This window comes from Lachnoclostridium phocaeense (assembly GCF_959599685.1).
Lineage (GTDB): Bacteria > Bacillota > Clostridia > Lachnospirales > Lachnospiraceae > Claveliimonas > Claveliimonas monacensis.
In genome coordinates this window covers 1-57,671 of the sequence record NZ_CAUGIN010000006.1, presented here as the reverse complement: position 1 = coordinate 57,671, position 57,671 = coordinate 1, and the positions used below count along the sequence as shown (strand labels likewise).

The following is a 57,671-nucleotide window of genomic DNA, read 5'->3' as shown; positions in this document are numbered from 1 at the left end:
GAGACGGATATTGGAGGGACACTGGAGTGCGCTCTTGACCGGCTGCATATGGCGGCAAAGAAAAAGGAACTTACAATCTGTGCGCAGATACCGGAGGGCCTGTCCTGTCCCCATGATCCGGGCTGGCTGGGGGAGGCTCTGTGGAATGTGCTGGACAACAGTGTGAAGTACAGCCATGAAAAAGGAAGGATCTGGGTGGAAGTCTCCTTAAGTGAGATGTATCTGACCATCCAGGTGGCGGACGAAGGGATCGGCATGGAAGAGGGGGAGGAAACCCTGGTGTTCCAGCGGTTTTACAGAGGCAGGCGGACAACCTCTTTTGAAGGCTTTGGTATCGGCCTTTATCTGGCCAGGGAAATCATCCTGCAGCATGACGGCTTTATGACTATCCGGCGCGGGGAACCTGGAGTAGAAGTGAAGATCTGTCTTCCAACCGCATAAATAAGTTGACGATAAGTATTTCCATAATCTATAATAAATTACATAAAAAGTAAACATATGAAGAGGAGGAAAGCCTATGTCATCGTTTTATGAAGAACTGGAAAAAAGAGGAGAAGAGCTGGGAATGGCCCGGGAGGAGATGGCTCTTTACGCGGCAAAAAGGCAGGGGGAGTTTACGGTGGAGGATTACCGCAGGCTTCCGGACGAGGTGAGGGCTGAGCTCATAGACGGGGAGCTGATCTATATGGAGGCGCCCGGCTACACGCACCAGGAGCTGATTATGGAACTGTCTGTTGAGCTTGTGAATTATATCAGAGCTAACAAAGGAGCCTGCCGGGTCGTCCAGTCCCCTCTGGATGTACAGCTTGACTGTGACGACAGGACCATGGTGCAGCCGGATCTGATTGTCATCTGTGACGAAAAGAAGATTGTAAGGAAAGGGATCTATGGCGCGCCGGATCTGTGTATAGAGATCCTGTCCCCCTCCACCAGAAAGAAAGACTGTACGCTGAAGGTGCAGAAATATATGAACGCCGGAGTCCGGGAATACTGGATCGTGGATCCGGACAAGAAGGCAGTCATTACCTATCGGTTCGAGGGGGAGGATATTCCCGGCATTTCCATGTACACTTTTCAAGATAAAGTGCCTGTGGGAATTTTCGAGGGCAGCCTTGAGATCGATTTCCAGGAAATCTTAGGGAGACTTCGCTTTTGTTAGGAGATTGTAAGATTTGTCCTCTATACTGAAAACAGAATACGGCGGCAGGAGTGTGTGTCCGTTCCTGCCGCCTTTTGCATAAAAGGAGGAAGACAGCGAAATGAAGATCTTAAAGGCCGCAGGCTTGAAGAAATATTATGTGACAGATACTTACCAGGTGCGCGCCCTGGACGGAGTGACCCTGGATGTGGAAGAAGGAGAGTTCCTTGCCCTGGTGGGCACGTCCGGCAGCGGCAAGACCACCCTTCTCAATCTGCTGGGAGGACTGGAGGAGCCTACCGCAGGCGGGGTGTGGATACGGGGAAACAGTCTGAAGGATATGACCCGGGAGGAGAGGACTGTTTTTCGCAGGAGGAACATAGGATTCGTCTTCCAGCAGTACAATCTTGTTCCCATGCTGGACGTCTATGAAAATATTGTCCTTCCTCTCCGGCTGGACGGGGAGGAGGCGGACGAGGCGTTTCTGGAGGAGCTGTCGGCGGCCCTTGGGATCCGGGAACTGCTGGGCCGGATGCCCGGGACCCTGTCCGGGGGACAGCAGCAGCGGGTGGCCATTGCCCGGGCTCTTGTTGTCAAACCGGCCATTTTATTAGCGGATGAGCCGACAGGAAGTCTGGACTCCGTGACAGGAATGGAAGTGATGGGACTTCTAAAGACCTGCGCCGCCCGGTTTCACCAGACTGTGATCCTTGTCACGCACCAGGAGGAAGCGGCCCAGATGGCAGACCGGATCCTGCGCATGTCTGACGGAAAGCTGGTGGACGGCAGACAGAAAGAGGGACGGTCTGAAAAGGAGGGGCGACATGCGGGAGTGTAATGGAAAAATAAAAGGAAGTGCCCGCAGGGCCATGCAGATGCTCATACGAAGAAGCGCCCGCGCAGCGCAGGGCAGGAACCGGATACTCTTTTCTGCCGTATTTTTTGGCGTGGTGTCACTGGCGGTCATCTCTGGCATCTTCGCAGGCAGGGTCCAGGCGGAACAGACCCGGGCCATCCGGCAGGCGGGTACAGTAGCCGCCACCTGTCTGGAAGGAGGAAATGCTTCCCAGTACGAAAGGCTCCGGAAACTTTCCTACATCCGGGAAGCAGGGCGGAGACGGACTGTGGGCAATGCGAAACGTCCGGATAAGGAGGGCAGCGTCTGCCAGATCTGTGCCCTGGATCTGATGGCGTGGAAAGAACTGACAGAGCCTGCATACACGGATATAGAAGGACAGTATCCTTCCGGGGCGCAGGAGATCATGCTTCCGGTGCGGGCCCTTAAGGAGCTTGGGATCAGCAGTCCGAAGCCGGGGATGGAAATATCTCTTGAGGTGGAAGTGGGACTTTTTCAGAAAGAACAGGAGACTTTCACCTTAAGCGGCTGGTACACAGACTACACAGCGGCCTCCGGGACGGCGGCCCAGGGATATATCTCTTTAGAGAAGCTGGAGGACTGGGGCGGCAGTCTGGATGAGGATGTGGACATACTGATCCTGCAAAAAGACAGCCTGAGCGGCAGGCAGGCTGAGGAACAGCTTTACCGGGATGTGGAGATGGCATCTGACTCCCAGCGGTTTACCGGGGGAAATACAGCCTCTTACAATGCCGTGCGGCGTCTGGCCGGAGGGTACGGGGCGGCGCTCCTTGCAGGGGGGGGCATTCTGGCGGGCGTGTTTTTTCTCATCTGCAATGTGATGCAGATTTCCATGGCGGGTGACGTCCGGCAGATGGGGCTTCTGCATATTGTGGGGATGACAGATGCCCAGCTCAGGGCATTCTATATGGGGCAGCTTCGCAGACCGGTTCTGGGAGGAGCCCTGGCCGGGGCAGGGATTTCTCTTCTCGTGCTGCTTACATGGCTTCCCGGAATACTGGGAGAAAAATATCTGAAAGACTGGGGAGGCGCTGGGAGATGGATGTTTTTCCGGCCGGAGTTTCTGGTAGTTCCGGCTGTATTTACCATTCTGACTGCAGTCCTGGCGGCCGCGTCAGTGATCCTCAGGACTTTCCGGCTGTCAGCTCTGGAGGCTTCCGCCTACACAGGAGCTGATCCTGGCAGACAGCGGGAAAACAAAAGGAAGAGGAAACAAAAGAGCCGTTCACCCAGGCGGGAGCTTGTCTTCATGGCATGGCAAAATGTGCTGCGCCACAGAGGGCGGTTTTTCCTTACGGTCCTGTCTCTTTTTCTCGGCATGGAGGCAGCCCTATGTGCCATAATGATGGCACGGGGCGCGGACTATACCCATGCCATAGAAAAGAAGCCGGACTTTGTGGTGGCGGGAAGATCCGGCTACCCGGCGGAAGAAACAGAAGGGCAGCAGGGAACTGATCTGGAGAGTGACCCCTTTGTCACCGGCAAAACCACACTGATGCTGCTTTACGACAATGACTATGACGAGTTCTCTCCTGTCAGCAGCGCGGTGAAGGAGGAGATCCTGTCACTGGACGGGGTAGAGGGGAGCAGTGTGTATCTTGCAGAGGGAGGTTACCTGTCTCCTTCTTTCAGCCCCAAAGCGTTGGAGCCTTTAAATGACTCGGGTGACACGGTGGAAGAACTGGAGGAGGAGTATGGTTCTTCCGGACTTCCGGTGGAGGTGATGATCGGGGCGGACCACTGCACGGTTCAGATTTTATCCCAGGAGGAGATCCGGGAGCTGGCAGACTTTGCCGGAAAACAGGACCCTGGCCTTGACATGGAAAGTCTGGCAGACGGCACAGGGGTTCTTCTCCTTCACGACCACATACTGTCGCCGGCAAAGGAAGAGCAGGCCCGGGAGAGCGTGGGGGAGCCTGTCCGCTTTTCTGCCCTCTGGTCAAAAGAAGAAAGAGAGAAAAGGCTGGAGGCGGACCCGGAGGAACTGGAAAAGATGGGGGAGCAGCCCGGAATTACCTCAGAAGCCTTCACTCTGTGCGGCTATATGGATACACAGGCGGAGGGATTTCCGGATTTTCCAAGGAGCTGGCACGGAGAAAGCATGCTTTATTTTGTCATCAGTGAAGAGGGTTTTGAAAAGCTGCCTACAGAAAAGAAAACACTGCTTATGGAACTGGATGCCCGGGACGGGAAGGAGGCGGACGTACAGAAAGGGATAGAGCAGATCACCGCAGCGGAGAACCGGCGAAGGGACGAGGCTGGCGAAGCAGGCCTCTTATTGATCAGCGCCGGTGATCTTATGGAGGAGGCCCGGAGCTATATTATGGTCAGCAACCTGGTTTTTGGGATCATTGCCGCTGTGCTGATCTTTGCCGGACTTCTGAATTACTTCAATGTCTGTGTCACAGGGATGTTGTCCCGGAAAACAGAGTTTGACATGATGGAAAAGATCGGTATGACAAGGAGGCAGCAAAAGGGACTGATCCTGGCGGAGGGAGCCATCTACCTGCTTGTGACGGCAGCTCTTCTTCTTGTCCTGGGCAGTGCAGTGCTGGCCGCTGTCGGAGCGTATATGGGCGGCCGGATCTCCTACTTTACCTTTTCCTGGCCGGTGTGGCAGGCAGCAGGGATGGAAGCGGCCCTGGCGGTAATCTGCCTGGGAGTACCGGAGGTTATGTACAGGAAGGTACATTGCTAAAGCTCTTAGATTGACATATTTTTCCGTTAGAATTTCCTTGACAAATACGTGGATGATGCATACAATAATCATATCAAAATAATTTGATGTGAGGTGCTGGGATGGAAAAGAAGTATCAGGAGCATGCGAAAGTTTTCAAAGCGTTTTGTGATCCTAAACGTCTTGCTATACTGGAAGAATTACGAAGCGGTGAAAAATGCGCCTGTAAACTTCTGGAACCATTGGATTTGACACAATCGGGATTATCATATCACATGAAAATACTGTGTGAATCGGGAATTGTCATCAGCCGCCAGGAGGGAAAATGGACCTATTATCGTCTGAGTCTGTCCGGCAGAGATAAAGCACTTGCTCTGCTGGAAAAGCTGGCTACACCCGGTACAGAAAATGTAAATTAAACGTCATCTGATCTCAGGTGGCGTTTCATTAGGTATAACACATCAAAAAAAATTGATATATTGAAAGTAATGGATCATGCAGAAGTTTGTATACGAATATGCCACAAAGGTTTATTTTGGAGAGGGAGCAGCAAAAGAGCACCTGGCAGCGGCTGTGTCCGCTTACGGCCCTCATGTGATGCTGGCTTACGGCGGCGGTTCCGTGAAGAAGAACGGCATCTACGATGAGGTGAAATCCATCCTGGAAGGGGCGGGCAAAGAGGTGACAGATTTTTCCGGCATCATGTCCAATCCTACCTACGTCAAAGTGCAGGAAGGAGCGCAGCTTGCAAAGAAGGAACACATTGACTTTATCCTGGCAGTGGGCGGCGGCTCTGTCATTGACTGCTGCAAGATCGTGGCAGCCCAGGCAAAGACAGACAAGGACCTCTGGGAGATGGAGATGACAGACCATCAGTTCCCTTCAGAGGTGATTCCCATGGACGCCATTGTCACCGCTTCCGGCACAGGCGCTGAGATGAACGGCGGCGCAGTCATCACCAACGAGGAGAAGGTGATCAAGGCTGGAATGGCGGCTGCGGCTCCCAGGTTTGCCATCCTGGATCCGTCCTACACCATGTCCGTGCCCAGAATGCAGGTGATCTCCGGAGCCTTCGACACACTGAGCCACGCCATGGAGACCTATTTTGGAAATTCAGACGCAGACAATGTATCTGACGATGTGGCCCTGGCTGTCATGAGAAATACAGTGGTAAACATGAAGCGGCTGATGGGAAATATAGACGATATCCAGGCAAGGGGCAATCTCATGTGGGACTCCGCCATGGCGGAAAACGGCATTCTGAAGGTGGGAAGAGTGACGGATTTCCAGTGCCACCAGATGGAGCACCAGCTTGGAGCCTACACAGACTGTAACCACGGACAGGGACTGGCAGTGATCCACCCGGCTTACTACCGCCATATCGCAAAAGATGCGGAGGAGAAATTTGCCAGGTTCGGTCAGGAAGTCTTTGGCGTGGACACAGCGGAAAAAGCCGTTGAGGCGCTGGCAGACTTTATCAGAGAGTGCGGCCTTCCGACAAAGATGAGTGAACTGCGGTCGAAAACAGAGATCACGCCGGAGCTTTTAAGAAATGTGGCGGATAGCTGCAATATTATCAAAAGCAATCCAAGAGAGCTGAGCCACGATGAGATCTACGATATTCTGATGGAGTGCATGTAAAGAAAAAGATAAGGATCGGAAGATTGGCAAAGATACACAGGCCGTATCTTTGCCAATTTACTTAAAGAGGTGAAAGAACATATGAAGACATGGCTGATCACAGGCTGCGGGAAATCCGGGACTGGATGGAAGTGAGCCGGAGCACAGACTACAGATGAGCGGCCGGTCAGATAAAAAAGGAGAGATGATGATGGTACAGGCAGATACAAGGATCGTGGATGTGATCCGGCAGATGCAGGAGCAGAGGAAACAGGACCGCCAGATTTTCTATGATATTTACTCTCAGCAGGAGAAACGGCAGGACCCGGAGAAAAAGGACACAGGTCTTTTCTTCTTCCGGGGAGAGAAGAAGGCGCCTTTTGCTGTGGTCTGCGCAGGAGGCGGCTTTTACTATGTGGGCTCCATTCACGAGAGCCTGCCCCATGCGCTGGAACTCTCCCGGCAGGGGTACAATGGCTTTGCCCTCGTGTACAGGACAAGAACCGCGGATGCGGCCTGCCAGGACCTTGCCAGAGCCATCCGGTTTATCTTTGACCATGCGGCGGAGCTGGGCGTGGACACAGAAGGCTACTCCCTGTGGGGCGGCTCTGCGGGAGCCAGGATGGCGGCGTACCTTGGCAGCTACGGCCCGGGGGCCTTCGGGGAGGGACGGCTGCCCCGGGCCTGCGCGGTGATCATGCAGTACACCGGACACAGCCAGTACAGTCCGGCTGATCCGTCCACCTACGCCTGTGTGGGCGGCCGGGATGGCATTGCTGACTGGCGGGTGATGAAAAGGCGGCTTCAGTGTATGGAGGAACTTGGCATTGACACGGAATTTCATCTCTACCCCGGACTGCGGCACGGCTTCGGCCTTGGCGTGGGAACGGAGGCGGAAGGATGGATAGACGATGCGGTCCGCTTCTGGGATAGGAACCGGGCAGGAAAGAAGGCGCTGCGATGAGAAGACAGGAAGTCTCAGAAAAAGAACTGTTTGAGGACATGCCGGTTCCAAGGGCAGTGGCCACGCTGGCAATCCCTACCATCATAAGCCAGGTGGTGACCATGATCTACAATCTGGCAGATACTTTTTTTGTGGGACAGATCGGCAATCCTTACATGGTGGCGGCTGTGTCCCTGGTGTCGCCCTGGTTCAATCTGCTGACAGCCCTTGGCAATCTCTTCGGCCTTGGCGGGGGCAGTTTGATCTCCCGGATGATGGGGAAGAACAACCACAGGGATATCCGGCATGTCTCTGCCTTCAGTATATGGGGCGGAGCTGCGGTCACACTGCTGTTTTCCCTTCTGACCTTTCTCTTCCAGGAGCCGCTCCTTTCTTTTCTCGGGGCCAGCCAGGATACATACGGCTACGCCCGGAACTATCTGGACTGGGTGGTGGTTCTGGGCGGCGTGCCCACCATGCTGAGCCTGTCCATGGGGCATCTTCTGCGAAGCGAAGGCCATGCCCGGCCGGCCAGCATCGGTATGATGTTCGGCGGCATTCTGAACGTAGTGCTGGATCCGGTGCTGATCTTCGGTCTGCGCCTGGATGTGACAGGGGCGGCCATGGCAACAGCCCTTTCCAACCTGTCGTCCCTGGTGTTTTTTGTGATCATGTACAGGCGGCTGGGGGATCAGACATCTGTCTCCCTTCTGCCCCAATATTTTACCCTGCGGTTTGTAAAGCCGGTCTTTTCCGTGGGGCTGGCCTCGGCGCTGGCCACAGGCCTTGGCAATCTGTCCAACATGGTGATGGTCCGGCTGGCTTCCGGCTACGGGGACATCCCTGTGGCGGCCTACGGCATTGTCAAAAGGATCGACCAGTTCCCTTTGAATGTGTCTATGGGCCTGTGTCAGGGATTTATGCCCCTGGTGGGTTACAACTATGCGGCAAAGAACTATAAAAGGATGCGTGCCGTCTCGTTCTTTTCCTGGAAGACAGCCGTGGTCCTGTCCGCCTGCTTTGTGGCCTGCTTCGCCACACTTGCCCCGGGTATCCTGCATCTTTTTATCCCGGAGGCACAGACAAGTGCGCTGGGGGCGCAGTTCCTCAGGATCGCCTGTCTGGCCGTGCCTTTCACGGCGGTGAATTTCCTTATCAGCTACACTCTGCAGGCCATGGGGAAGGGCACCCAGTCAGCCATCCTTACATTCAGCAGGCAGGGACTTCTGAATATCCCGCTTCTGATCATCATGGATGTGACTATCGGCCTTTACGGCATGATCTGGACCCAGCTCGTGGTGGAGCTGGTCATGCTCCCGGTATCCCTGGGCATGTACATGCACACCTGGCGGAAACTGAAATAGAGAGAAAAAAGACAGAACAAAGAGAGAACATGGACAAGGAGGAATGACAGGATGAAACGAAAAAAGAAAGCCGTGCCTGCTCTTCTGGCAGGGCTGATGGTGCTGCTGACAGCCTGCGGAAACGCCGGGCAGACGCCCCGGGAGGCCTCTTATTCCGTGACAGAGGGGACGCAGGAGTACCGGGGCTTTACCCTGGACAATGTCCTGCACTCGGAGACAGAGGGAGATATCCACTTCAATCTGTATGTGCCGGACAGCTATGACGGCAGCCATCCGACCTCTATCTTTTTCACCCTGCCGGGCTACGAGGGACTGTATTTCCAGGGGACAGGCGAGAACCTGTACCAGGAGGATTTCGGCTTCACGGCCCAGGAATATGACCCGGATATGATTGTTGTGGCGCCCCAGCTTTCCGGCTGGGACGAGGAGTCCGCGGATCAGACCATTGCCCTGGTGGAATATTTTTTTGCCAGCTACAATATCGACCCGCAGAGAGTCTACGGGGAAGGATACTCCGGGGGCGGGGAGACCATGTCCCTTGTCCTTGGCAAAATACCGGAGCTTTTTACCGCCTGCCTTCTGTGCAGTTCCAGGTGGGACGGGGCCTATGAGCCGGTAGTGGAGAGCCGCACGCCGGTGTATTTTGTCATCGGTGAGAGCGACGAGTACTACGGGGCCGGTCCTTTTAAGGAAGCCTGTGAAAATCTCCGCAGCCTGTATGAGCAGGAGGGCCTGTCCGGCCAGGAGATAGACCAGCTTCTGGTGCTGGATGTGAAAGCCGGGTCTTACTTTGAAAGACAGGGCATGTCCAACCAGCACGGCGGAGGCAATCTTTTCGCCGCGGACAGGGAAATTATGGGCTGGCTTTTTGAAAAATAAAGTATTAAAATAACAAGGAGACAGAAAATGAAAGTATTACTTGTAAACGGGAGTCCGCACCAGAACGGGTGCACGCATACGGCGCTTGATCTGGCGGGCTGTGAACTGAAAAAAGAAGGCATCACAGCAGAGGAATTATCTTATGTACACCCAGATGCCTGTCGTCTCCTCTCGATACTGGAATATGGTGCATGGGCAGACGCCTGAGGATGTCCTTAAGGACGAAGAGGGCGTTCAGATCATGCGTGTGCTTGGGAAAAATATGGCCTGGCTTTTAAAGAGCATTGAGGCCGGAAAGCAGCAGGGAGTCATTCCCCCTGAGGAGGAGAAAAGGATCAATACAAACTATATCCGATAGGAGATGACAAAGGAGGAGGACCTATGTACAACCTGCAGCTTGAGACATTTATCGTTGTGGCGGATCTGGGCAGCTTTAACAAAGCCGCGGAAGCGCTCTACATCACGCCGCCCGCCGTCACAAAACAGATCAATCTTCTTGAGAAAGACCTGGGTCTTACTCTTTTTGTCCGCACCCACAGGGGGCTGACCCTCACGGAGGCGGGAAAATCTCTCTATAAAGATGCAAAATATATCATCCAGTACTGCAAGGAGTCCGTGGAGCGGGCCAGGAAAGCCATGCAGGAGAAGGACAATGTGATCCGGATCGGCACATCCCCCATGACCCCGGCCGCGCCCCTGGTGCAGGCCTGGTCAAAGGTGCAGAAACAGTATCCGGATATCAAGCTGCAGATGATCCCCTATATGAACAGCCAGGAAAGCGCAAGGGAGATCCTTAAGAACTTGGGGAGCAATATCGACGTGGTGGCGGGGATCTTCGACGAGACTATGCTGAAACTGCGCCAGTGCGCAGGGCTGGAGCTGTCCAGGCAGAGGATCTGCTGCGCCGTCTCTGTCAACCACAGGCTGGCTGAGAAAGACACACTCACTTTCCAGGATCTGTACGGAGAGAATTTTCTCATGATGCACAGGGGCTGGAGCAACTATGTGGATGAGCTGCGGGATGACATCTGGAAAAATCATCACCAGATCCATGTGGTGGATTTTGATATTTACAGCGTGGATATTTTTAACCAGTGCGAGAACAGCAACGATATTCTTATGGTGGTGGAGAACTGGAAGGATGTGCATCCTCTTCTGAAGGTGATCCCTGTGGAGTGGAAGTACACCATTCCCTACGGCGTCCTCTACTCCCCGGAGCCGTCGGATCTTGTGAAGCGGTTTCTGAAAGCCATTCAGAAAGCCGTATAAAACAGCCAGGCTTATACTATAAAGCGAAAGGTATTAACTGGGAAACTAATGGAGACTTCTTTGGAAGTCTCTTTTTTTGTACAATACTTTTAGCAGACATAACACAGCCTGCCCTTTGACGGCAGGAGGGATAAGGGAGGTTTGAAAATATGAAAAATATACTGACAGCGCTTCTTTTAAGCGCCGTGCTGGGGCTGTCCGGGTGCGTTTCCGCCCCGGAACCGGCAGCAGAGAGCAATCAGACAGAGGGACAACAAGAGGCACAGCAGGAGACGCAGTAGGAGGAAGAGACAGCCGGGGACAGCGCCCCGTCCGGCGGATATGTGGACGCAGATACCACAGTGGCTGAGGTGGTAGAGGATCCGGACTTTGAGGGGTTCGGGCAGTTCCTGTTCCCTCTTGGGGGACGGGAGCCGGATGAGGATATGACGCTGGATCATATTGACTCCATGCTTCCTTATCACAATTATATCAATACGGATACCACGGTGGATGTGATCAACTCCATGAAAGACATGGTGGCGGACGGGGAGACCATCTTCTACGATATTTACACGGAGGAGGAAAAGCAGGCAGATCCGGACAAGGAAAACACAGGTCTTTTCTTTTTCCGGGGCAGGACGGACGCGCCCTTTGCCGTAGTCAGCGCAGGAGGCGGATTTTCTTATGTGGGCTCCATACACGAGAGCTTTCCCTACGCCCTGGAGCTGAGCCGCCAGGGATACAATGCTTTTGCCCTGCAGTACAGGACAGGGGGAGCGGAGGTCGCCTGTGAGGATCTGGCGGCGGCCATCAGCTTTATCTTTTCACATGCACAGGAGCTGGGAGTCAGCACGGACTGCTATTCACTCTGGGGCGGCTCTGCAGGAGCCAGAATGGCTGCTTACCTTGGCTCCTACGGTCCGGCCCGGTTCGGCGGGGATGACCTGCCAGGGCCCGGAGCCGTGATCATGCAGTACACGGGACACACGGATTACACGGAAAATGATCCCCCTACCTACGCCTGCGTGGGGGAGAACGATGGGATCGCAAACTGGCGGACCATGGAGGAGCGGATTGAAAACCTGGACGCCGCCGGGATCCGGACGGAATTTCATCACTACCCGGATCTGCAGCACGGCTTTGGACTTGGCATCGGTACCTCCGCGGAGGGCTGGATCAATGATGCCATTGCTTTCTGGCAGGCGCAGATAGATGAGAGTTAGAGGAGGAAGGGTTCCATATGAACAACTTTATATATGAAAATAAGACAAAGGTCTACTTCGGCCAGGGGTGCGTGAAGGAATTCCTCACCTGTCTTGTGAAAGACTGCGACACGGTCATGATGGCCTACGGTCAGGGGTCTGTCAAGCGAAACGGGATCTACGACGAAGTGCTGAATATCCTTATGAAGGCGGGGAAGAACATAGTGGAATTTCCAGGCATCATGCCCAATCCCACCTACGGGAAAGTCATGGAGGGCGTCCGGCTTGCCAGAGAGGGGCAGGTGCAGATGATCCTGGGCATCGGGGGCGGCTCTGTCATGGACTGTGCCAAGGCTGTGGCGCTGGCGGCAGGATGCAGGGGCGACGCCTGGGAGAATTACTGGGCGAGAAAAGGCATCATTGATTTTGATCCCATCCCCACAGGCATGATCCCCACCACGGCGGGGACAGGAAGCGAGTGCAACGGGGCGGCTGTCATTACCCACGAAAAGCGGAAGATAAAGACAGGGTACGACTACCCAAAGTGCAGCCCCAGGTTTGCCCTCATGGATCCGGTCTACACCTTCAGCGTACCGAAGGAACAGATGGTGGCGGGGGCATTTGACAGCCTCTCCCATATCATGGAGACCTATTTCAGCGAGCCGGACGAGCAGAATGTGTCTGATGAGCTGGCCGAGGCTCTGATGCGCAATATCATAAGAAATATGCGCATGGCGGTGGAAAATCCCCGGGATTACACGGCCAGGAGCAACCTTCTGTGGGACTCCACCCTGTCTGAGAACCGGCTTATCAAACTGGGGAAAAAGTGTGATTTCGCCTGCCATCTCATGGAGCACCAGCTTGGAGCCTACACGGACTGCGGACACGGCCAGGGGATGGCGGTGCTGCACCCGTCCTACTACCGCCATATATACAGGGACAGGCTTTCCAAATTCGCCAGATTTGCCGTCAATGTGTGGGGGATCTCCCCGGAGGGAAAGAGCCAGGAGGAACTGGCCAGGGCCGGGATCGACGCCCTGGAAGCATTCATCCGTGACATGGGTCTTCCCACCACCCTGCGGCAGCTTGGGATCAAGGATCAGAAGCAGCTTAAGAGCATTGCGGACTCCTGCCGTTTTTCCCCGGGAGGCTACCGGAAAATACTGCCGGGGGAGATACTGGAGATTTTTAAAGAGTGTTTTTAAGAAAGGGAATACTATTTTTCTGCATATCAAAAGGTGCCACTCATATAATAGTGGCACCTTCGATTTAAATTGAATAGCAAGCTGGGCGGCGTATCCAGCATCTCAGGTACTCTTGCGAGTGTGTCGGGAGCCTTTCCGACCTTTGCAATTCAATTTATTGTATGCTTATTATAGATAAAATATGTTTATTTGTCAAATTTGATTAACCGCCCATTTTTTAGACCATGCTGAAGTTTTCCGTCAGTGATGGTGTGCAGTGTGGCTACATAGAGGTAATTTTTTTTGATATCCAGTTTAATTCCTATCTGGATATTTTCATTGAGCACTTTTACCAGTTCAAAGCTTTTAACATTTTCGTTTGGATTAACCCCAATATAGTCCGGAGAAGCTATGATATCGGGGATCATCGGCAAATATGGCAGACATTCGGGATGCCGCTTTTCGATATGCTTTTTTAGGCCGGAAGACTGATAAATAAAGTCCTGTGTAAATGAAAAAGGAAGATATTCGTTGAATTTCAGATTAAAAGAATGTATGGGAAATATACGATCTGTCACTATGCACCTTCTTTCCTGTCGGCTATAGTCACATAATGTTCTGGTTCAATCAGTTTATCATATAAAAGGATGCTGGTCCAGCATTTTATTTTCATCCTACATACCTGGACAGAACAAAAAATTTAAGAATTCTTAAATAATTTGCCAACATTATTTAAAAAAAATTCCAGTATAGTATAGTCATCATACAAAAGGCGGCAGGGCCGGGAGCAGATAAGACCCCGGACAGGTTCGGAGGGAAAGATATGGAAGCTTCCTATTTACAGGCAGGAACGATGATCAGCGCAGTGATGAGAAGCTGCATGCGGCTTCTGCAGGGGGAGGAAAAGAAGATGACTATGCAAAATTTTGTCATGAAGAAAAAAGAGGCACAGGATTACCTTATTTCAGAGAAAAACGCCACAGTGGAGATCCGGGACGGGTTCAACCCAAACCTGGTGGTACAGCGCTATGTGGAGAGCGGAAAAATCATCATCTACATCCCGGAAGGATGGCAGAAAAAGATCACAGTGGAAGTAAGCAGTGGAACGGTCTGCTGCCACCAGAAGGAGCCCTGCCCGGGCCTTAAGATTTCTGTGAAAAAGGGAGCAGTCCTTGGCGGCGAAGATGCCAGGTGACAGGTTTTTACATTTTCCGTAATTTGTCTATACAGATTTTTTATATTGGGTATGGCGGGACGGTGCCGGGTCTGGTATAAAAGAAAATGTACAGAAACGCGGAAAATGGGAGGTTATAGTTTGAATATCTTAGTCACTCTTGATCAGAATTATTTTCCTCAGCTCCAGGTCATGCTCACATCCTTGAAGCTGAACAATCCGGGCGAGCAATTTTCCCTGTATCTGCTCCACAATCACCTGCCGGAGCCGATGCTGGAGGCAGTGGACAAATGGTGCGGGCAGGCGGGATACGGCTTTTTCCCGGTACAGATGGATGAGAAGCTGTTCCGGAGCGCCCCGGCCAGCAGCAGATACCCGGTGGAGATGTACTATCGTCTGCTGGCAGCTTGGATGCTGCCGGAGGACCTGGACCGGATGATCTACCTGGACCCGGATACGCTAGTCATCAACCCCTTGCGTCCTCTCTGGGAGACGAACATGACAGGCTGGCTCTTCGGGGCGGCGGCCCACACAGGAAAAACAGAATTTGCAAACGATATGAACAGGCTCCGGCTGGGAGTGGAGCACGACTATTATAATTCTGGTGTGCTGCTGATGGATCTGAAGCTGGGACGGCAGGAGATCCTCCCGGAGAAGATCTTTCAGCATGTGGAGGAGCACCGCATGGAGCTGGTTCTCCCGGACCAGGACCTCTTAAACGCACTCTACGGGGAGCGGATCTTCCCTCTGGACGATGCCCTCTGGAACTACGACGCCCGGAATTACAACAACTATCTGATGCGAAGCTCCGGGAAGTGCAATGTAAAATGGGTGATGGAAAACACAGGCATCCTGCACTTCTGCGGCAAGGCAAAACCGTGGAAGCCGGGCTATATCTATCGCTTCGGTATGCTGTACCAGCATTATATGCAGCTTGCCATGCGCGACTGGGGACAGGAAGGGTAAGGCGGCATTTACCTTGAAGTTAATACTGCGAAACTAAACGAGTCTTCTTAGGAGGACTCGTTTTTTCTATAATAAAACCGTAAAACCAGTTCAGATGGAAAAGGAAAGGACAGTGAAAATATGAAAAAGCAAATCGTGACCATACTGATGACCTCAGCCTTAGCCCTTGGGATCACTGCCTGCGGAGCCGGCACAGCGGAAGACCAGACATCCGGAGAGCAGACTTCTTCTGACCAGACGCAGGAGACATCCGATGACCAGGCAGACGCCGGGGAGGATGAGACTGACACCGGGGCGGCCACAGGCTCCTCCAACATTCTTATCGCTTACTTCTCCGTGCCGGAAGATGTGGACACAGAGGGCATTGACGCGGACGCAGGAGCCAGCATTGTGGTAGATGACGGCCAGGTCAAGGGAAATCTGGAGTACACGGCAGGCGTTATCCAGCAGACCACAGGCGGCGATCTGCTGCGCATCGAGACGGTGGACCAGTATCCGCTGGACCATGAGACCCTGGTGGACCAGGCGGCGGACGAGCAGGACCAGGAGGCAAGGCCCGGGCTGGCCTCTCAGATCGAAAACGTGGATCAGTATGACACGATCCTTCTTGGCTACCCCAACTGGTGGGGAGATATGCCCATGCCTTTGTATACATTTTTAGAGGAAAATGATTTTGCCGGGAAGACCATCATTCCCTTTACCGTGCACGGCGGCAGCGGCTTTTCCGACACAGTGGACACTATAGCGCAGCTCCAGCCGGATGCGCAGGTAAGCAGCGACGGGCTGTCCATCTCCAGAAACGACGTGGCGGACGCAGCGGACGAGATTACTTCCTGGGCGGAGGGACTGGGGCTGTAAAAAGCCTTGTAAAATCATGTAATGACAATAAGGAGGAAAAGAGAAATGGCAAAGAAAGTGCTGATCATATCTGCCAGCCCAAGAAAGGGCGGCAATTCAGATATTCTCTGCGATCAGTTTAAGAAGGGAGCAGAGGAAGCGGGAAACACGGTGGAAAAAGTTTATCTGCAGCAGAAGAAGATCGGTCCCTGCCTGGCCTGTTACGGCTGCCGGGGAACCGGGGTCTGCGTCCAGAAGGACGACATGGAGGAACTGCTTAATAAAATGGTGGAGGCGGACGTTCTTGTCCTGGCCACGCCGGTGTATTTCTATTCCATGGACGGCCAGCTGAAGACCATGATCGACCGGACCCTGCCCCGGTACACCCAGATACAGGACAAGGATGTCTACTTTATCGCCACAGCGGCAGCAGGCAGGAGAGCTATGGAGAGGACCATGGACGCTATGAGAGGATTTACGGACTGTCTGCCCCGGGCCCGGGTAAAGGGTGAGATCTACGGAGAAGGGGTGTATCAGAAAGGGGAAGTGGAGAACACACCTGCATACACCCTGGCCTACGAGGCGGGAAAGGCAGTCAGATAAGAGGAAAGGAATGAGGAACATGAAAAGACGTATATTAGGAAAAGATCTGGAAGTATCAGCTATCGGGCTTGGATGCATGGGGATGAGCCATGCCTATGGCCCTGCGGCGGACAAAAAGGAGATGACAGAGCTGCTGGCCCGGGCTGTGGACAAAGGCTACACTTTCTTTGACACGGCGGAGGTATACGGGACGCCGGAACATCCCCACGACAATGAGGAACTTTTAGGAGAGGCATTGAAACCTTACCGCGGCCAGATCGTGCTGGCTTCCAAGTGCGGCATCCGCTTTGACGAGACGTCCGACGCGGTGAACAAGCCTCTGATCCCGGACGGCAGACCGGAGACTATCAAAGCATCTATCGACGGCTCCCTGGAGCGCCTCCAGACAGACCATCTGGATCTCTACTATATCCACCGGATCGACCGCAGCGTGCCCATCGAAGAGACAGCCGGCGCTATGAAAGAGCTGATGGAGGCTGGAAAGATCACCCACTGGGGGATCTCGGAGGCAGATGAGGACACACTGCGGCGGGCCCACGCCGTCTGCCCGGTGACGGCGGTGCAGAACCGGTATTCCATGATGTACCGGGACTACGAAGCGCTGTTCCCGGTGCTGGAGGAACTGCAGATCGGCTTTGTGGCCTTCTCCCCTCTGGCAAACGGTCTTCTGAGTGCAAAGTACAGCAAGGAGTCAAAGTTTGAGAAGGGTACAGACTACCGCAGCGCCATGCCTCAGTTTACCCCCGAGGCCATGGACAGGAACCAGGAGATGCTGGGGCGGATCCAGGAGATGGCAGAGAAGAAACAGGCTACGCCTGCCCAGATCTCCCTGGCCTGGATGCTGGCTAAGGAGCCCTGGATCGTACCTATCCCGGGCACAAGGAAATATGACCGCCTGGTGGAAAACGCGGATGCCTCCGATGTGGAGCTGACAAGCCAGGAAGTGCAGGAGCTGGATCAGATGCTGGATACTGTTCCCATGTCGGCTGTGTTCGGCGGGTCCAAAGTGGAGGAAAAGTAGACAGAAAAGACAGAAAGGAAGATGCGCTATGGAATATGTAACATTAAATAATGGTGTGAAAATGCCCCGGCTTGGTTTCGGGGTCTACCAGATCAAAGATCCGGCCCAGTGTGAACAGGCTGTGCTGGACGCCATTTCTGTGGGCTACCGGCTTATTGACACGGCGGCGTCCTACGGCAACGAGGAGGCTGTGGGACAGGCCATCAGAAAGTGCGGTGTGCCAAGGGAGGAGCTCTTTATCACCACAAAGCTGTGGATTTCCGACACCAGCTATGAAGGGGCAAAGAAAGCGTTCCAGAAATCCCTGGACAAGCTGGGACTTGACTGCATGGATCTGTATCTGATCCATCAGCCCTTAAATGATTACTACGGGGCCTGGCGTGCCATGGAGGAGCTCTACAAAGAAGGAAAAATCCGCGCCATCGGCGTGTGCAGCTTCTATCCGGACCGTCTGGCGGACCTGCTTTCTTTCAATGAGGTGGCTCCGGCTGTCAACCAGGTGGAGGCCAATGTCTTTTTCCAGCAGAATGAGTCTCAGAAATATATGCAGTCCAGAGGCGTGGTCATGGAGGGGTGGGCGCCCTTTGCGGAAGGAAAGAATGACCTCTTCCACAACGAAGTGCTGGCCCGCATCGGGGAGAAACATGGAAAGAGCGTGGCCCAGGTTGTCCTTCGCTGGCTTCTCCAGAGAGGCATTGTATGTATCCCCAAGAGTGTGGAAAAAGAGCGGATGGAGCAGAACTTCGACGTGTTTGATTTTACACTGGACGGGGAGGACCTGGCACAGATCGCGGCCCTTGATACAGGCATGAGCTGCTTCTTCGACCACCATGACCCGGCGGTTGTGGAAAATCTGGCAGGCCTTGTGAGAAACGTGTAGCGCTGCCGGGATCAGCCGGACTGGTTCCTGTACTGCCGGGGACTCATGCCCGTATACCTGCGAAACATCCGGCAGAAATAGCTGGCAGACTGGAAGCCGCAGGCCGCGCTGATCTGCTCCGTGGTGCCCTGGCCGGTGGAAAGGGCATGCCTGGCCATCCGGATCCGGAAGGAGAGAAGGTAGCTGACAGGGGAGGTGTGGAGACAGGCCTGGAAGCAGCGGGAGGCCTCGCTTTTGCTGATCCCTGCGGAGCGGGCAATGTCGGCCAGGGATATGGGCAGATGGTAGCTGTTGTGGATGAAGGACAGCATCTTCTGGGTGCGGATCTGCAGCAGGTGCTGATGCTCCGGGGAAGATAAAAGGGGCACCTCCTCCCTGTGGAGATACAGGATCTGCCAGATCTGGTTGAGCGTGCGCTGCACAGCCATCTCGGGGCAGGGGGTATTGTCCTCCTGGAAGAGGGAAAACATGTGGTCCAGATGCCCCAGAAGCTCCCCCTGCCAGCCGCGCTGCCGCTCCAGGATCATACAGGGGATGCGGTGGTCGGTAAGGACAGGCAGGATGTAGTCCTGGTAGATAAGGCTGGCAGCAGGGGTGATGAGCTCCGGGCTGAACACGATATTGGGACACTGCAGCCTGGCGTCCGGGGCCGCCTGCCGGAACCCGTGGAGCACATTTGTGTTGACAAATATGGCGCACCCCTCTTTCAGACGGAACGTATCGGATCCCACCTGGGCAAGCACGTCCCCGCCCTCTGCCACCCACAGCTCCGGCTCGGGATGCCAGTGCAGAGGCAGGGTCTGGTCCGGGAAACGGTACAGCTCATCTACGTAGAACTGGATGGGATAGCCGGAAGAGCCATGCTGCTTCAGCTCCCGCATTTCTTCATCTGTGACAAGACAAGAGGTATACATGTGTCATCTCCTCATTTCCGGATTTCTATATCCGGATTTTTTATATTCTGGGAAGATTGTATCATAATATGGGAAGAAAATCTATTGTCTCATATGTGCAGAAGAATATAATGAAATCTGTTGAAAAAATGGAAATACGGAGTGAAGAAGATGACAAGATTATGGAAAAGAGAATGGAACTATGAGCATACCATTAAAGCCTGCTTTACAGGGTATATTGTCCAGGCCATCGTCAACAATTTTGCGTCCCTGCTTTTTCTGACCTTTCAGTCAGCATACGGGATTTCCCTGTCAAAGATCACGCTGCTGGTGGCCTTTAATTTCTGCGTCCAGCTCTGCGTGGATCTGCTGGGGGCAGGCTTTATAGACCGGATTGGCTACCGGGCCTCCATGGTACTGGCCCACGTTTTTTCTGCCGCCGGGCTTTTCTCCCTGGCCATCCTTCCGGAAGTGCTGCCGGATGCCTTTGCCGGACTTCTTCTGTCGGTCATGATCTACGCCGTGGGCGGCGGCCTTTTAGAGGTGCTGGTCAGCCCTGTAGTGGAGTCGTGTCCCACGGAAAATAAGGAGACAGCCATGAGCCTTCTTCATTCTTTTTACTGCTGGGGAAGCGCCGGGGTTGTGCTGTTTTCCTCCCTGTTCTTTGCCGTCTTCGGCGTGGAGAGATGGCGGATCCTGGCAGTTCTGTGGGCTCTTGTGCCGGTAGTGAACGGCCTTGTATTTACCAGAGTTCCCATCTACTCCCTTCTGGAAGAGGGGGACCAAGGCATGTCTCTGCCGGAACTGTTCAGAAACAGGGCGTTCTGGATCATTATGCTCCTTATGGTATGCGCGGGGGCCAGCGAACATGCGGTGGCACAGTGGGCCTCCACCTTCGCCGAGTCGGCGCTGGAGATCCCCAAGACCATCGGCGACCTGGCAGGTCCCATGTTCTTTGCCCTTCTAATGGGGACGTCCAGGGCTTTTTACGGCAAGTACGGGGCAGGCATCCACCTGGGGCGTTTTATAAAAGCCAGCACCGTAGTGTGCATTTTCAGCTTCCTTCTGATTTCCCTTTCCCCGTGGCCGGCGGGAAGCCTTCTTGGCTGCGGCCTTTGCGGCCTGGGAGTGGGGATCCTATGGCCGGGGTCCTTCAGCATGGCGGCCCGGATCATGCCAAGAGGCGGAACCCTTCTCTTTGCCATGCTGGCCCTGGCAGGCGACCTGGGCTGCTCGGCAGGCCCCGGCTTTGTGGGTATGGTGTCTTCGGCGGCCGGCGGAAACCTTCACACCGGCATACTGGCGGCAGTCCTGTTTCCGGCTGTGATGCTGGCCGGATGCTGCCTGCTGCTGCGGGTGACCCGGAGCACAGATATATAACCTGGAGGTTAATACTGACAAACTAAGAGAAACTTCTTTGAAACTGTCTTTTCTTTTATACTAAAGCTGTAAAAGAAAAGGCAGTTCTTTTAATAAAGAAAGGAAGATCTCTTATGGCATTTAAGAAAAAATATGCAGCAGCACTGATGACAGCGGCTCTGGCCGTCTCTTTAAGCGCCTGTGGCGCAGAGGGAAGCGCAGACTCCGGCAGTGCAGACAGCAGTCCGGCAGCAGAAGAGGAAGCATCCCAGTCTGCGGAAGCGGGTACCCAGACCGGCGGGGATCTGTTCTCTATTCAGACGGAGGAGGTTTACCCTGCGGACGGCGGGGATCTCATCGACTATGCGGCAGATGAGCAGGATGAGGATGCAAGACCAGAGCTTACCACACAGATTGAAAATCTGGATGACTACGATACCATCTTTGTAGGCTTTCCAAACTGGTGGGGAGATATGCCCATGCCCCTCTATACCTTTTTCGATGAATATGATTTCTCGGGAAAGACTATCATTCCCTTTAACTCCCACAATGGAAGCCGCTTTTCCGGCACAATAGACACCATCGCGGAGCTGGAGCCGGATGCAGAAGTGATCGAGGACGGCTTTACGATCAATGAGCGGGACGTTCCAGATGCAGCCGGAGACATTGCCAGCTGGCTGGATGAGCTGGGATTTTAAACGGATGAAACAGGAGGAACCACAGCGATATGAAAAGGCAGGCGTCAGTTAAGGTAATCGTAGATCTGCTTATGACCGTTCTTCTTATGCTCCTTATGGCATTTGAGCTGATCGGCAGGCAGGCTCATGAGTGGATCGGGACAGCCATGTTTGTCGCATTTGTGATCCACCACATCCTCAACCGGAAGTGGACCAGTCATCTGCTGAAAGGGAGGTATACGCCCATCCGGATTTTCCAGACCGTGCTGGTAGTTCTTGTTCTGGTGTGCATACTTGCCTCCATGGTGAGCGGCGTGGTCATGTCCAGATACGTGTTTGATTTTCTCCCTATAGAGGGAGGGCGCAGCCAGGCGAGGATCATCCACATGCTGGGTGCTTACTGGGGATTTGTGTGTATGTCCCTGCACCTGGGAGTCCACTGGAACATGATGATGGGAATGGTGGGGAAAGCTTTTGGAAAATCGTCCCCCGCCAGAACGTGGCTGTTGCGGGCAGCCGGGATCCTGCTGGCAGGATACGGTGTATATGCTTTCGTGAAGCGGTGTATAGGCAGTTACATGCTCCTTGCAAACACCTTTGTGTTTTTTGACTTTGAGGAGCCCCTTATTTTCTTCCTGGCAGACTATCTTGCAGTCATGGGGCTGTTTGTGTGGATCGGACACTACGCGGCAAAGCTGCTAAAGATCATTTATCAGAATAAAAAATAAAAAGGAGAGATGATACGTATGAAGGCAAAAAAATTATTTTCCATGATACTGACAGGCGTGATGGCAGTCAGCCTGCTGGCAGGATGCGGTTCTGAAACAGACAGTGCACAGGAAAACACTTCTGAAGAGACGGCACAGACCGAAGACCAGGCAGAGACGGATACAGAAGACACAGCCGGCGGATCTTCCGGCAATGTGCTTATTGTCTACTACTCCGCAACAGGAAATACAGAGACCGCGGCAAATTATATTGCGGACGCCACAGGCGGCACTCTCTTTGAACTGGAGCCGGCGGAGCCGTACACGGACGAGGATCTGAATTACAATGATGAAAACAGCCGTGTATCCAGAGAACACGAAGATGAAAGTCTGCAGGATGTGGAGCTGGTGTCCACGACAGTGGAAGGGTTTGACGAGTACGATACGGTCTTCATTGGCTACCCTATCTGGTGGGGAGAAGCTGCCTGGCCGGTAAATCAGTTTGTCGAAAACAATGACTTCACAGGCAAGACCGTCATCCCCTTTGCAACTTCCGCATCCTCTGGATTTGGCGAGAGCGGACAGCTTCTGGCGGATATGGCCGGAACCGGGGACTGGCAGGAAGGTATGAGATTTGGCTCCAGCCCAGATGAAGCCGAGGTGCAGGAGTGGATTGACGGACTGGGACTGTAGTCGGTGAAAACAGAATAATCTGAGGATGAGGCAGGGTTTTCCCTGCCTTTTTTTCGTGCTATTTAAAGTACATGTATGTGTCACTTAAAATATGACATAAAAAGCGTTGAGGTAGTTGACAAAATATTTATTATACGATATTATAATGTATATACGATGTGTGAAAGAAATAAGGCTATTCATCTGGAGACGGCCGGATGAGTCGGGGTTACCGATGCTAAGAATGGAGAAGAGAGGGAGAACGATGCTGATCAGTGAAAGAATTTATCAATATCTTGAGGAAAAAGGAATGTCTCAATATGAATTTGCGAAAAAAACTGGGATATCTCAGAGTACAGTCAGTGACTGGCGTAGAAAAGGAACGAATCCTTCTGCTGATAAGATTATGATTATATGTGATGTGCTGGGAATTTCTCCATATGAGCTGCTGCTGGATACGGACAGTAAAAATCCCAGAGAATTTAAGCAGACGGACTATGTTGTGATTGATAAGAAATCAAAAGAATATGAACTGATCCAGAGCTATGAAAAACTTGACCAGGGAGCAAGGAAACGTCTGGAGGGATACATGCAGGCTTTGACAGACCTGGTGCAGTGAAAAGATGAGTAGAAAGGAGAAACTTATGGCAAATGAAAAAGAAATTGTTTTATTTGAGACGGAAGATAGAAGTATTGCACTGCCGGTGTCAGTAGAAAGCGATACCGTATGGCTTAGCGCGAACCAGATGGCGATATTATTTGGCAGGGATGAAAAGACAATTCGGAAGCATATAAATAATGTTTTCTCGGAAGAAGAGCTTACAAGAGAAAACAACACGCAAAAAATGCGTGTTGTCGGAGTAAAGCAGGCAGTCCCGTTTTATGCATTGGACGTAATTATATCCGTCGGCTATCGTGTGAAATCCAAACGGGGCGTGGAGTTCCGTCGCTGGGCCAATTCCGTATTAAAAGAGTACATAATCAAAGGTTACGCTGTAAACCATAACCGCATGAATCAGTTAAATGAGGTAATACAGGTTATGAAAAGAGTAGAGAGCAGCCTTGACTCAAAACAGGTGCTGACTGTGGTGGAACGATACAGCCATGCGCTGGAACTGCTGGATGCCTACGATCATCAGAATATGACGCGGCCCAAAGGAAGTGAAGCCATCTATGTTCTGACTTACGAGGAATGCAGAAAAGTGATTGACAGTATGAAATTCGGGGAGAGCAGCTCCCTGTTTGGCAACGAAAAAGATGACTCCTTTAAAGGAAGTATCGGGGCAGTCTACCAGAGCTTTGGAGGAGAAGACCTTTATCCGACACTGGAGGAGAAGGCGGCTAATCTGCTGTACTTTGTCACAAAGAATCACAGCTTTTCCGATGGAAATAAACGGATAGCGGCCACCATATTCCTGTATTTTCTGGATAAAAACGGCGTGCTGTTTCAAAACGGCGGAAAGCTGATCGATGATCATACCCTGGTAGCGCTTACGATCATGATTGCAGAATCGAACCCGGAAGAAAAGGAAATGATGATCAGCGTCATTATGAATTGCCTGCAATAAGTTGCCTGAAATGGACACTTCCTCCGAACTGGCTGTTGTTTATGTGATATCTGATATATTATAATGCTCATATCAGTATACTTATTTTCAGACGCTGAAAAAAAACGCAAATGAAGAGGCAGAGCAGGCTGGCTTTGCGGAAATGGAGGAAGAAGCGGCATGAAGCTGGAGTGGAAGACATGTTTGAAGATTGTAGTCAGTATATTTCTTTTGTATCTGGGGATACGGTACTGGCCGGATGCGGCTCATATTCTGGCGACAGCCGTGAGCGCCGCCTCGCCGCTGATCGTGGGATGCGGTATTGCCTATTTTGTCAACATTCTTATGCGTTTTTATGAAAGACACTATTTTCCAGGCGCAAAGACCGGACTGGCAGCAAAGAGCCGCAGACCGGTCTGCATGATCGCCGCGTTCCTTACCCTGCTGTTGATCGTGATCCTTCTGATCAACCGGATCGTGCCCGAGCTGATCTCCTGCATCGGAGTCATTATTTCCGGATTGACCAAGGCCATTGATGCCCTGGTTGACATGCTGGCACGCAATCACATCCTCCAGGAGGACATTGCGGAAGCTCTGAACAGTATTGACTGGCGGTCCAAGGTGGGGCAGCTTCTGGATATTCTGACAAACGGCGCCGGCACGGTTGTCAATGCCTTGATCAGCGCGGCCACCTCTGTCTTTTCACAGATCGTCACCACGCTGATCGGCTTTGTCTTTGCCATTTATCTGCTGCTCGGCAAAGACAGACTGGCAGGACAGTGCAGGCGGCTGATGAACCGGTATCTGCCGTCATCCTGGAACCGGAATGTGCTGCATGTGCTGGAGGTGTTAAATGACAGTTTCAGCCGCTACATTGTAGGACAGTGCGTGGAAGCTGTCATTCTCGGTACGCTCTGTACCCTGGGAATGCTGGTTCTGCGCCTGCCCTATGCCACCATGGTGGGGACGCTGATCGCTTTTACCGCGCTGATCCCGGTGGCGGGAGCCTATATCGGGGGCGCTGTGGGCGCTCTGATGGTTTTCTCCGTGTCTCCTGTCAAAGCGCTGATCTTTCTTATATTCCTTGTCATCCTGCAGCAGGTGGAAGGTAATCTGATCTATCCCAGAGTGGTGGGATCTTCCCTGGGACTGCCGGCCATATGGGTGCTGGCGGCTGTCACAGTGGGTGGCGGCATTATGGGAATTGCCGGCATGCTGTTGGGAGTTCCTGTTGCGGCAGCTCTTTACCGCCTGCTGAAAGAGGATGTGAATAAGCCGCAGTCTTCCGATGCTGATAAAAAAGAAGTGGAAGCAGAGCTTCCCCAGGAGGATCTATAGAAATCTCCGGATGGGCATGGTAAGCACCCTCAGAACACTGTAAAAGATGTCTTTCTGTCTCCTTGCGGATGAGCGCATTCAGCTGGGGAGAGTCTGCCCTTGACTGCGAGCGAAAGAAGAGTATAATAATGACACGAGAATAGTTTACAATTAAACGGTTTACCAAGAAACCGTTAAGGGTAATGTGACAGTGAAAAGGAGAGGACGCTTATGAGACAGACTGAGAAAGAACAGAAAGACAGTGAAAAGGGAAAACAGGAGGATAAGGAATTCCTGAAGACAGAGCCACTGGGAAAACTGCTTCTGAAACTTGCCCTTCCCACAGTGGCGGCGCAGCTTATCAATATGCTTTACAATATTGTTGACAGGATTTACATCGGACATATTCCGGGGATCGGTGCCACGGCGCTCACCGGCGTGGGTGTATGTATGCCTCTGATCATGATCGTGTCTGCTTTTGCGGCTCTGGTAGGATACGGAGGCGCGCCCCGGACCTCTATCTTCATGGGGAAGAAGGATAAGGAGTCGGCAGAAAAGACGCTGGGGAACTGTTTTACCCTGCAGATTGCCATTTCTGTTGTCCTGACGGTGGTGCTGCTGATCTGGAACAGAGATTTCCTTATGGCCTTCGGAGCCAGCGAGAACACCATTACATATGCCACCAGGTACATGAATATCTACGCCCTTGGAACGATCTTTGTGGAAATCACCCTGGGGATGAACGCCTTTATCACGGCCCAGGGATTTGCCAAGACGGGCATGCTCTCTGTGCTGATCGGTGCGGTTACCAATATTATCCTGGATCCCATCTTTATCTTTGGATTTGACATGGACGTACGGGGCGCGGCACTGGCTACCATCATATCCCAGGCGCTCTCCTGCATCTGGGTGGTCAGCTTCCCACATTTATCATGCAGGCCAGCGAGAGCATCATCTCTGTGTGCTTTAACAGCTCCCTGCAGAAATACGGCGGGGATATCGCCGTGGGAGCCATGACGATCCTTACAAGCGTCATGCAGTTTGCCATGCTCCCTCTCCAGGGCCTGGGGCAGGGGGCGCAACCCATTATCAGCTACAATTACGGGGCAGGGGATGCAGGCAGAGTCCGGGCGGCGTTTAAACTCCTTCTGAAGGTCAGCTTTGGATATGCAACGATCCTGTGGGCGCTGGTTATGCTGTTCCCGGGAGCATTTGCCGTCATGTTTACATCGGATGCAGCGCTTGTGGAATACACGAAGACAGCCCTTCGTGTCTACATGGCCGCCATGTTCCTGATGGGCATCCAGATGGCCTGCCAGATGACCTTCAATGCGCTGGGCAAGGCGGTGGAGTCCATTGTAGTTGCCGTCATGAGGAAATTTGTTCTTCTTATCCCGCTTATTTACCTTGTGCCGCAGATTATGAAAGGAAACGAGACGATGGGCGTCTATCTGGCCGAACCTATCGCCGATACCATTGCAGTGACATTTACAGCCATCCTGTTTGCGGTACAGTTTAAGAAGACTATAAAGGGTATCGCGAAAGCATAGGACGAGGATGTATCTATGATAAAAAAAGAAGTGCGAAAACTGTATTTATAAGAGCGAAGATAAGGAATGCAGCCGGCTTGTAAAAGCAGGATATAAAAATGCAAGTATGCGTTAAGGTTATACTGTTCTGTCAAATTGGCATTGTACTTTTAGCGGAAAACCTCCTACAATATTACCTGTAAAGAGAATGTATTTTCCATACAGGTAATAGAACAGGAGGTTTTTTGTTATGAGAAAAGATTTTGGAGCCAAACCTTTCTTGTTTCCCCAGCCGATTATGATCATCGGCACATACGATGAGGAGGGGAAAGCCAATCAACAAGGCATTCACTGTCAGCATGGGCGACGTGGAGCATATGACAGCCTGCGATTACGTGGGGCTTGTGTCTGGCAACAAGGAAGAAAACAAGATGGAGAAGGCCGGATTTACCACAACAGAAAGCGCTTTCGTCCATGCCCCCATCATCAATGAGCTTCCGGTGACTCTGGAGTGCACGCTGATGAATGAGACGGACGGGTCAAAATTCCTGGGAAAGATCGTCAATGTCAGCATTGACGAGAAGGTGGGAAATGCCTTCAAGGACGGAGCTGCTCTGAAATAGAAAAGAAACAGCAGGGAAGAAAAACAGAAACATTATTTTAAGGAGGAAAAGACTATGGAATTCGTAACATTAAACAATGGAGTAAAAATGCCGCAGGAAGGTTTTGGTGTGTTCCAGGTGCCGGATCCGGCACAGTGTGAGCAGGCAGTGCTGGACGCCATTGCCAGTGGGTACAGACTGATCGACACAGCGGCAGCCTACATGAATGAGAAAGCAGTGGGAGAGGCCATTAAGAAATGCGGCGTTCCAAGAGAAGAGCTTTTCATCACCACAAAGCTGTGGGTACAGGACGCCAGCTACGAGGGAGCAAAGAAAGCCATCCAGACATCCCTTGACAATCTGGGGTTTGACTACCTGGATCTGTATCTGATCCATCAGCCTATGGGCGATTACATCGGAGCTTACCGCGCCATGGAGGAGGCTTACAGGGAAGGAAAACTGAAAGCCATCGGTGTGTGCAACTTCTATCCGGCCCGCCTGGCGGATCTGTGCGAGACAGTGGACGTGATGCCGGCTGTGAACCAGGTAGAGCTGCATCCTTTCTTCCAGCAGGAAGACGCCCTGGCAGTTATGAAAGAGTACGGCGTGAAACCGGAGGCATGGGGTCCATTTGCAGAGGGAAATCACGGCATCTTCACCCATCCGGTGCTGACTAAGATCGGTGATAAATACGGAAAGAGCGCAGCACAGGTGGCTCTGAGATGGAACATCCAGAGAGGTGTGACCGTGATCCCCAAATCCGTACACAAAGACCGCATGGAGCAGAACATCAATGTCTGGGATTTTGAGCTCAGTGCAGAGGATATGGCAGAGATCGCAAAACTGGATCTGGGACACAGCGAGATCGTTAACCACGATGATCCGGCGTTTACAAAGATGCTTCATGGGCTGAAGGTACACGAGTAGGGCAGAATGATGAAGATATTTTATTTTACAGGAACAGGAAACAGTCTGTATGTGGCGCAGCAGCTCGGTGGAGAGCTGCTGTCCATTCCGCAGATGATGAAAAACGACAGGATAGAGATACAGGACGAGGCAGTGGGCATTGTCTGTCCCATTTACTCGGGAGATATGCCAAAGATGGTGCACCGCTTTCTGGAGAGAGCGAAGATAGAGACAGACTATTTTTTCATGGTCTACACCTATGGGATGGACGCCACCGTGGCGACGCCTCACGCGTCGGAAGCGGCGGAAAAGGCGGGGATCAGACTGGATTACGTGGCGCAGATCAAAATGGTGGACAACTACCTTCCAGGCTTTTCCATGGAAGAGCAGAAAAAAACGGCCCCGGAAAAGAAGATCCAGGAGCAGATTGACAAAGCCTGCCAGGATATAGCGGCCAGAAAGAGGGAAGCGTATCCGGTTACCCTGGCTCACAAGGCCTCCATGGCCATGATCTGGCAGACCATTGGAAAAAGGGTGCTGGACGATAAGGCGGCGCAGAGATATACAGTCAGCGATGCCTGCACAAAATGCGGGATCTGTACAAAAGTCTGCCCCGCCCGGAACATCCGGCTGACAGACTGTGTGGAGTTCGGCTCCTGCTGCGAAGTATGCTATGCCTGCATACAGAACTGTCCACAGGGCGCCATCCATCTGCCGGATGAGAAGAGCCGGGAGCGGTTCCGGAACGAACATGTAAATCTGCAGGAGATCATAGAGGCAAACTGTCAGCTTTAGAGAAGATCAAAGCCTCCTTGAGCGGGAGCCGGAAGTGCTCTGGAAATACTCGAAAACCGGACGGAACCTGGCTTTCTCCTCCTTCAGACAGGCGCAGTAGTAAGTGACGCTGGCCTCCTCGTCCAGAACAGGGATCACCATGCGGTCTGTTACAGGGCCGGAGCGCTCCATCACATAGTCTGTGGTAAAGGCGGGGAAGGCTGAATTGGCTACCAGTTCGCCCAGGACATCCATATCCTGCTGCAGAAGAAAGCGGGCGGAGGGCATTTCCCGTCGGCAGAGTTCATCCCAGAAGCCGATCTGGGAGTAGAGAAGGAATGTCTGACCGTCCAGGTCCTTCAGGTACAGCCCGTCGGCATCCGCCAGAGGATGGACGGGAGGCAGGGTGACAAAGAGCTTCTCATCCGCGACAGGAACCGAATAAAAGGTTTCCTCATCCGGCTTTTTGTGTAGGATGGCAAGCTGGTAACGGCCCTCCTTCAGATAGTCTGGAAGACGGGGATCACCGGTCAGCTCTGTGGAGATGGTCATACCCTCGAAGAGCCGGGAGAGGAGAGACACAAAGTCGGGGATCAGCACAGGCGCGCAGGATCCCACGGAGATGGTCCGCTTTTTGCGGTCCGCTTCCCGGATCTGCTGGATCATGGCGTTTTCCTGGAGAAGCAGGTTCCGGGCATACCGGACAGCCAGCTCCCCCATGTCGTTGAGAGTCAGACGGCTCCTCTGGCGCTCGAAGAGCGTAACCCCCAGCTCTTCTTCCAGACGCTGCATGGAGCGGCTCAGAGCAGGCTGGGAAATATGGAGCTTTTCCGCGGCTCCGGACAGGGTGCCGCAGTCGGCAAAGGCAACCAGTTGTTCTAACAGACGGATTTCGATCATGGGTTTCTCCTTTAAAATGCATGTATAAAGCTGACTTTATTTTACAGGAAACTGAAATTTAAAACAAGGGAAAGGCGGATAAGATGGAAACGATAGCACTGAGAAACGGGGTGGAGATGCCCCTTCTTGGATACGGGGTACTGCAGATGAAGGAACCCCGGCAATGTGAGAAGTGTGTACAGGCGGCGCTGGAGAGCGGGTACCGCATGTTCGACACGGCCGCCTCCTACGGAAACGAGGAGCCGGTGGGAAGGGCTCTTAAGAAATATATGGACGAGGGAAAGGTCCGGCGGGAGGAGCTCTTTGTCATCACAAAGCTCTGGATCGATGATGCTAGGGAAGACTCCGCCGGAAAAGCCTTTGAGACCTCCCTAGCGAAGCTGGGGCTGGATTACATTGATCTCTATCTTGTCCATCAGCCATACGGCGATTACTACGGTGCCTGGCGTGCCATGGAAAAGCTGTATGAGGAGGGCAGAATCCGGGCTCTTGGCGTCAGCAATTTCAGCCCGGAGCGGCTGGTGGATCTGTGCATGAACAGTCACATTCCGCCTATGGTCAACCAGGTGGAACTGCACCCCTTCTACCACCAGGAGCAGGCACTGCACATTATGAGGGAGCTGGGCGTGCAGCCCCAGGCCTGGGCCCCTCTGTGTGAAGGTCTGCGGAATATCTTTTCCAACAAAGTGCTGGAAAAGATCGGGAAGAAATACGGCAGGAGCGTCGCACAGACCGCCTTGAGGTGGAATATAGACCGGCAGGTCAGCGTGGTGACAAGGAGCAGTATCCCGGAACATATGCGGGAGGACTTTGACATCTGGGACTTCAGCCTTTCAGACGGGGACAGGAAACTCATCAGCGGGCTGGACCTGGGGTACAGCGAGATCCTGGACTACGGGAACCCCTGTATTGCCAGGATGTTCCTTTCAAAAAAAGGACATTCAAGATAAAGATCAAATATATAAGAGGAGAGTGTCTCACCGGCAGGATGCCTACGGTGTGGGATGCTCTTTTTTATTCTGTAGGAAAGCCTTGCCAGGTTCTTTGGCATATGTTATCCTTTTTGTACAAAAGCCGGCAGGCGAATATCTGAAATTCTATTATTTTCCGCTCGATTTTCTGAGCAGCTTTTCATTTACAGAGCCGTGAAGGAGGACGGGCTGGGAACAGATGGAGGTGGAAAAGAAGATGTGCGATGCATTGAAAGAACTGTTTGCAGAAGAACTGAAGGAGGCGGATCACCAGGGCATGGAGAGAGGTCGCAGCGAAGGGATGGAACGCGGCCGGTCTGAGGGGATAGAGCGCGGCCGGGCCGAGGGCCTTAAGCTGGCAAAAACGATTTTCAGACTTTCCGCCCAGGGCGTGCCGGCGGAGGAGATAGCACAGCAGTGCGGCCTTTCCGCTGACCAGGTGAGGGAAGTGCTGGAGTAAGGGATAGAAAAAGCAGGAGAAAACAGAAGGAGCAGAAAGGATGACACTGACCCAGTTAAATTACATTATCACCATAGCAGAGACAAAATCCATGAACAAGGCAGCGGAGCAGCTCTACATATCACAGCCCTCCCTTACCAACGCGGTCCGGGAGCTGGAAAAGGAGCTTGGGATCACCCTCTTTCACCGCAGCGGACGGGGCGTGACGCTGACCGGGGACGGGGCGGAGTTTCTCCTCTATGCCAGGCAGCTTTACGGCCAGTACGAGACGGTCATGGAAAAGTACGGGAAGAACGGTTCCCAGAGAAAAAAATTCGGTGTCTCCACTCAGCATTACTCTTTTGCTGTGAAGGCTTTCGTGGACATGGCCAGGGAATTTGACATGTCCAAATACGAATTCGCCATCCGGGAGACAAGGACAGCCGAGGTGATCCAGGATGTGAGCACCATGAAAAGTGAGATCGGCGTTCTGTACTTAAGTGAGTTCAACAGGAAGAGCCTGGAAAAAATGCTGCGGTCCGCGGGCCTTGTGTTCCATCTTCTCATCTGCTGCCAGGCCTATGTGTATCTGTGGAAAGATCATCCTCTGGCAGGGCAGTCTTCCATCCGGTTTGAGGAGCTGGAGGAGTATCCCTGCCTGGCCTTTGAGCAGGGAGACAACAGTTCCTTCTATCTGGCGGAGGAGATCCTGGCCACCAACGAATATCCCCGGATCATCCGGGCAAACGACAGGGCCACTATGCTGAATCTGATGGTGGGGCTGAAGGGCTATACCCTCTGTTCCGGCATCATCTGTGAGGAGCTGAACGGAAATGAATTTGTGGCGGTGCCGTTCCAGGATGACGAGGAGAACCGGAACAGCGTCATGGAGATCGGCTATGTGGTCAGAAAGAATACGATCCTCAGCAGGATGGGAGAGCTGTATATCCATGCACTGAAAAAATATCTGAAGATTGAGCCATCATAAATCGGTTATAGTTTTAAACTATAACCGGTTATTTTTTTTGTGTATTAGCCAGAACAGGCCGGGCGTGGTAGGATAGACCCATCATCAGAAAACACAGCAGGAGGACAAGACAATGAGAGAAGAAAACTGGAGCTTTGAGACAAAACAGGTCCATGTGGGCCAGGAGCAGCCGGATCCCGCCACAGGAGCCAGGGCCGTGCCCATCTATGCATCCACGGCGTTTGTGTTCCAGGACTGCGCCCACGCGGCGGACCGGTTCAGTCTGAAAGAGGCAGGCAACATATACGGGCGGCTGACCAACCCCACGGAGGACGTGTTTGAAAAGCGGATGGCAGCCCTGGAGGGAGGGACCGCGGCCCTTGCCACAGCTTCCGGAGCAGCGGCCATTGCCTACACATTCCAGGCGCTGGCAAAGGCCGGGGAGCACATTGTCTCCTCCCGGACCATCTACGGGGGAACCTACAACCTTCTGGCTAATACCCTCCCTCTGACCAGCGGGATCACCGCCACTTTTGTGGATCCGGAGGAGGAAGGCGCGTTTGAGGCGGCCATCCAGGAGAATACAAAAGCCATCTTTGCAGAGACACTGGGCAACCCCAATTCCAATCTGGCGGACATAGAGGAACTGGCAAAGATTGCCCACAGACACGGGATCCCTCTGGTGATCGACTCCACATTTGCCACCCCTTATCTGGTGCGGCCTGTGGAGTACGGAGCGGACATTGTGGTTCACTCTGCCACCAAATTCCTGGGCGGCCACGGGACAGCGCTGGGGGGCGTCATTGTGGACGGGGGCCGGTTTGACTGGAAAGCCTCTGGAAAATATCCCTGGATCTCAGAGCCCAACCCCAGCTATCACGGTGTGGATTTTTCCCAGGCAGCGCCGGACAGTGCCTTTACCACCTACATCCGGGCTGTCCTTCTGCGGGACACAGGAGCCACCCTGTCCCCCTTCCACGCCTTTCTTCTTCTCCAGGGGCTGGAGACCCTTTCCCTGCGGGTGGAGAGACATGTGGAAAACGCGCTGAAGATCGTGAAATACCTGGTGGAACATCCCCAGGTGGAGGCTGTGCACCATCCTTCTCTTGACAGCGAGCCCACATATGCATTATATAAGAAGTATCTGCAGAAGGGAGGCGGCTCCATCTTTACCTTTGAGATCAAGGGGGATGAACGGGATGCGCAGACATTTATCGATAATCTGCCCATCTTCTCCCTTCTGGCAAATGTGGCGGATGTGAAATCCCTTGTCATCCATCCGGCCACTACCACCCACAGCCAGTGCACGGAAGAAGAGCTGCGGCAGCAGGGGATCCGTCCCAATACGATTCGTCTGTCCATCGGGATCGAGACAGCGGAGGATCTGATCGCGGCTCTGGAGTGCGGTTTTCAGGCAGTCAGAAATGGAGAGAAAGCATGAGAGAGGATACAGATTTCAAGAAGCTTTTCACGTCCAGCCGTCTTGTCACAGACGGAGCCATGGGCACTTACTACAAAGAAAAATACGGCGGCGGGAGCCGTCTGCCGGAGCTGGACAACCTGTCGGCGCCGGACAAGGTGAAGGAGGTCCACAGAGAGTACATACGGGCAGGGGCGGACATTCTGCGCACCAACAGTTTTGCCTCCAACACGGAGACGCTGGCCCAGGTATACGGGGATTTATCCAGGCAGGAACTGCTGGGAAAAGTCCGGGAAAATGTCCAGGCGGCCTGCCAGATCGCCCGGGATGCGGCCGTAGAGGAAGCGGCGGGGCGCAGCATTTACATTGCAGGGGATATAGGCCCCATACCGGAGCACGGAAACGGAGACGATGAGGCCCGGGAGCAGGAGATCACAGAAGAGTACAGGACCATTGTCAGCGCCCACCTGGATGCAGGGGTAAAGCTGATCTGGTTTGAGACATTTTCAGATTTCAGAAGGATCCTGCCGGTGGCGGAGTGGCTCAAGTCGGTCAGCGGGGACACCTTTATCATGGCCAGCTTTTCCGTCAATATGTACGGGTACACAAACGCCGGGATCAGTGCGGCTGACCTTGTGGCCACGGCAAAAGAGCGGGAGGTCATCGATGGCATCGGGTTCAACTGCGGCGTGGGCCCGGCCCATCTGGCGAAAATCTTGCGCAGGCAGGATTTCGGGGAGCTGATCGTGTTCGCCGCGCCCAATGCCGGGTATGCGGACAGAGTGCAGAACCGGAATGTGTACCAGGACAATATTGAGTACTTCGGGGAGGCCATGGAGGAGATTGCAGGCCTCGGGGTGAACGTCATCGGCGGCTGCTGCGGCACCAGTCCTGCCTACATCCGCCATCTTGCCGGGATGCCGGGGGGAAGGAAGATCCCGGAGCGCCCTGCGGACCGGCCGGAGAAAAGGGCAGGTCAGGATATCAGCTACAACAACAATCTTTTTATCAAAAGGCTGTACTCGGGAGAGAAGGTGGTGATCGCGGAGCTGGATCCGCCCCACGACGGAAATGACGGGAAGATGATGGAGGCGGCCTCGGTTCTCAAAGAAGCAGGGGTGGAGCTGATCACTTTCTCAGACTCGCCCATGGGCCGCATGCGTGCAGACTCCGCCATGTCAGCCGTGAAGGTGGCGGGCCGTCTCCAGGTAGAGACCATGCCCCACATCGCCTGCCGGGACAAAAACGTCATCGGTATGGGAGCCCAGATACTGGGAGCCTACATGAACGGTATCCGCAATTTCCTTCTGGTCACAGGGGATCCGGTGCCCTCCGGCGAGAGAGATGTGGTCACCTCTGTCTACGATTTTCATTCGGTCAGTCTGATGCAGTATCTGGCCAGGATGAACCGGGAGCATTTTGCGGGGGATCCGGTGGCCTACGGTGGTGCCCTCAACTACGGCAGAAAGAATATAGATGCGGAGATCCGCCGGATGGAGAAAAAAAGCCAGGCCGGGGCCGCCTTCTTTCTGACCCAGCCTATCTACTCCGACGAGGATATAGAGAGGATCCGGTATATCAAGTCCAGGATAGACACAAAGATCATCTGTGGCATCATGCCTCTTGTAAGTTATCGGAACGCTTTGTTTATGAAAAATGAGATCACAGGGATACACGTGCCCGACGAGATCCTTGCCCGGTACGACAAGGACATGAGCCGGGAGGAAGCCCAGCAGGTGGGCGTGGACGTCGCGGCAGAGATTGCAGAGAAGCTCAATGACGTCACGGACGGCTATTATTTTATGGTGCCGTTCAACCGGGCTTCCATGATTGCGGAAATTTTAAAAAAGATAAGGAACTAATCTTGCAGGAAGGAAAAAAAGTTTTATCAGCAGAACAAACTGGTACTTCATTCATGGGACATTTTCCTGTATACTGGAAAAGTACGAAAAAACAAAGACAGGAGAATGGAAATGAAATATAAACACAGACTGACTGCTCTGACAGCCATGGCCTGCGCGGCCGCCCTTACAGCCTGCTCCGGGCAGAGCGGTTCGCAGGCAGGAACATCGGCAGGGGACCCGGTCCAGAGGGAGTTCTTTGCCATGGATACCTACATGACACTGACAGCCTACGGCGACGGGGCCAAGGGAGCTCTTGAGAAAGCCCAGACCGAGGTGGAAAAGCTGGAAAGCGAATGGTCAGTGACCAATGAAAGCAGCGAGATCTATCAGATGAACCACAGCCAGGGCAGCCCGGTGACCTTAAGCGACGACACGGCGGATATTGTAAGCTTTGCCCTGGAGATGGCGAAAGAGACGGAAGGGGACCTGGATCCCACCATCTATCCGGTTCTTGCAGCTTGGGGATTTACCACAGACGAGAACCGGATCCCCTCCCAGGAAGAGCTGGACGGGCTTCTTGCCAATGTGGGCTATGAGAGGGTGGAACTGGACGGCAATACAGTCCGGCTGCCGGAGGGCATGGAGTTTGATCTGGGAGCCGTGGGAAAAGGCTATGCCGGAGACCGTCTGGCAGAGCTTCTGAAAGAGGAGGGCGTCACCTCCGCTCTGCTTGACCTTGGCGGCAATATCCAGGCCATCGGCGAGAGACCCGGGGGCGGCGACTGGCGCCTGGGCATCCGTAGCCCCTTTGACGGAGGCGAGGGAGTCCTCGGCATGCTGCTGGCCTCCGACTGCGCGGTGGTGACGTCCGGGAATTACGAGCGGTATTTTGTGGGCGAGGACGGAAAGGAGTACGGCCATATCATCGACCCGGATACAGGTTATCCGGTGGACAACGGCCTGGCTTCCGTCACCATCATTGCCGATGAAGGAAAGAAAGGAGACGCTCTCTCCACATCCATGTTTGTGAAGGGGCTGGATGAGGCCACAGAATACTGGCAGGAGCACCAGGATTTTGAGATGATCCTTGTCACCCAGGACGGGCAGATCTATCTCACAGAAGGTGTGGAGGATCAGTTTACACTAAGCACTGATTTCGGAAATATGGACATACATGTCATAAAAGGGGATGAGCAGTAGCCCATCCTCTTTTCCTTTGTCTTGAAGCGGGTCTGCCCGCTTTAGTTTGTCTCCAGATACCGGTACACCGGTTCCAGATATTTTTCGTCGATCCAGCTGCAGGAGCGGCCGGAGGCCTCCAGAAGGGCCTTCTCCCAGGGCTCGCATGCATCGGGATCTTTTTTTGCCACGGATTTCTGGAGCATCCGGCACAGCGTCCTGTCTGTGAAGCTCATGGCGGACTCATCCCAGGCGCCCCGCCCGTAGAAGAGGACGGTATCCGGGGGCAGCCCTTTCAGATTGCGCTCCTGGATCTGTCGGACGGCCTTCTCGTCCCAGGGGGAAGCCCCCACGGCAAAGAGGACGATTTTTTTATCTTTCAGCACCCTGCTGTTCTTCCGCAGCCAGGAGACGCCGGATAAGCCTCCGGCATAAATGCCGCCGCACAGGATGACCTGGCGGGCCTGCCCGGCCGCGTCCAGGGGTGTCTCTTTTACATTGTAAGCCGTGCAGCCCAGGCTCTCAGAAAGCATCCGGGCGTACTCCTTTGCGGCCCCGTACCTGGAACTGTAAAGTACAACAGAATGGTTCATATTTTTTCCTCCTCTCGCTGCGGCTGTTCCAGCCGTTCTATCCCCGTGTACAGTTTCATAAGAAGCCAGAAAAGCTGCTCCATCTCCTGGTCGGAGTACACGGAAAACAGGTCTGTCAGTTTCTGCGTGTGAAGCTGCGCCGCCTGCTGAAAATACTGTGCCAGTGTTTCCGTGGGGCGGATGACACAGGCCCGGCCGTCCCGGGGACTTTTTAAAATCGTGACCAGGCCTTTCTTTTCCAGGGAGGCGGCCAGCTTTCTGATATTCTGGCGGGAGCATCCAAGAAGCTCCCCAAGCTGGGTAAAAGTCATGTCTTTCCCGGACTGTTTCAGCATGGTAAGCAGCATGAACTGCCTCAGCGTGACATGGCTGTCCGCCTTGTCAAAGCAGGTCTGGAGCCTGTTGCCGGCTATGAAGATGGTGCTGAACACGGCCCGGGTCTGCCCGTCCCTTGTGTGGCGGAATCTTTCGATCAGATCTGCTATCTGCATCTTTCATCAGCTCCTTTTGACAGATAAATGAGTAACTAGTTACCTATATAGTATAATGAAACAGAACAAGAGTCAACTAAAAAGATGATGTATAACACAATATAACAGTTGACAACAGTGATACACTGTTATATACTGTTTGCAAGAAGGAGGATGAATATGCAGATCATCATCAATCATTCATCCATGATCCCGATTTACGAGCAGATCATCGAGCAGGTCAAGGCTCTGATCCTGAAAGGAGAACTGAAAGAAAACGACGCCCTTCCTTCTGTGCGCGCGCTTTCAAAGGAGCTGAAGATCAGCGCTCTGACTGTAAAAAAAGCATATGACAACCTGGAGCAGGAGGGCTTCACAGTGACTGTGCATGGAAAAGGTACCTACATTGCAGCGTCCAACACAGAGCTGATGAAGGAAGAGAAGCGAAAGGAAGTGGAAGCCGATCTTGAACTGGCCATTCAGAAAGGCAGAAGATATGGGATGCAGGATGAAGAAATAAAAGAATTATTTTCACTCATTTTGGAGGAATAGGCTATGTTAAAACTGGAAAATGTAAGGAAAAATTATGACCGGTTCACCCTGGACTGTTCCCTGGAGGTGCAGCCTGGATGTATCACCGGGCTTGTGGGACAGAACGGAGCCGGCAAAAGCACCACCTTCAAGGCAGTGCTGGGGCTGATCCGCGCTGACGGCGGGCGGATCACACTGATGGGAAAAGACGCTTCCGCCCTGTCACCTGCGGACAGGGAGAAGATCGGCGTAGTGCTCTCTGACTCCGGTGTCAGCGAATACTTAAGCATCAAGGACGTGTCCGCCATGCTGCAGGGGTTCTATCACTCTTTTGACAGAAGATATTTTCTGGATCAGTGCAGGAAGTACCAGCTCCCTGTCGACAAAAGGATCAAGGAGTTCTCCACCGGCATGAAGGACAGGTTAAAGCTGCTCATTGCCATCAGCCACGGGGCGGATTTCCTGCTCCTTGATGAGCCTACGGCAGGGCTGGATGTGCTGGCGCGTGACAGTCTCCTGGATATCCTGCGGGAATATATGGAGCAGGACGAGAGCCGGGCTATTCTGATCAGCTCTCACATCTCCACGGACCTGGAGGGGATCTGTGACGATCTCTACATGATCCACCAGGGGCGTATCATTCTCCACGAGGAGACAGATGTGCTGCTTGGAAGCTACGGTCTTCTGAAGCTGGATGCACAGGAGTACGAATCCATAGACAAACAGTATTTCCTAAGGGTGAAAAAGGAACCTTACGGCTACAGCGCCCTGACAGACCAGAAACAGTTCTATATGGAAAATTACCCGAAGGCTGTCATAGAAAACAGCGGTATCGATGAAATGATGACAATGATGATAAGAGGTGAGAGAGTATGAAAGGGTTGTTGATCAAGGATTTCAGTCTGCTTAAAAATCAGAAGAATTTTTTCATATTAGTTTTTGTCATGGCAGGGTTTCTTACGATAGCCAACGGGGCGGAATCCTCCCCCGCCACCTTTGTGCTCCCCTATGTGGGATTTGTCAGCTCCTTTTTTGTCCTGAGTACCATCAGCTATGACGAGTACGACAACGGAAACGCGTTTCTCTTTACTCTTCCATTTGAGCGGAAAGTCTATGTGGTAGAAAAATATGTGTTCGGGATTCTTACCGGTGTGTCGGGAATGCTGATCATCCTGGCCTTTGTCCTTGTATATATGAACATGAATGCCAGGTATGCTGAGGCGGAGGAGACCCTGCTGGTGGCCGGGGTAAGTGCAGGGCTTCTGTTTTTCTTCCTGTCCGTCATGATCCCCTTCCAGCTTAAGTTTGGGCCGGAGAAAGGCAGGATTGCCATGATCATTGTCTTCCTTGGTATCTTCGCGGCGGTCTATGGGCTGGCAAAAGTGGTGAATGTCGGAAACATGGATCTGAGCGGACTTATACAGACAGCGGACGCTATGGGTCCGGCCGGGGTGGCCCTGGTCTTTCTGGCTGTATCCCTGCTTGTACTTGCCGCATCCATGACTATCAGCATACGGATCATGGAGAAGAAAGAATTCTAGAGGGGGAAGAGTGATGGAAGGCTTTGCTGTGGTGGCAGGAATTGTCATTGTCACAGTCCTGGTCTCGTCTTACAATCACCGGGCCAGAAGAAAATGGCGGCAGGAGAAAATGCTGGCCTCCTTTGGGAAGAAGCCGGAGGAGGCAGACATATCATTTGAACAGATCCGGATCCTGTGGGAGAAGACAAAAGAGGAGAACGGGCTGGATGATATTACGTGGAATGATCTGGATATGGACACTGTCTTCGGGCGGATCAATACCTGTGTTTCCTGGGCCGGGGAGCAGTATCTCTACAAAAGTATGAGGGATATGGATGCAGACCCCGAGAGACTGGCATCGCTGGAGGAGAAGATCACCTGGTTCGGGCATCACGAAAAAGAGCGGCAGGAGATGCAGCTTTGTCTGTCTGAACTGGGAAAAAGAGAGGACAGCTACTATGTCCCGGATTTTGTCACGGAGCCGGAAGCGTTTGAGCTGGAACATGCCTGGCTCTACCGTGGACTGCAGGTACTACTTCTTGCCAGTCTTCTGTGGGGCATTGCAGGCGGTCTTCTCTTTATGGATGCACGGATGTTTTCTCCCTTTATTATCCTGTTTCTGGTCAACATGTGCGTGTATGCCTTGAAGAGAAGCCGGTATGAGATCAATCTGGCCATCATAGCCGCAGTGCAGAGTCTTGTATCGCTTGCAGGAAAATTTGCAGAAAATGAAAAGATCTGCCAGGGAAAGTCCCGGGAATCCTTCAAGGAGACGGAGAAGACAGCCGCAAAGCTGAACAGGGCGCTCAAGGTTCTCAGGAAAAGGCAGCAGAGCCAGTACAGCACAGACGTGACAGAGCTTATCAGTGTGTATGTAAAAGGTGCTTTTCTCGTAGATTTTGTTCATTATAACAGGGCGCTGAAAGAGATAAAGAGCCACAGGAAGGAGGTTCTTCAGATCCTGTTTCTCGTGGGGGAGCTGGATATGGCTGTGTGTGCGGCCTCCTTCCGACAGAGCCTGCCCCTTTGGTGTATACCTGAGTTTACGGAAGAAAAGGAGATTGTGCTGAAGGCTCTGTACAACCCGCTGATTGACGAGCCGGTGTACAACGATCTGGAGCTTCGGAAAGGATGCATCATTACCGGATCCAATGCTTCCGGAAAGTCTACTTTTATAAAGGCAGCCGCCATCAGCGCGGTGTTGGCGGTCTCTATTCACACCTGTGCCGCCGCGTCAGCCAGGCTCTGTCCGGTGGATGTGTACACGTCCATTGCCATACGGGACGATCTTTTGGCAGGAGAAAGCTATTTTATCAAAGAAATCCGCTCCATGGAAAGAATCATCCGGCAGGTGGACACAGGCCGTCCGGTGCTTGCTGTCATAGACGAAATTCTGCGAGGCACCAATACCAGAGAGCGGATCGCGGCATCCACCGCTGTCCTCAGATATCTAAGAGAAAAGGGCTGCCTGGTGATTGCCGCAACCCACGACCTGGAGATTGCGGAAAATCTGGTCAGCCAGACGGAGGACTATGAAGGCTTTTATTTCTGTGAGGAGACCTACGAGAAGGGGCTGACCTTTGACTATAAGATCCACCCGGGGATCTGCCGCCAGACCAATGCGGTCCGGCTGCTGGAGGTCTTTGGATTTCCAGAGCAGATCATCCGGGATGCAAGGGAGAGCCTGGGCACAGAGCGCGAGTAGCAAAAGTGTGGAAGACTCTGCATGACAGGAGGTGTGCAGTATGGATTTTACGATTTTAGTAGTGGTAGGGCTTGTGATCTGCGTCAGGGAGAGGAGACTTAGAAAGCGCAGATAAAACTTGATGAAAGCAGCTATACTGGCGGTCGGTCTGGGAGATTGACCGCCTTTTGTATATCCGGAAGTCGGTGATGTGCTGGGGAAAGAGGGGAGTTTGAAGCGGAATGGGTTGTTATAATTTCTTCTTGTGTGAAGAAAATAGCACTTACCTCTTGGCTCGTTTGGGGTGGTTTTGTCCTGTGGTGTCAGAGCCCGTAAAGCCTTATTTTACAAGGTTTTTGCGGGTTCTTACTTTTTGTCTGGGAGCGTCAAAAATCGTCATTTTGAAAGAAAATGGTGTAGTAAATGGTGTAGTAAAAGGGGGAAAATAGACCGTTGTTTTTTGAATGTCGAATTGTGGGATAAAGTAGTAAATGGTATAATAATTTAGGAAATAATACAAATTTGATTAATCGGAAAGGGATAAAATTATATTCTTATAATAACAGGTATCTGTGTAGTTGTGTGGTAGGGGGGAAGAAATGAGTAGTTCTAGTTTTACAAAATCAGATATTGGTGCTCAAGCTGCGTGGAAAGGCTTTTCGTCTCAAACTTTATATATTGCTTATAAATTGCTTACGGATGAAGACGGTTACGAATATTACCCTGAAGATATCGAAGATCTGGTTATAAAAAAAGACGGATCTGTTGTTGAGGCCATTCAAGTTAAAAATATATCTTCCGATCTAACACTTTCAAGTCTTGCTTCAGCTAAAACATCTAAGGGTGGAGAGGGCTTTTTTAATCGGATGTGTAGTTTACACGCCGTAGATAAATCCTTTTCCGGTATAAAGATTGTTTATTTCGGGAGTTTGGGTGCAGAGTTTCAAGAAGTCGCCAACGATAACAAAGAAATGAAAAAGATATTGACTAATCGGTTGAAAGAAAAGCATAAACTGTCAGCCGAAGACGCCACTTGGTTAATCGATTCCTTGAAATTTGAAAAAGTTGGCCTTAAGGAACTCAAACAGAACCTAAGAGAACACATCCGAAGTTATGTATCTGTAATGCCGGCACCTGAACTGGCTCAAGAATTGTTAGTGCAATACATTTCTAGGTTATCCAACAGTAAAGGCTATACAACTTTAGCAATGTGGAAAGACAAAATCCATGAAATTGGAGTAAGTATTTCTGCCATTGATGGTTTTTACAAAGAATATAATAAGTCTCTCGTATGCTTGAGTGAACTGAAACTTAATACCAGTCAAGAGCAGCTTCAGAAAGAGTTTTCACAAGGAGTTTCTGTCCATCCATCACATATTCGAAACGGTGTGGATGTCAAACGAGACTATTGGCTAAAAAAGATTCAATTTGCCATTGAGAAAAACGGCGTAGCAGTAATTAAAGGAGTTTCAGGTCAAGGAAAATCCGCTTTATGCTACCGTTATTTGCTTGATACATATCCGGAAGGATGCGTGTTTTGCGTCCGCACAATCGCTACGGAAACGCAAGCCCAAAACCTTGTGGCTTCACTAGATGGACTTGGAAAGCATAATGAAAATCTTATTATTTATATTGATGTGCAACCGGGAGAAATGCTATGGGCATTTCTAATTCAAGAATTACAGACTCGTGGATTAGAGATACCTGTTTTGGTCTCAATTCGTGATGAAGACTATAATGCCACGCCATTGAATGGAAAAGCTATTAAATACGATGTGGTTGAACTAGCGCTTTCAAAGGAGGAAGCAGAGGATATTTATAATATTTTTACAAGTGAGAGACCACACCCAATTTATAGAACATTTGAAGAAGCATGGATTGCCTTCGGAAGTGGCGGACCTTTAATTGAATTTGTATACTTGCTTTCAAACAATCAAACTTTGACGGCTCGCCTACACTACCAAATTGATGCACTCATTAAAGAGAAAGTATCCGATGATTGGTTGGAATTGTTACAGTTGGTATGTTATGCTGGCCGTTTAGGTGCCAATGTAGATTTTCTGTCGGCAAAAAAAGAGGTTCATTGCTCGACCATGCAGTCAGCCATACAACGATTAAAAGATGAGTATCTTATTAGAATTATTGATGAGAACAAGATTGAAGCTCTTCATCCGGTTCGTGCGCAAATTGTATTTGATACTATCTGTTTACAAACTGGTACGACCGAGAAAGATATTGTTTTCAAGACGGTACCTTGTGTGGAGTCTAAGAATATACGAATTATTTTGCTGGATTACTTTTCTCAGCAACCATGCAATTTAGATGATTTGCATCAACTTTCTCAATGTGAATTTACCGATTGGATTGGATATGCGAGTGCAATAAAAACTATGCTTTGGTTGGATGCAAAACGCTATGTTGATTGTAATATGGCGGTTATCCAGAATTTAATTAAGAAACGCGGTAAGGGATGGCTTTGCTTTTTACCACTTGACCTTTCTGGGGTCTATCATTCTAATGAAATCATTGCGAGCACTATGAAAGAGCTTTCGATATTCAAAGACAAGGAAGCGCTACAAAGTGCTATTGATGAAATAAAGAATTCACTTACATCACTAACCATAGATTATCAAGCAACAGACTATTTCGTTAAAAACTGTCGTCATCCGAATCTGCTGCCACAAACAGATGAGGATAAATCATCATTTGGATATGCGCTATTTTGGATGGCAAAACGCGATTGTGAAGTTCGTATGCTCATAGCACCAGACGAGATAGCACAATGTATATGTTCCGGCGACCTCCAAGCGGCTGCAGATGTTGTAAGAGGTCTTTCTGAACACACAGCATTTTCAGCAGCTTATCAAACAGCGGTAAACAGATTGAATAATAAATTGATTTCAGAAATGAATGTAATATTTTTTACTGAGGATGAGAATGAGATCATATGTAAATTCATTCCGCCCCTTGAAAATGAAGTGACGATTTCAGAAAAAACCAAGAATCTAAACCAATACTGGCGAATTAAAATGCTAGATATTCTTGAACAGATGTATCCACAAAAAGAATACATTGATATTGAATTACTTGGTGTTGATCTTCTAGATGATTTGGCAATAGAGCCGTTAGATTACAAGCTTCGTATGCATAAAGATAGGAGATACAACACTTGGGTTTCAGAAGTCAATGGATGGGTTAAGATTAGAATTGATTATACCCAACGTCCGGAATCTTGGGGGCAGTATGTGGCAGAAGTCGATGAAATCCGAACAGATGTTAACGAATTGATTGAGCAAACGATAAGATTAATAGATGATATTTATAAAAAAGGAAGATTTACCAAAGAAAGATGGAAGCGAATCGAAAGCCGTGTCGGTGTATTTAGAATGCACACATTCGCTGAAAATCATCTTCCGGTTTCTGCAGTAGATCCATATTGCATTTATTCAGAAGGAAAAAATAATTTACCTGCATCTGAATATTTTCCGATGCGACAGTTGCTCTCCGTTGAAAAATACAAGCGTTTTAGGAAATGTTTCAATGAAGTATATTCTTCTTTGGATAACTTCTATAATCAATTTGCTGAAGTACTTCTGGTTCGAATTAAGAAGCAGGATATATCTTTGATTAAGAATCCAAGGCTAGCCATGTTTAATCTCTATTCTGCCGCCAAAGCTTTTAGTAGTTTTTGCTATGAATATGATTCCCTGTTTTCAGAGTATAGTGCTCTGAGTACTTCTTTTAAGCAGGAAGAATTAGAAAATCTTCTCACATTATTAAATGTTTGGCGTCAGGTTCTTGACACTTCGCCTAAAGGAGAAGCAATAGCTTATAAAGCCAAATTACGGTATCGTAAAGGCAAAACATTTTTTCAAGATATTCTTGCTAGAATACCCGATGAAGTTGGGGGAGAGCTTTTCGTAACTAATCATCATGCATATATTGTAAAAGAATATAGTCTGGATGAGGATAATACGATCGAGCAAGAGTATGCAAGTCTGGTTCAAAAATTAAGAGGCATTTTCAAAAATGCTGTGTTACCATCTAGCGATAGGTGGTATTGCGAAACACAAACTATAGAACTGGCGTACATCCCAGTAATTTCTGGGGGATATTCACCTACGGCATTTTCTATTCCGTTTTATAAACTTTTTGATTCTGATATTTCAACTTTTGGAAAGACAATGCTACCATGCGAAATGGAATCCGAGGTACAAAAAAAATTATTCAACAAAACAGATGTACTTACATGGATTTCTGCAATACAAAAAGTTCAAATGATTAAAGTATATCTTAAGCGATTGCATCAGATTGTTCAAGTTGAGCCAAGCGAGAATTGCATTCGTATATTCGAATTGTTTTGTAAAAAAACAGAAGAGGAAATTCAAAATTTATGGATCGAATTCACTCAGTGTGCGAGGATTGTAGATGAGCTTATTACAGATGATGATGAAATTCTTAAAATGATAGAGGCAGTTAAAACATTTTTGAATTGTTACGAAGATATAATTGATTGCATTAGGAACAAGACTAATATAGAAGAGATTATTCATATAATCGATGTCCTTACCTCTGTTATGTTGTTATTGCAATCATTGATATCAATAGGGGAGAGCACTAGTAAGTGAATCAATCAATGTATTTAACTGATATTGGTATAGGAGTACAGAAATGCTGATTTATGAAGGAACAAAAGACAATTTTTTGTCAAGCGTAGAGCAGGATACAATCGCTGTGGAAATCGAAAACAATATTTATGAAAGAATGCATCGACATACAGCGAAGAATGAATTCCGTGCATGGGAAAATTCTATGGAATATATGTATAAGGTATTGAATGATCAGGATATTCCATCTGATGCGGGAATTGCTATAGAGTACAATATTCCACAGACGTCCAAACGAGTGGATTTTCTGATATCCGGTTATGGGAATAAGGAAGATGCAAATGTCGTTTTGATTGAACTGAAGCAATGGGACGAGCTGGAGGCAATTCCGGGGCGGGACGGGCTGGTACAGACATATACCGGAAATGCTGTGAGGCAAGTGGTTCATCCTTCCTATCAGGCTTGGTCATATGCCATGTTGATTAGTGATTACAATGCTTCTGTACAGGAAGGAATGGTTTCCATATTTCCGTGCGCTTATCTGCACAATTACAGACGACATGATCAGGATCCGCTTGATGCTGAACAGTATGAAACTTATCTGGAAGATGCACCGGCATTTACACGCGGGGAAGTCGCAAAGCTGAGAGATTTCATTAAGAAGAGTATTCGAACTGGTGATAATAAAGAATTAATTTATAAGATTGATTCGGGACGCATTAAACCATCGAAAAGTCTCCAGGATTCTATTGCAAAAATGCTGAAGGGTAACCGTGAATTCATTATGCTGGATGAACAGAAGGTTGTTTACGAAGAAATCCTGAATGAATCCAGACAGTCTGTCAAAGATGATAAAAAACGGGTTGTGATTGTAAAGAGTGGTCCAGGAACAGGTAAAAGTGTGGTGGCTGTAAATCTCCTTGCAGAATTAACAAAAGAGGATCAGTTTTGCCAGTATGTATCCAAAAATTCAGCACCAAGAAATGTATATCGGAAAAAGTTAAAAGGAAGTATCAGGAAAAGCAGTGTCGATAATATGTTCAAAGGTTCAGGTATTTACACAGAAACCGATAATAATATGATTGATACGATCCTGGTGGACGAAGCACATCGCCTTAATGAGAAATCAGGAATGTTCCATAATATGGGAGAAAACCAGATTAAAGAAATTATTCATGCGGCGAAATGCAGCGTGTTTTTTATTGATGAAAGCCAAAGAGTTACACTTCAGGACATAGGACGGGTAAATGAAATCAGAAAATGGGCGGAGAAGGAAAAAGCTCAGGTTACAGAGATGGAACTGGTGTCTCAGTTTAGATGCAACGGTTCTGATGGATACCTTGCCTGGCTGGATCATACGCTGGAAATTCGGGATACAGCAAATTTTGATATGGAGGATATCGATTATGATATCCGAATTCTTGATTCTCCGGCAAAAATGCAGGAGCTAATTATCGAAAGAAATCGTACCTCGCATAACAGAGCGAGGATTCTGGCTGGTTATTGTTGGAACTGGAAAAAAGAAGGAGTTAATGATCCATCTGTACATGATATAATAATCGGAGATTTTGAAATCAGCTGGAATCTGAAAAATACGACTACGTTTGCCATTGACGAAGATTCCATTCATGAAGCGGGATGTATTCATACCTCTCAGGGATTGGAATTCGATTATGTAGGAGTCATCATTGGGGATGATATGCGTTATGAAAACGGAATGGTCGTTACAGATTTTACAAAAAGAGCCAGAACAGACCAGTCTTTGAAGGGAATTAAAAAACTGTATAAAGAGAATCCGGAGCTGGCGAAAAAAGAAGCGGACGAAATTATAAAAAATACATATCGGACATTAATGACACGCGGTATGAAAGGCTGCTATGTATATTGTACAGATCAAAGGCTGGCAGCTTATCTTAAGAAATGTCTGGAGACACGGAAAAGTGAGGACAAAAAATGACAAAAGAAACGATAGAACAGGTATTAAAATTCAGAGATGACCGAAACTGGAAACAGTTTCATAACCCGAAAGATCTGGCCATTTCCATCAGCCTGGAGGCAGCGGAACTGCTGGAAGTATTTCAATGGAGTGCAGACGATGTCTGGTGTGAGGAGAAAAAAGACAAGGTCAGGGAAGAACTGGCGGACGTACTGAATTACTGTATTTTAATGGCAGATACCTGTGGATTGGATCTGGATGAGATCATTCAGGAAAAGGTGAAGAAGAACGCTGAAAAGTATCCAGTAGAAAAGGCATATGGACATAAAGAAAAATATACGGAGCTGGGAGAATGACATGCAGTTACCACATTCTGATATATTGGATATAGCCCATTTTTCCAGATTGTTTGATAACAAAAGCGAGTGTTACAAGTTATTCTGGTTTCAGGCGATCGCGCGGAAAATAAAAGAAGGACAGACAACAATTACATTTGAAACATTGATTGATGAAATGATTGCAGATGCCTGGTATATGGTTTTGGAGTACCGGTTGAATCTTGGGCCTAATGATGCACTGGAACGGATGGTTCACCGGCTGCGTGAGATCAGTAATATGAAATCCTGTGAGAAGAAAGATGTTGTTCTGGAGTATGTGAAGACATGTAAAGATAAAGAAGTTTTAGCCATGAAACGGACGTTATCTTACAATGTTCCCTATCGTTTACAGGCGCCTTTTATGGAATCCATGAAAGGAAAAGAATGGAACAGATCCGGGGAAAATCTTGCGAAAAGAATCAACCAGGAACAAAGACTGATGTATTATTTCCTGCAATTCAGTGGCCTGAATACCCAAATCCGGATACAGGAAGAATGGGCGGATTATATTGACCTTAATTATAAAATCATACAGGGATGGGTGGAATTGAATCTGATCCAGTATCTTCAGAAAAGGAACCCCAGTGTTCCGGGAATCGTGGACAAGCTTTATCCGCCGAAAGAGCGGAACCTCGAAAAGGTGAAAAAGTATTGGAAAATGCTTGTTTCCATAAAACCTGTCTGCGAAATCTATGGGGAAAATCCACTCAATGAAAAGAATATTTCCATTGATCATTTTGTACCATGGTCCTACGTGGCACATGATGAATTGTGGAATCTGACGCCCACAACCCGGAGTATCAACAGCAGTAAAAGCAACAGCCTTCCGGACTGGAATATGTATTTCCCATTATTATGCAAAATGGAATATCTGTCTTATGAATTGATGTGGGAATATCCGGAAGTACATAAAGCCTTTGACAAATGTGCGAAGGAGCATCTGAACAATCAGGAGATCAGGCATAAACTTTATCAGAGTGGTCTGTCGGAAAGGGAGTTTTCCGGGCGTTTGGAAGAGGTTATGTTTCCGGTCTATCAATCGGCAAAAAGTATGGGATTTTCCAGTTGGAGCTTGAGGACATAAGATGATGAGTAACTATTACGAAAGTAATGCAGAACGCTATGCGGCAGAAACAATTTCCGCCGATATGTCGGAACAGTATCAAAGATTCCTGCCACTGTTAAAAAAAGGAGCAAAGATTCTGGATGTGGGAAGCGGCAGCGGACGTGATGCATGTTATTTCCAGAAACAGGGATATCAGGTGACCGCATTGGAACCATCTAAGAATCTCTGCAGAGAAATCCGGAAAGTGTTTTTTGGAGAAATTGTATGTTCAGATATCCAGAGCTATCAGCCGACGGAACGGTACGATGGGATATGGGCGTGTGCGTCATTGATTCATCTGAAGGAAGAAGAAGTGCTACATTTTTTTGAAAAGATTGATTTGTATCTAGAGGACAGTGGGATTATATATGTTTCTGGGAAAAGTGGAATTTCCACAGGAGAAGTGGAGGACGGACGTTTTTTTCTTGAGTTTACTGAACAGCTGGTAGAGAAAATCCTGACGGTAAATAAACAATTACAGCTGGAGCAGCTGTGGTATACCGAAGATGTAAGCGGAAGACGGGGATTTCGGTGGCTGAATGTGGTTTTAAGATTGAGAAGAAATAACTCTTAATGATAAGCGGTAAGAGCAATGAAAGTGTGACGTATAATAAATTTCGCAAAAATAAAATTTTATAATAATGAAGACATGGCCTATAGCCGTTTGGAAGAATATACCGCCTCCAACGAACTAAGATATGATACAAGGCGTGTAACCTCAAAGAACAGATTGCAGGTTATACGCTCTTTTTATAAGAGAGTTCTCTGTGTTGCAAGTTGGAAAAATTGTGATGAGATTTTATTTTACTTTTTTAACGCATTATGAGACAAGGAAGATGTGACATCGGATGAATATGTAATTTTTTGTAAGTGGCTTTGTTGTGAAAAGTTTATTCTGATATGAAGTAGAAACCGCCCTCTTAGATCAGTTTCTAAGGCGGCGGTTTTATTTATTATATTTGTCAACGGTAATTATATTCTTGGTTTATTATGACTTCTAATTACAATCAAATGCAAATTTATAGATGTTAGGAAATACATGGGGATTAACCTGCCTTGCTGCAATTAATAATCCTCGCAGACGTTGCTTGCCCTTATAATCCTCTGGATGGGACTGTAGATTTTTATATTCTTTAATTATTCTAAGGCGCATAGAATTTTTAAGTGTTGGTTGCCCTGAAGAATCAATTACAACGCCTGTTACTAATTTAGGATATAGTTTTGTATATTTTTTTACCTTAGTTTTGGAAATCTGATATCCATATTTTCGCACTATGGAAATAACTTTCTCAGTAAAGCGATGAGAAATCCTATATTCGCTTGAAAAAGTAACATCATCTACATATACGGTCATCATTACATTATTTTTGCTGGCTATCGTCTGCATCTCATCAAACATGGAGTGGTTGACCAAATAAGATAATATTTGACTAGTCGGAGCTCCTGAAATTAAATGATTTTTGCAGGAAACGCCTTTGCTATTTAAAAAAACATATATATCCTCAAGATTACTTACCTTGGCTTTTTCGATATTAATAGTAGTAAAATTGGTTAATATTTCTGCTACATCGGGTGAACAGCATAAATCGTAATAAAAAAAACGATAAACTACTTCTCGGCTTATGGTGGGAAAAAATGCAGTTAAGTCTATTTTGAACAGCATCTTCCGATTATTACTACTAGTATGAAGAAATGCATTGTCTGCATATGAACGCCCTTTTATTCCCGAAAAAATATTATCTGGAACAATAATTTTTCCCAACATTACTTTCATTCTCTTTTGAATTGCCTTTAATTTATCACTAGGGGGTTCAATCAAACGTGGTTTACCATTTTTATCGATATATGGAGATATTAACGATGCGACATAGTCTTGTTTGAAAAGTCTGCTGTCCTCTATATGCAATAGGCGCTTAAGCATTTTTTTAGATTGTAGTCCATAAAGTGGACATTCAGTGCAATATATCAAAATGTTACACCTCATTTCATAAAAAAGTGCTGGTGTTAGCCACCTATTGCTATGCTGACGATCCAACGGACAAAATCAGCAAGCAATTCAGGACAGCATAGTGATATAGCCAGTATGGCTGCTGCAACAATCAGCGCAATAGCAATTGTAACAGCAACAGGCATTTTTGAGGAAGTTTCAGTAACGTTGACTTTCACTTCTACATTATTGTTGTTGCCATAAATATGGACAACAGGATTGTCCGTCTTTTTCACGAACTCACCTCCTTCGTTATTATTGGCCCTCAATAATTGAGGGGACTTCCCATTCCGCCAATAACAAAGGAACTTTGCAGCCGTATATCACATTTTACACCAGCACAAATCCGACTTCCCAAACTATTTGTTATAGTCTGTTCTGTCTTACATGTTTCTGTACTATTACCGTTCATACATGTACATGGCCACACACATTCACGCCTTAGTACGGTGCGACTGTGGGGGCGGTATATGAAGAGTGTACGGGAACATATGCCGTAAACAAATGCATCTATACCAGGAGGTACGATGCCGCCCGTGTTGCCACGAACCAAACGAAGTCTAATCTGACTGCACATACTGACAATAGAAGTATATCATGAAACTGTCTTTTTTTCAAAGTATATCAAATAACTTGTAAATGGCGATAGTTTTTATAATTATTCATTATATTAAAATTAGGTGAGTACATTGGATTTGAAAATGGCATCAAGAATAATGAATCAATATTAGGCATTTTAAAGACGATTTTGATAAGCGCGTATTATTTGATCAAAGAGATCTACAGGGTCTTCTTCAAGTGCTATTGATAGTGATATTAGTTTTTCTATGCTAATCCAGTTTTTCCCCAATTCAACATTAGCAAGATGGCGTGGAGAGATCCATTGCTCACCAGCGAATAGTTCATCACTTCGTAGATCAATGAATGCCTCTCTTGTTTTGTACATATTTCCTAAAGCTTTCCTTTTTGCAGCAAGTAGTTGCCCAACTCGTACTAATCCAGGATTATAATTTTTTCGTTCAGCCATATTAATCGAACCTCATGTATGCACCATGGTGCATTGCTTATATTAATAATATAAAGTATAGTGAAGTTAAGATCAAGATCTAGTTAATAGACAGGGTATAATATTTAGGAGGTATTTATGGTTAAACAGATAAAATTTAAAGTAGATTCATTGAGAACATTGACATCTCCATATAAGCGTACTGATAAAGATGAATCATCTTTGGAAACTATTTATTATTTGTTGATAAACATGAAAGATCTTCCAGATGATATTCCAATGGATGTAAATCCTAGAGTTCCGAAGATGGGTACTAATGTTGCAAAAAGACTTATAAAAGCAGTTGTTGAACCTGAAACTGATTTTTACATTAATAATCGAGGAATTATTATTGCAGCAAAGTCCTTAAGTTTTAATAGTGCAGAATCAGAAGTTACTATTGATATTGGAAATCAAGATGATGAGAATGACAAATTTAATTATGGAATTCTTGATGGGGGTCATACCTATACAGCAATTATTCAAAATAGAGATAAAATTCCAAAGGATATTGAAAAGTTTGTTCGAATGGAAGTAATTACAAATGTTGTGAATATCACTAGACTTTCCGATGCAAGAAATACTTCAGTTCAGGTATCAGATATTGCATTGTTTAACTTAGAGGACAGCTTTGAAGATGTTAGAAGGGCCATTCAGGAACAACCCTACGCAGATAAAATAGCATATAAAGATAATGAAAATAAACCGATCAGTATCTCAGAGTTACTCAGATTGATGTATGCATTTGATGTTGAAAAATATCCTGATGATAATATTGCTCCAATTCAAAGCTATTCAGGAAAAGCACAAGTTTTTAAGCGATATAGGGATGCTTTTAAAAGTGTGTTCTACAAATCTTTGACAAAACAGTTGCCTAAATTAGTTGATTTGTATGATTTGATTGAGAGAGAGGTTGGAGATAAGTATGTAGAATATAAAAAGAATTTAGGTGTTTCAATTCCTAGATTTGGAGCTGTAAAGGGAGTGGAATCTGTTGAAAAGGGAACAAAAACGGAGTTTTTAGAAAATAAAACTTATTATTCTGTGTCAAGTGGGTATATTTACCCCATTTTTGGAGCCTTTCGCTCATTGCTAAAAATTGATGAAGAAACCGGAAAGGTATATTGGCTATACGATCCAATTGAAATTTGGGGAGAAGTGGGAACGAGTATTGTTCAAAATACATTTGAAACTAGTTCGAATCCTCAATTAGCAGGAAAGGATAAGCAATTATGGTTATCTAACTATAGAATTGTAGAAACGCAGAGTTTGCGAAAGCTTTTGAAGGCACGAAGATAGTTTTTGGAGGTGTGATTTATGAATAGGATGAAAGCGACTATGCCGCAGAATTTTAAGAAGGATATTGATTGGATTATAGATGCTTATGAACTTGCAAAAGTGTCTTTGCCTGATGGTTTTCAGAAGGATGCTATTCAAAATGCTGTTGGTGCCAGAAGTAAAAATACTTGGGTAGAATGGAAATGCAAAATTGATTTGATTAATAATGATAAGGGATCCTTTTTGGTAATTGAAGATGAAGGAACGGAAGGATTAACAGGACCCAATATTTCTGCCACAGAGATTTCGAGGAAAATTGACAATGAAGAAATGATTGATCCAACGTGGCGACTAGCTAGATTTTCATCAAGAAATGTATCTGGAGGAAATCAAACGGGTGCAGGAAAATATGGTGTAGGAAAATCTGTCTATTTTGCGGCATCGAATGATTATGATTATTGTTTTGACTCACTTCGTGCTGACGGAATCTATCTGGCAAATAGAATGAAGTGTGGGGAGATGTATGAGATTGCTTTTGAAGGGGAAGAAGCTATCAGATATATCGCGGATGCAACTGGACTTTCTGCAAAAAAATCTGTCGGTACAAGAGTTATAATTTTTAATCCTAAGGAAGAAATAATTAAAAGTATAAAAGATGGAAGTATAGTTTCTTTTATCCAGGAAAGCTGGTGGAGATGCATTGAAAAAATGCCAGATAATTCGGGCATCTATATTAATGGAAAGAGAGTAGAGGTGCCCAAATTCAAACCATTTGAAAGAGAGTATGAAATATTAAAACCTGAAAAATATGCAGAAGGATATAGGGTGAAAAAGTTTGGCTTTTTTATCAATAAAAAGGGTGAAAACCTTTGGCATGGAGTATCATATTACAGAAGAGGGATGAAAATTGGTACAGTTGATGTTTCTGATATTCCGTCAGCTATTAAAGACAGATTTTGGGGTTATATTGAAGTAGATAAAGAATGGGAAGAAGGACTTGCAGATATTGAGGATGCAGTACATTATGGCGTAAAATCTGGAAAAAAGCACACTACCATATATCAAAATATGAGATTATATGTATCGAATAAAATCAATCAGTTGCTAGTGGATTGGGGCTACATAAAGAATAAAGAGTATGAAGATAAAAAACTTCAAGAAGCATTGAAAGATATTACTGCTGAACTTCAAGATCTTTTTGAGGATATTGGGTTTGAGGATCTTGGTAGAGGTTCGAAAAAACCAGATTTTAGTGTGCGGTGGAAAGGGATAGAATACCCGATGTCTGGATCAAAGAAAGTGACGACAGGTGATGTTATTAAATTGGGGTTTAGAATAGCTAATGAATATTTAACGGATAGAAAATTCGACTATTCTATAAGTATAGTATCTAAAGATGATAACCGTATCGTTTCAGAGTTAAAAAAAGATTCAGTTAAGATTACATCTGGTTCATATTACGACGAACAATGCATTCTTACTGTAACACCAAATAATGCGGTAAGATATGAAGAAAATAATATAGTTCTTAAGGTAAAAGTAGTTGGAAGTACAAAAGAAAAACATAAAGAGTTGACATTCTTCTATGATATTGATAAAGAAGATAATGTTAGGAAAGAAGTTGTTTTGTCGTTACATACTATGGATTTTCCAAGGGAAAATAGTCGAAGAGTTGATTTTGGAGAAAAATTGAGTAATATTTCTTATCTGATTGATAATAAAAGAAATTTTCCTTTGGACTTTAGTGTTAATATGAGCATTCATAATTGCGAGGATAAAAGTAATCCCAAAATATTGGATATAGGTCAGTTTAGAGGACATGTTGAGCCATATGAAGAAGTAGTAATAAATGAGATTCCTGATATTGTTATGGAGAAAGAGAATCTAAGTAAATATCTTCTTTCTGGAGTAATAGAAATTAGAGCAAGATTAATTGCAATGTCAGATAGTGATGAATATGAGAAAGGGGATAGAATTACTCATTATTATCAAAAGATATATCTTAATAAAGATGATAAAAGTGGAAAAGAAGGTGCATTTGAACCGAGAACAGCAGATGATCCAAATGATTATCGAAGGTCATGGTGTAAAGGTGGAAGTCGATTGATTTTCCTTAATTGTGGACATCCTGCATATAAGGCTGCTCAAATAACGGATGAAGAGTGGAGAAGTTACATGAAACAGGAGATGCTCAAGCAATATGTGATGCTCTATCTTGAAGAAGGAAAATATTCGATGTTTGGGAATGGAGAAGATATAACTAAGATGGATCCTATTGAGGCTGGAAAGTGTATAATGGATAAAGTTGAAGAGGTTTATCAAAAAAGTTTCTAGAGGGGGTGAGAAATATGGCGGTTTTAGTCGAATTAGATGAAGAAGGAAGAAAAATATATCGCGGATTTTTGTCATCAGAAGAGACAAAAAAGGCAGATTTATTATTAGGATATTTGAAGGATGAAATACCTAAAATTGGGAAACAGCTTTCCGAACAATATGGAGATGGTGTTCTTTATAAGTACTTTATGGGAAAAAGGTTATCTTTACTTTTAGATGAGTATGAAATTGAAGATAGAGAGCGTGTATATTTTTGGAATGAAATAAAGAATTTCGCTGCTGATAAAGTAAGAAAAAGAGATGATGGAGAAAATTCAAAAACTAGAAAATTTTATGAACAGTGTTATCAACTCTCAAGGTTGGATCAATCTATCGTTGAGAAACTTAGCTGGAGACAGTGGCAGGATCTATTGGATAGAAAATCTAATAGGGAAGATGATCGTATTTTTCTTTGGATCGGAATCCATGAACCTAAAATAAAAGAAAAGGAATGGAGACCGTTTGAGAAAGCACTTCATGCGTTTTTGAAGAACAAAGATACTTCAGTGTTTGACGATGAAGAGCTTTTTGAAATATACGAGATGATTCTTTTAATGGCACAGCAATGGATTAATGAGTTTGAAAAGTTTCGAAAAGATTTTCCCCATAGTGCTAAAATAAAAACTAAAGCAAAATGGGAATCAAAATATTATGATACATGCTTAAAATGTCGCAAGGCAAATAGAAAAAATTTAACCAAAGAAGAATGTATTATTGTATTTGAAACATTGATGAAAGCGGGGATGAAATAGAAATGATGGGATAAAGATAAACGGAAAATATCTGAAGAATGTGTTTGGAGAATTTTCTGTAAATTTGTGCAGTGAGATTATAAATTGCAACAAT

Annotated in this window: 56 protein-coding genes and 2 pseudogenes (1 of these 58 running past the window's edge); 50 read left to right on the top strand and 8 right to left on the bottom strand. The window is 48.6% G+C overall.

What is annotated here, in order from left to right; genetic code table 11:
• From Q5911_RS04205 to Q5911_RS04140, 15 genes and pseudogenes are all read left to right on the top strand, one after another.
• Positions 1-441 carry the end of a sensor histidine kinase gene (locus Q5911_RS04205; protein ID WP_076778216.1) on the top strand. It extends 492 nt beyond the left edge of the window, so the window shows 441 of its 933 coding nt (coding positions 493-933); its start codon lies beyond the left edge, outside the window; its stop codon occupies positions 439-441.
• 76 nt (positions 442-517) lie between these two features.
• Positions 518-1,159, top strand: coding sequence for a Uma2 family endonuclease (locus tag Q5911_RS04200; protein ID WP_303181234.1), 642 nt, complete (start codon positions 518-520; stop codon positions 1,157-1,159).
• Positions 1,160-1,259: 100 nt separating this feature from the next.
• A complete protein-coding gene (locus Q5911_RS04195; RefSeq protein WP_303181232.1) occupies positions 1,260-1,976 on the top strand; it encodes an ABC transporter ATP-binding protein in 717 nt (238 codons plus the stop codon).
• Positions 1,963-4,713 (top strand): FtsX-like permease family protein, encoded by a 2,751-nt coding sequence (locus Q5911_RS04190; RefSeq protein ID WP_303181230.1) that lies wholly within the window; start codon positions 1,963-1,965, stop codon positions 4,711-4,713. The genes Q5911_RS04195 and Q5911_RS04190 overlap by 14 nt, the downstream gene beginning before the upstream one ends.
• A 101-nt stretch (positions 4,714-4,814) precedes the next feature.
• Positions 4,815-5,111, top strand: a complete 297-nt coding sequence (locus Q5911_RS04185; RefSeq protein WP_303181228.1) for an ArsR/SmtB family transcription factor — start codon at positions 4,815-4,817, stop codon at positions 5,109-5,111.
• 76 nt (positions 5,112-5,187) lie between these two features.
• Positions 5,188-6,333: an iron-containing alcohol dehydrogenase gene (locus Q5911_RS04180; RefSeq protein WP_303181226.1), complete on the top strand. Its 1,146-nt coding sequence runs from the start codon at positions 5,188-5,190 to the stop codon at positions 6,331-6,333.
• 154 nt (positions 6,334-6,487) lie between these two features.
• Positions 6,488-7,276 carry an alpha/beta hydrolase gene (locus tag Q5911_RS04175; RefSeq protein WP_303181224.1) on the top strand — a complete coding sequence of 263 codons (789 nt, stop codon included), beginning with the start codon at positions 6,488-6,490 and terminating at the stop codon, positions 7,274-7,276.
• Positions 7,273-8,619: an MATE family efflux transporter gene (locus tag Q5911_RS04170; RefSeq protein WP_303181223.1), complete on the top strand. Its 1,347-nt coding sequence runs from the start codon at positions 7,273-7,275 to the stop codon at positions 8,617-8,619. The genes Q5911_RS04175 and Q5911_RS04170 overlap by 4 nt, the downstream gene beginning before the upstream one ends.
• Before the next feature lie 51 nt (positions 8,620-8,670).
• Positions 8,671-9,498, top strand: coding sequence for a prolyl oligopeptidase family serine peptidase (locus Q5911_RS04165; protein WP_303181222.1), 828 nt, complete (start codon positions 8,671-8,673; stop codon positions 9,496-9,498).
• A 27-nt stretch (positions 9,499-9,525) separates the two neighbouring features.
• Positions 9,526-9,705, top strand: a complete 180-nt coding sequence (locus Q5911_RS15010) for a hypothetical protein (RefSeq protein ID WP_331591693.1) — start codon at positions 9,526-9,528, stop codon at positions 9,703-9,705.
• Positions 9,623-9,856 (top strand): annotated as a pseudogene (locus Q5911_RS04160) (flavodoxin family protein); the annotation flags it as partial. The gene Q5911_RS15010 and the pseudogene Q5911_RS04160, both read left to right, overlap by 83 nt.
• 23 nt (positions 9,857-9,879) lie before the next feature.
• Positions 9,880-10,767: a LysR family transcriptional regulator gene (locus Q5911_RS04155; RefSeq protein ID WP_303181221.1), complete on the top strand. Its 888-nt coding sequence runs from the start codon at positions 9,880-9,882 to the stop codon at positions 10,765-10,767.
• A 149-nt stretch (positions 10,768-10,916) separates the two neighbouring features.
• On the top strand, positions 10,917-11,048 hold the full coding sequence (locus Q5911_RS04150) for a hypothetical protein (protein WP_303181220.1): 132 nt from the start codon (positions 10,917-10,919) through the stop codon (positions 11,046-11,048).
• A 42-nt stretch (positions 11,049-11,090) separates the two neighbouring features.
• On the top strand, positions 11,091-11,972 hold the full coding sequence (locus Q5911_RS04145) for an alpha/beta hydrolase (protein ID WP_303181218.1): 882 nt from the start codon (positions 11,091-11,093) through the stop codon (positions 11,970-11,972).
• A 17-nt stretch (positions 11,973-11,989) separates the two neighbouring features.
• Positions 11,990-13,156 (top strand): iron-containing alcohol dehydrogenase, encoded by a 1,167-nt coding sequence (locus Q5911_RS04140; protein WP_303181216.1) that lies wholly within the window; start codon positions 11,990-11,992, stop codon positions 13,154-13,156.
• A gap of 185 nt (positions 13,157-13,341) precedes the next feature.
• Here Q5911_RS04140 and Q5911_RS04135 read toward each other — a convergent pair whose 3' ends face one another.
• The gene (locus tag Q5911_RS04135; protein ID WP_226395690.1) at positions 13,342-13,713 is read right to left on the bottom strand and encodes a PBECR3 domain-containing polyvalent protein; all 372 of its coding nucleotides are present in this window, start codon (positions 13,711-13,713) and stop codon (positions 13,342-13,344) included.
• Between the two features lie 245 nt (positions 13,714-13,958).
• On the opposite strand from Q5911_RS04135, the gene Q5911_RS04130 reads away from it, so the two are divergent.
• The 6 genes from Q5911_RS04130 to Q5911_RS04105 all read left to right on the top strand — a co-directional run bounded on the left by Q5911_RS04130 (position 13,959) and on the right by Q5911_RS04105 (position 18,616).
• Complete coding sequence (locus tag Q5911_RS04130; protein ID WP_303181215.1) at positions 13,959-14,330, top strand: DUF4097 family beta strand repeat-containing protein; 372 nt, start codon at positions 13,959-13,961, stop codon at positions 14,328-14,330.
• 120 nt (positions 14,331-14,450) lie between these two features.
• A complete protein-coding gene (locus Q5911_RS04125) occupies positions 14,451-15,275 on the top strand; it encodes a glycosyltransferase family 8 protein (protein ID WP_303181214.1) in 825 nt (274 codons plus the stop codon).
• Between the two features lie 120 nt (positions 15,276-15,395).
• Positions 15,396-16,133, top strand: coding sequence for a flavodoxin (locus Q5911_RS04120; protein ID WP_303181212.1), 738 nt, complete (start codon positions 15,396-15,398; stop codon positions 16,131-16,133).
• A gap of 45 nt (positions 16,134-16,178) precedes the next feature.
• Positions 16,179-16,715, top strand: a complete 537-nt coding sequence (locus tag Q5911_RS04115) for a flavodoxin family protein (RefSeq protein ID WP_303181211.1) — start codon at positions 16,179-16,181, stop codon at positions 16,713-16,715.
• 19 nt (positions 16,716-16,734) lie between these two features.
• Entirely contained in the window at positions 16,735-17,736 is a 1,002-nt protein-coding gene (locus Q5911_RS04110; protein ID WP_303181209.1) for an aldo/keto reductase, read from the top strand.
• Positions 17,737-17,764: 28 nt separating this feature from the next.
• Positions 17,765-18,616 (top strand): aldo/keto reductase, encoded by an 852-nt coding sequence (locus tag Q5911_RS04105; RefSeq protein WP_303181207.1) that lies wholly within the window; start codon positions 17,765-17,767, stop codon positions 18,614-18,616.
• An 11-nt stretch (positions 18,617-18,627) separates the two neighbouring features.
• On the opposite strand, the gene Q5911_RS04100 is transcribed toward Q5911_RS04105, so the two are convergent.
• On the bottom strand, positions 18,628-19,530 hold the full coding sequence (locus Q5911_RS04100) for an AraC family transcriptional regulator (protein WP_303181205.1): 903 nt from the start codon (positions 19,528-19,530) through the stop codon (positions 18,628-18,630).
• A gap of 150 nt (positions 19,531-19,680) precedes the next feature.
• Between Q5911_RS04100 and Q5911_RS04095 the strand changes: the two genes are divergently transcribed.
• The 11 genes and pseudogenes from Q5911_RS04095 (at position 19,681) to Q5911_RS04045 (ending at position 29,620) form a co-directional block, all read left to right on the top strand.
• On the top strand, positions 19,681-20,889 hold the full coding sequence (locus Q5911_RS04095) for an MFS transporter (RefSeq protein WP_303181202.1): 1,209 nt from the start codon (positions 19,681-19,683) through the stop codon (positions 20,887-20,889).
• Between the two features lie 113 nt (positions 20,890-21,002).
• Entirely contained in the window at positions 21,003-21,566 is a 564-nt protein-coding gene (locus Q5911_RS04090) for a flavodoxin (protein WP_303181200.1), read from the top strand.
• Positions 21,567-21,595: 29 nt separating this feature from the next.
• Positions 21,596-22,273: a DUF4405 domain-containing protein gene (locus tag Q5911_RS04085; protein ID WP_303181198.1), complete on the top strand. Its 678-nt coding sequence runs from the start codon at positions 21,596-21,598 to the stop codon at positions 22,271-22,273.
• 18 nt (positions 22,274-22,291) lie between these two features.
• Positions 22,292-22,945, top strand: coding sequence for a flavodoxin (locus Q5911_RS04080; RefSeq protein ID WP_303181196.1), 654 nt, complete (start codon positions 22,292-22,294; stop codon positions 22,943-22,945).
• A 145-nt stretch (positions 22,946-23,090) separates the two neighbouring features.
• Positions 23,091-23,543: a helix-turn-helix domain-containing protein gene (locus Q5911_RS04075; RefSeq protein ID WP_330391239.1), complete on the top strand. Its 453-nt coding sequence runs from the start codon at positions 23,091-23,093 to the stop codon at positions 23,541-23,543.
• A 25-nt stretch (positions 23,544-23,568) separates the two neighbouring features.
• Positions 23,569-24,492: a RhuM family protein gene (rhuM, locus tag Q5911_RS04070; RefSeq protein WP_303181194.1), complete on the top strand. Its 924-nt coding sequence runs from the start codon at positions 23,569-23,571 to the stop codon at positions 24,490-24,492.
• A gap of 159 nt (positions 24,493-24,651) precedes the next feature.
• Positions 24,652-25,809: an AI-2E family transporter gene (locus Q5911_RS04065; RefSeq protein WP_303181192.1), complete on the top strand. Its 1,158-nt coding sequence runs from the start codon at positions 24,652-24,654 to the stop codon at positions 25,807-25,809.
• A 210-nt stretch (positions 25,810-26,019) separates the two neighbouring features.
• A pseudogene (locus Q5911_RS14920) lies at positions 26,020-27,338 on the top strand (MATE family efflux transporter).
• A gap of 296 nt (positions 27,339-27,634) precedes the next feature.
• On the top strand, positions 27,635-27,940 hold the full coding sequence (locus Q5911_RS04055; protein ID WP_331591682.1) for a flavin reductase family protein: 306 nt from the start codon (positions 27,635-27,637) through the stop codon (positions 27,938-27,940).
• Positions 27,941-27,994: 54 nt separating this feature from the next.
• On the top strand, positions 27,995-28,846 hold the full coding sequence (locus Q5911_RS04050) for an aldo/keto reductase (protein WP_303181191.1): 852 nt from the start codon (positions 27,995-27,997) through the stop codon (positions 28,844-28,846).
• 6 nt (positions 28,847-28,852) lie between these two features.
• Positions 28,853-29,620: an EFR1 family ferrodoxin gene (locus tag Q5911_RS04045; protein ID WP_303181189.1), complete on the top strand. Its 768-nt coding sequence runs from the start codon at positions 28,853-28,855 to the stop codon at positions 29,618-29,620.
• Between the two features lie 6 nt (positions 29,621-29,626).
• Here the strand turns inward: Q5911_RS04045 and Q5911_RS04040 are convergent, their stop codons facing one another.
• A complete protein-coding gene (locus Q5911_RS04040) occupies positions 29,627-30,499 on the bottom strand; it encodes a LysR family transcriptional regulator (protein ID WP_303181188.1) in 873 nt (290 codons plus the stop codon).
• Between the two features lie 83 nt (positions 30,500-30,582).
• Between Q5911_RS04040 and Q5911_RS04035 the strand changes: the two genes are divergently transcribed.
• The 6 genes from Q5911_RS04035 (at position 30,583) to Q5911_RS04010 (ending at position 37,340) form a co-directional block, all read left to right on the top strand.
• On the top strand, positions 30,583-31,449 hold the full coding sequence (locus tag Q5911_RS04035; RefSeq protein ID WP_281725103.1) for an aldo/keto reductase: 867 nt from the start codon (positions 30,583-30,585) through the stop codon (positions 31,447-31,449).
• Between the two features lie 238 nt (positions 31,450-31,687).
• A complete protein-coding gene (locus Q5911_RS04030) occupies positions 31,688-31,930 on the top strand; it encodes a hypothetical protein (protein WP_226395661.1) in 243 nt (80 codons plus the stop codon).
• 40 nt (positions 31,931-31,970) lie between these two features.
• On the top strand, positions 31,971-32,897 hold the full coding sequence (locus Q5911_RS04025) for a LysR family transcriptional regulator (RefSeq protein WP_303181186.1): 927 nt from the start codon (positions 31,971-31,973) through the stop codon (positions 32,895-32,897).
• A 112-nt stretch (positions 32,898-33,009) separates the two neighbouring features.
• Entirely contained in the window at positions 33,010-34,317 is a 1,308-nt protein-coding gene (locus tag Q5911_RS04020; protein WP_303181184.1) for an O-acetylhomoserine aminocarboxypropyltransferase/cysteine synthase family protein, read from the top strand.
• Positions 34,314-36,158 (top strand): bifunctional homocysteine S-methyltransferase/methylenetetrahydrofolate reductase, encoded by a 1,845-nt coding sequence (locus Q5911_RS04015; RefSeq protein WP_303181182.1) that lies wholly within the window; start codon positions 34,314-34,316, stop codon positions 36,156-36,158. The genes Q5911_RS04020 and Q5911_RS04015 overlap by 4 nt, the downstream gene beginning before the upstream one ends.
• Positions 36,159-36,269: 111 nt before the next feature.
• Entirely contained in the window at positions 36,270-37,340 is a 1,071-nt protein-coding gene (locus Q5911_RS04010) for an FAD:protein FMN transferase (RefSeq protein WP_303181180.1), read from the top strand.
• 41 nt (positions 37,341-37,381) lie between these two features.
• On the opposite strand, the gene Q5911_RS04005 is transcribed toward Q5911_RS04010, so the two are convergent.
• Together Q5911_RS04005 and Q5911_RS04000 are read right to left on the bottom strand one after the other, a co-directional pair.
• On the bottom strand, positions 37,382-37,912 hold the full coding sequence (locus Q5911_RS04005) for a flavodoxin domain-containing protein (RefSeq protein ID WP_303181177.1): 531 nt from the start codon (positions 37,910-37,912) through the stop codon (positions 37,382-37,384).
• Entirely contained in the window at positions 37,909-38,403 is a 495-nt protein-coding gene (locus Q5911_RS04000; protein WP_303181175.1) for a MarR family winged helix-turn-helix transcriptional regulator, read from the bottom strand. Before Q5911_RS04000 ends, Q5911_RS04005 begins: the two co-directional genes overlap by 4 nt.
• A 159-nt stretch (positions 38,404-38,562) precedes the next feature.
• Here Q5911_RS04000 and Q5911_RS03995 point away from each other — a divergent pair, with 159 nt between their 5' ends.
• From Q5911_RS03995 to Q5911_RS03955, 9 genes are all read left to right on the top strand, one after another.
• Entirely contained in the window at positions 38,563-38,934 is a 372-nt protein-coding gene (locus Q5911_RS03995) for a GntR family transcriptional regulator (RefSeq protein WP_226395654.1), read from the top strand.
• Positions 38,935-38,937: 3 nt separating this feature from the next.
• Positions 38,938-39,789 (top strand): ABC transporter ATP-binding protein, encoded by an 852-nt coding sequence (locus Q5911_RS03990; protein WP_281725097.1) that lies wholly within the window; start codon positions 38,938-38,940, stop codon positions 39,787-39,789.
• The gene (locus tag Q5911_RS03985; RefSeq protein ID WP_303181173.1) at positions 39,786-40,454 is read left to right on the top strand and encodes an ABC-2 transporter permease; all 669 of its coding nucleotides are present in this window, start codon (positions 39,786-39,788) and stop codon (positions 40,452-40,454) included. Before Q5911_RS03990 ends, Q5911_RS03985 begins: the two co-directional genes overlap by 4 nt.
• A 13-nt stretch (positions 40,455-40,467) precedes the next feature.
• The gene (locus tag Q5911_RS03980) at positions 40,468-42,138 is read left to right on the top strand and encodes a MutS-related protein (RefSeq protein WP_303181170.1); all 1,671 of its coding nucleotides are present in this window, start codon (positions 40,468-40,470) and stop codon (positions 42,136-42,138) included.
• Between the two features lie 578 nt (positions 42,139-42,716).
• Positions 42,717-46,745, top strand: a complete 4,029-nt coding sequence (locus Q5911_RS03975) for a hypothetical protein (RefSeq protein ID WP_303181168.1) — start codon at positions 42,717-42,719, stop codon at positions 46,743-46,745.
• A 43-nt stretch (positions 46,746-46,788) separates the two neighbouring features.
• Positions 46,789-48,681: a DUF2075 domain-containing protein gene (locus Q5911_RS03970; protein ID WP_303181167.1), complete on the top strand. Its 1,893-nt coding sequence runs from the start codon at positions 46,789-46,791 to the stop codon at positions 48,679-48,681.
• Positions 48,678-49,016 (top strand): nucleotide pyrophosphohydrolase, encoded by a 339-nt coding sequence (locus Q5911_RS03965; RefSeq protein WP_303181165.1) that lies wholly within the window; start codon positions 48,678-48,680, stop codon positions 49,014-49,016. Before Q5911_RS03970 ends, Q5911_RS03965 begins: the two co-directional genes overlap by 4 nt.
• 1 nt (position 49,017) lies before the next feature.
• Positions 49,018-50,121, top strand: coding sequence for an HNH endonuclease domain-containing protein (locus Q5911_RS03960; protein ID WP_303181163.1), 1,104 nt, complete (start codon positions 49,018-49,020; stop codon positions 50,119-50,121).
• A 1-nt stretch (position 50,122) separates the two neighbouring features.
• Positions 50,123-50,716 carry a class I SAM-dependent methyltransferase gene (locus Q5911_RS03955; RefSeq protein ID WP_303181161.1) on the top strand — a complete coding sequence of 198 codons (594 nt, stop codon included), beginning with the start codon at positions 50,123-50,125 and terminating at the stop codon, positions 50,714-50,716.
• A gap of 423 nt (positions 50,717-51,139) precedes the next feature.
• Here Q5911_RS03955 and Q5911_RS03950 read toward each other — a convergent pair whose 3' ends face one another.
• The 3 genes from Q5911_RS03950 to Q5911_RS03940 all read right to left on the bottom strand — a co-directional run bounded on the left by Q5911_RS03950 (position 51,140) and on the right by Q5911_RS03940 (position 53,156).
• Positions 51,140-52,111 carry a reverse transcriptase family protein gene (locus Q5911_RS03950; protein ID WP_303181159.1) on the bottom strand — a complete coding sequence of 324 codons (972 nt, stop codon included), beginning with the start codon at positions 52,109-52,111 and terminating at the stop codon, positions 51,140-51,142.
• A gap of 35 nt (positions 52,112-52,146) precedes the next feature.
• A complete protein-coding gene (locus tag Q5911_RS03945; RefSeq protein WP_289588592.1) occupies positions 52,147-52,365 on the bottom strand; it encodes a hypothetical protein in 219 nt (72 codons plus the stop codon).
• Positions 52,366-52,865: 500 nt separating this feature from the next.
• Positions 52,866-53,156, bottom strand: coding sequence for an XRE family transcriptional regulator (locus tag Q5911_RS03940; RefSeq protein ID WP_289588593.1), 291 nt, complete (start codon positions 53,154-53,156; stop codon positions 52,866-52,868).
• Between the two features lie 117 nt (positions 53,157-53,273).
• Between Q5911_RS03940 and Q5911_RS03935 the strand changes: the two genes are divergently transcribed.
• Genes Q5911_RS03935 through Q5911_RS03925 form a run of 3 tightly spaced genes read left to right on the top strand, consistent with a single transcriptional unit; the run spans position 53,274 to position 57,577 of the window.
• Positions 53,274-54,473, top strand: coding sequence for an AIPR family protein (locus tag Q5911_RS03935; RefSeq protein ID WP_303181157.1), 1,200 nt, complete (start codon positions 53,274-53,276; stop codon positions 54,471-54,473).
• Between the two features lie 18 nt (positions 54,474-54,491).
• Positions 54,492-56,786, top strand: a complete 2,295-nt coding sequence (locus Q5911_RS03930; RefSeq protein ID WP_289588595.1) for a hypothetical protein — start codon at positions 54,492-54,494, stop codon at positions 56,784-56,786.
• A gap of 14 nt (positions 56,787-56,800) precedes the next feature.
• On the top strand, positions 56,801-57,577 hold the full coding sequence (locus Q5911_RS03925) for a hypothetical protein (protein WP_303181155.1): 777 nt from the start codon (positions 56,801-56,803) through the stop codon (positions 57,575-57,577).
• The last annotated feature ends 94 nt before the right edge of the window (positions 57,578-57,671 follow it).

What these genes read in the sequence shown, in the direction of transcription:
- Q5911_RS04200 (WP_303181234.1), top strand. Translation starts at nt 518, where the DNA reads ATGTCATCGTTTTATGAAGAACTGGAAAAAAGAGGAGAAGAGCTGGGA.
- Q5911_RS04195 (WP_303181232.1), top strand. Translation starts at nt 1,260, where the DNA reads ATGAAGATCTTAAAGGCCGCAGGCTTGAAGAAATATTATGTGACAGAT.
- Q5911_RS04190 (WP_303181230.1), top strand. Translation starts at nt 1,963, where the DNA reads ATGCGGGAGTGTAATGGAAAAATAAAAGGAAGTGCCCGCAGGGCCATG.
- Q5911_RS04185 (WP_303181228.1), top strand. Translation starts at nt 4,815, where the DNA reads ATGGAAAAGAAGTATCAGGAGCATGCGAAAGTTTTCAAAGCGTTTTGT.
- Q5911_RS04180 (WP_303181226.1), top strand. Translation starts at nt 5,188, where the DNA reads ATGCAGAAGTTTGTATACGAATATGCCACAAAGGTTTATTTTGGAGAG.
- Q5911_RS04175 (WP_303181224.1), top strand. Translation starts at nt 6,488, where the DNA reads ATGAGCGGCCGGTCAGATAAAAAAGGAGAGATGATGATGGTACAGGCA.
- Q5911_RS04170 (WP_303181223.1), top strand. Translation starts at nt 7,273, where the DNA reads ATGAGAAGACAGGAAGTCTCAGAAAAAGAACTGTTTGAGGACATGCCG.
- Q5911_RS04165 (WP_303181222.1), top strand. Translation starts at nt 8,671, where the DNA reads ATGAAACGAAAAAAGAAAGCCGTGCCTGCTCTTCTGGCAGGGCTGATG.
- Q5911_RS15010 (WP_331591693.1), top strand. Translation starts at nt 9,526, where the DNA reads ATGAAAGTATTACTTGTAAACGGGAGTCCGCACCAGAACGGGTGCACG.
- Q5911_RS04155 (WP_303181221.1), top strand. Translation starts at nt 9,880, where the DNA reads ATGTACAACCTGCAGCTTGAGACATTTATCGTTGTGGCGGATCTGGGC.
- Q5911_RS04150 (WP_303181220.1), top strand. Translation starts at nt 10,917, where the DNA reads ATGAAAAATATACTGACAGCGCTTCTTTTAAGCGCCGTGCTGGGGCTG.
- Q5911_RS04140 (WP_303181216.1), top strand. Translation starts at nt 11,990, where the DNA reads ATGAACAACTTTATATATGAAAATAAGACAAAGGTCTACTTCGGCCAG.
- Q5911_RS04130 (WP_303181215.1), top strand. Translation starts at nt 13,959, where the DNA reads ATGGAAGCTTCCTATTTACAGGCAGGAACGATGATCAGCGCAGTGATG.
- Q5911_RS04120 (WP_303181212.1), top strand. Translation starts at nt 15,396, where the DNA reads ATGAAAAAGCAAATCGTGACCATACTGATGACCTCAGCCTTAGCCCTT.
- Q5911_RS04115 (WP_303181211.1), top strand. Translation starts at nt 16,179, where the DNA reads ATGGCAAAGAAAGTGCTGATCATATCTGCCAGCCCAAGAAAGGGCGGC.
- Q5911_RS04110 (WP_303181209.1), top strand. Translation starts at nt 16,735, where the DNA reads ATGAAAAGACGTATATTAGGAAAAGATCTGGAAGTATCAGCTATCGGG.
- Q5911_RS04105 (WP_303181207.1), top strand. Translation starts at nt 17,765, where the DNA reads ATGGAATATGTAACATTAAATAATGGTGTGAAAATGCCCCGGCTTGGT.
- Q5911_RS04100 (WP_303181205.1), bottom strand. Translation starts at nt 19,530, where the DNA reads ATGTATACCTCTTGTCTTGTCACAGATGAAGAAATGCGGGAGCTGAAG.
- Q5911_RS04095 (WP_303181202.1), top strand. Translation starts at nt 19,681, where the DNA reads ATGACAAGATTATGGAAAAGAGAATGGAACTATGAGCATACCATTAAA.
- Q5911_RS04090 (WP_303181200.1), top strand. Translation starts at nt 21,003, where the DNA reads ATGGCATTTAAGAAAAAATATGCAGCAGCACTGATGACAGCGGCTCTG.
- Q5911_RS04085 (WP_303181198.1), top strand. Translation starts at nt 21,596, where the DNA reads ATGAAAAGGCAGGCGTCAGTTAAGGTAATCGTAGATCTGCTTATGACC.
- Q5911_RS04080 (WP_303181196.1), top strand. Translation starts at nt 22,292, where the DNA reads ATGAAGGCAAAAAAATTATTTTCCATGATACTGACAGGCGTGATGGCA.
- Q5911_RS04075 (WP_330391239.1), top strand. Translation starts at nt 23,091, where the DNA reads ATGTATATACGATGTGTGAAAGAAATAAGGCTATTCATCTGGAGACGG.
- rhuM (WP_303181194.1), top strand. Translation starts at nt 23,569, where the DNA reads ATGGCAAATGAAAAAGAAATTGTTTTATTTGAGACGGAAGATAGAAGT.
- Q5911_RS04065 (WP_303181192.1), top strand. Translation starts at nt 24,652, where the DNA reads ATGAAGCTGGAGTGGAAGACATGTTTGAAGATTGTAGTCAGTATATTT.
- Q5911_RS04055 (WP_331591682.1), top strand. Translation starts at nt 27,635, where the DNA reads ATGAGGAGGGGAAAGCCAATCAACAAGGCATTCACTGTCAGCATGGGC.
- Q5911_RS04050 (WP_303181191.1), top strand. Translation starts at nt 27,995, where the DNA reads ATGGAATTCGTAACATTAAACAATGGAGTAAAAATGCCGCAGGAAGGT.
- Q5911_RS04045 (WP_303181189.1), top strand. Translation starts at nt 28,853, where the DNA reads ATGATGAAGATATTTTATTTTACAGGAACAGGAAACAGTCTGTATGTG.
- Q5911_RS04040 (WP_303181188.1), bottom strand. Translation starts at nt 30,499, where the DNA reads ATGATCGAAATCCGTCTGTTAGAACAACTGGTTGCCTTTGCCGACTGC.
- Q5911_RS04035 (WP_281725103.1), top strand. Translation starts at nt 30,583, where the DNA reads ATGGAAACGATAGCACTGAGAAACGGGGTGGAGATGCCCCTTCTTGGA.
- Q5911_RS04030 (WP_226395661.1), top strand. Translation starts at nt 31,688, where the DNA reads ATGTGCGATGCATTGAAAGAACTGTTTGCAGAAGAACTGAAGGAGGCG.
- Q5911_RS04025 (WP_303181186.1), top strand. Translation starts at nt 31,971, where the DNA reads ATGACACTGACCCAGTTAAATTACATTATCACCATAGCAGAGACAAAA.
- Q5911_RS04020 (WP_303181184.1), top strand. Translation starts at nt 33,010, where the DNA reads ATGAGAGAAGAAAACTGGAGCTTTGAGACAAAACAGGTCCATGTGGGC.
- Q5911_RS04015 (WP_303181182.1), top strand. Translation starts at nt 34,314, where the DNA reads ATGAGAGAGGATACAGATTTCAAGAAGCTTTTCACGTCCAGCCGTCTT.
- Q5911_RS04010 (WP_303181180.1), top strand. Translation starts at nt 36,270, where the DNA reads ATGAAATATAAACACAGACTGACTGCTCTGACAGCCATGGCCTGCGCG.
- Q5911_RS04005 (WP_303181177.1), bottom strand. Translation starts at nt 37,912, where the DNA reads ATGAACCATTCTGTTGTACTTTACAGTTCCAGGTACGGGGCCGCAAAG.
- Q5911_RS04000 (WP_303181175.1), bottom strand. Translation starts at nt 38,403, where the DNA reads ATGCAGATAGCAGATCTGATCGAAAGATTCCGCCACACAAGGGACGGG.
- Q5911_RS03995 (WP_226395654.1), top strand. Translation starts at nt 38,563, where the DNA reads ATGCAGATCATCATCAATCATTCATCCATGATCCCGATTTACGAGCAG.
- Q5911_RS03990 (WP_281725097.1), top strand. Translation starts at nt 38,938, where the DNA reads ATGTTAAAACTGGAAAATGTAAGGAAAAATTATGACCGGTTCACCCTG.
- Q5911_RS03985 (WP_303181173.1), top strand. Translation starts at nt 39,786, where the DNA reads ATGAAAGGGTTGTTGATCAAGGATTTCAGTCTGCTTAAAAATCAGAAG.
- Q5911_RS03980 (WP_303181170.1), top strand. Translation starts at nt 40,468, where the DNA reads ATGGAAGGCTTTGCTGTGGTGGCAGGAATTGTCATTGTCACAGTCCTG.
- Q5911_RS03975 (WP_303181168.1), top strand. Translation starts at nt 42,717, where the DNA reads ATGAGTAGTTCTAGTTTTACAAAATCAGATATTGGTGCTCAAGCTGCG.
- Q5911_RS03970 (WP_303181167.1), top strand. Translation starts at nt 46,789, where the DNA reads ATGCTGATTTATGAAGGAACAAAAGACAATTTTTTGTCAAGCGTAGAG.
- Q5911_RS03965 (WP_303181165.1), top strand. Translation starts at nt 48,678, where the DNA reads ATGACAAAAGAAACGATAGAACAGGTATTAAAATTCAGAGATGACCGA.
- Q5911_RS03960 (WP_303181163.1), top strand. Translation starts at nt 49,018, where the DNA reads ATGCAGTTACCACATTCTGATATATTGGATATAGCCCATTTTTCCAGA.
- Q5911_RS03955 (WP_303181161.1), top strand. Translation starts at nt 50,123, where the DNA reads ATGATGAGTAACTATTACGAAAGTAATGCAGAACGCTATGCGGCAGAA.
- Q5911_RS03940 (WP_289588593.1), bottom strand. Translation starts at nt 53,156, where the DNA reads ATGGCTGAACGAAAAAATTATAATCCTGGATTAGTACGAGTTGGGCAA.
- Q5911_RS03935 (WP_303181157.1), top strand. Translation starts at nt 53,274, where the DNA reads ATGGTTAAACAGATAAAATTTAAAGTAGATTCATTGAGAACATTGACA.
- Q5911_RS03930 (WP_289588595.1), top strand. Translation starts at nt 54,492, where the DNA reads ATGAATAGGATGAAAGCGACTATGCCGCAGAATTTTAAGAAGGATATT.
- Q5911_RS03925 (WP_303181155.1), top strand. Translation starts at nt 56,801, where the DNA reads ATGGCGGTTTTAGTCGAATTAGATGAAGAAGGAAGAAAAATATATCGC.